At 47.3% G+C, this 57,671-nt stretch carries 58 protein-coding genes, 1 other RNA gene and 2 other annotated features (1 of these 61 running past the window's edge); of the genes, 42 read left to right on the top strand and 17 right to left on the bottom strand.

What is annotated here, in order from left to right; all coding sequences use genetic code 11:
• The 6 genes from SB752_RS26735 to SB752_RS26710 form a co-directional block, all read left to right on the top strand.
• Positions 1–258, top strand: the end of a protein-coding gene (locus SB752_RS26735) for a class I SAM-dependent methyltransferase (RefSeq protein WP_410718512.1). 480 nt of this gene lie to the left of the window's left edge; 258 of the gene's 738 nt are visible here — the last part of the coding sequence; its start codon lies beyond the left edge, outside the window; its stop codon occupies positions 256–258.
• 87 nt (positions 259–345) lie between these two features.
• The gene (locus SB752_RS26730; RefSeq protein WP_103108678.1) at positions 346–630 is read left to right on the top strand and encodes a 4a-hydroxytetrahydrobiopterin dehydratase; all 285 of its coding nucleotides are present in this window, start codon (positions 346–348) and stop codon (positions 628–630) included.
• Positions 631–734: 104 nt separating this feature from the next.
• Positions 735–1,058, top strand: coding sequence for a hypothetical protein (locus tag SB752_RS26725; RefSeq protein WP_410718511.1), 324 nt, complete (start codon positions 735–737; stop codon positions 1,056–1,058).
• Positions 1,055–1,828 (top strand): DUF3109 family protein, encoded by a 774-nt coding sequence (locus SB752_RS26720; RefSeq protein WP_410718510.1) that lies wholly within the window; start codon positions 1,055–1,057, stop codon positions 1,826–1,828. The genes SB752_RS26725 and SB752_RS26720 overlap by 4 nt, the downstream gene beginning before the upstream one ends.
• Before the next feature lie 68 nt (positions 1,829–1,896).
• Entirely contained in the window at positions 1,897–2,406 is a 510-nt protein-coding gene (locus SB752_RS26715) for an acyl-CoA thioesterase (protein WP_410718509.1), read from the top strand.
• 73 nt (positions 2,407–2,479) lie between these two features.
• Positions 2,480–3,397, top strand: coding sequence for an aldo/keto reductase (locus SB752_RS26710; RefSeq protein WP_410718508.1), 918 nt, complete (start codon positions 2,480–2,482; stop codon positions 3,395–3,397).
• A 51-nt stretch (positions 3,398–3,448) separates the two neighbouring features.
• On the opposite strand, the gene SB752_RS26705 is transcribed toward SB752_RS26710, so the two are convergent.
• The 4 genes from SB752_RS26705 to uvsE form a co-directional block, all read right to left on the bottom strand.
• Positions 3,449–3,889 carry a thiol-disulfide oxidoreductase DCC family protein gene (locus tag SB752_RS26705; RefSeq protein ID WP_410718507.1) on the bottom strand — a complete coding sequence of 147 codons (441 nt, stop codon included), beginning with the start codon at positions 3,887–3,889 and terminating at the stop codon, positions 3,449–3,451.
• Positions 3,890–4,071: 182 nt separating this feature from the next.
• Positions 4,072–5,586 carry a histidine ammonia-lyase gene (gene hutH / locus SB752_RS26700; RefSeq protein WP_410718506.1) on the bottom strand — a complete coding sequence of 505 codons (1,515 nt, stop codon included), beginning with the start codon at positions 5,584–5,586 and terminating at the stop codon, positions 4,072–4,074.
• 337 nt (positions 5,587–5,923) lie between these two features.
• The gene (locus SB752_RS26695) at positions 5,924–6,610 is read right to left on the bottom strand and encodes a hypothetical protein (protein ID WP_410718505.1); all 687 of its coding nucleotides are present in this window, start codon (positions 6,608–6,610) and stop codon (positions 5,924–5,926) included.
• 320 nt (positions 6,611–6,930) lie between these two features.
• Positions 6,931–7,863 (bottom strand): UV DNA damage repair endonuclease UvsE, encoded by a 933-nt coding sequence (gene uvsE, locus SB752_RS26690; RefSeq protein WP_410718504.1) that lies wholly within the window; start codon positions 7,861–7,863, stop codon positions 6,931–6,933.
• A gap of 211 nt (positions 7,864–8,074) precedes the next feature.
• Here uvsE and SB752_RS26685 point away from each other — a divergent pair, with 211 nt between their 5' ends.
• The 8 genes from SB752_RS26685 to SB752_RS26650 all read left to right on the top strand — a co-directional run bounded on the left by SB752_RS26685 (position 8,075) and on the right by SB752_RS26650 (position 14,901).
• Positions 8,075–8,212, top strand: coding sequence for a hypothetical protein (locus SB752_RS26685; RefSeq protein ID WP_410718503.1), 138 nt, complete (start codon positions 8,075–8,077; stop codon positions 8,210–8,212).
• A gap of 18 nt (positions 8,213–8,230) precedes the next feature.
• Entirely contained in the window at positions 8,231–9,760 is a 1,530-nt protein-coding gene (locus SB752_RS26680) for an amino acid permease (RefSeq protein ID WP_410718502.1), read from the top strand.
• A gap of 126 nt (positions 9,761–9,886) precedes the next feature.
• The gene (locus SB752_RS26675) at positions 9,887–10,372 is read left to right on the top strand and encodes a hypothetical protein (protein WP_410718501.1); all 486 of its coding nucleotides are present in this window, start codon (positions 9,887–9,889) and stop codon (positions 10,370–10,372) included.
• Between the two features lie 275 nt (positions 10,373–10,647).
• Entirely contained in the window at positions 10,648–11,823 is a 1,176-nt protein-coding gene (locus tag SB752_RS26670; protein ID WP_410718500.1) for an amidohydrolase, read from the top strand.
• A gap of 27 nt (positions 11,824–11,850) precedes the next feature.
• A complete protein-coding gene (locus SB752_RS26665; protein WP_410718499.1) occupies positions 11,851–12,678 on the top strand; it encodes a DUF3100 domain-containing protein in 828 nt (275 codons plus the stop codon).
• Positions 12,675–13,112 carry a hypothetical protein gene (locus SB752_RS26660; protein ID WP_410718498.1) on the top strand — a complete coding sequence of 146 codons (438 nt, stop codon included), beginning with the start codon at positions 12,675–12,677 and terminating at the stop codon, positions 13,110–13,112. Before SB752_RS26665 ends, SB752_RS26660 begins: the two co-directional genes overlap by 4 nt.
• A 216-nt stretch (positions 13,113–13,328) precedes the next feature.
• Positions 13,329–14,120 (top strand): ABC transporter ATP-binding protein, encoded by a 792-nt coding sequence (locus SB752_RS26655; RefSeq protein ID WP_410718497.1) that lies wholly within the window; start codon positions 13,329–13,331, stop codon positions 14,118–14,120.
• Positions 14,121–14,205: 85 nt separating this feature from the next.
• Positions 14,206–14,901, top strand: coding sequence for an MBL fold metallo-hydrolase (locus SB752_RS26650; RefSeq protein WP_410718496.1), 696 nt, complete (start codon positions 14,206–14,208; stop codon positions 14,899–14,901).
• Positions 14,902–14,961: 60 nt separating this feature from the next.
• Here the strand turns inward: SB752_RS26650 and SB752_RS26645 are convergent, their stop codons facing one another.
• From SB752_RS26645 to SB752_RS26635, 3 genes are all read right to left on the bottom strand, one after another.
• Positions 14,962–15,588: a peptidyl-prolyl cis-trans isomerase gene (locus SB752_RS26645; RefSeq protein WP_410718495.1), complete on the bottom strand. Its 627-nt coding sequence runs from the start codon at positions 15,586–15,588 to the stop codon at positions 14,962–14,964.
• Between the two features lie 164 nt (positions 15,589–15,752).
• Positions 15,753–16,442 (bottom strand): tetratricopeptide repeat protein, encoded by a 690-nt coding sequence (locus SB752_RS26640; RefSeq protein ID WP_410718494.1) that lies wholly within the window; start codon positions 16,440–16,442, stop codon positions 15,753–15,755.
• A gap of 81 nt (positions 16,443–16,523) precedes the next feature.
• Positions 16,524–18,503: a beta-propeller domain-containing protein gene (locus tag SB752_RS26635; RefSeq protein ID WP_410718493.1), complete on the bottom strand. Its 1,980-nt coding sequence runs from the start codon at positions 18,501–18,503 to the stop codon at positions 16,524–16,526.
• 184 nt (positions 18,504–18,687) lie between these two features.
• Between SB752_RS26635 and SB752_RS26630 the strand changes: the two genes are divergently transcribed.
• The 4 genes from SB752_RS26630 to SB752_RS26615 all read left to right on the top strand — a co-directional run bounded on the left by SB752_RS26630 (position 18,688) and on the right by SB752_RS26615 (position 22,512).
• Positions 18,688–20,220: a fumarate hydratase gene (locus SB752_RS26630; RefSeq protein WP_410718492.1), complete on the top strand. Its 1,533-nt coding sequence runs from the start codon at positions 18,688–18,690 to the stop codon at positions 20,218–20,220.
• A gap of 117 nt (positions 20,221–20,337) precedes the next feature.
• Positions 20,338–20,591, top strand: a binding site (T-box leader).
• A gap of 104 nt (positions 20,592–20,695) precedes the next feature.
• A complete protein-coding gene (trpS, locus tag SB752_RS26625) occupies positions 20,696–21,682 on the top strand; it encodes a tryptophan--tRNA ligase (RefSeq protein WP_410718491.1) in 987 nt (328 codons plus the stop codon).
• A 172-nt stretch (positions 21,683–21,854) separates the two neighbouring features.
• Positions 21,855–22,232, top strand: coding sequence for a LysM peptidoglycan-binding domain-containing protein (locus SB752_RS26620; protein ID WP_410718490.1), 378 nt, complete (start codon positions 21,855–21,857; stop codon positions 22,230–22,232).
• A gap of 91 nt (positions 22,233–22,323) precedes the next feature.
• Positions 22,324–22,512 carry a hypothetical protein gene (locus SB752_RS26615; RefSeq protein WP_410718489.1) on the top strand — a complete coding sequence of 63 codons (189 nt, stop codon included), beginning with the start codon at positions 22,324–22,326 and terminating at the stop codon, positions 22,510–22,512.
• Positions 22,513–22,630: 118 nt separating this feature from the next.
• On the opposite strand, the gene SB752_RS26610 is transcribed toward SB752_RS26615, so the two are convergent.
• Positions 22,631–22,891 (bottom strand): alpha/beta-type small acid-soluble spore protein, encoded by a 261-nt coding sequence (locus tag SB752_RS26610; protein WP_410718488.1) that lies wholly within the window; start codon positions 22,889–22,891, stop codon positions 22,631–22,633.
• A gap of 32 nt (positions 22,892–22,923) precedes the next feature.
• Positions 22,924–24,039, bottom strand: coding sequence for a radical SAM/CxCxxxxC motif protein YfkAB (gene yfkAB / locus SB752_RS26605; protein ID WP_410718487.1), 1,116 nt, complete (start codon positions 24,037–24,039; stop codon positions 22,924–22,926).
• 80 nt (positions 24,040–24,119) lie between these two features.
• On the opposite strand from yfkAB, the gene SB752_RS26600 reads away from it, so the two are divergent.
• The 3 genes from SB752_RS26600 to SB752_RS26590 all read left to right on the top strand — a co-directional run bounded on the left by SB752_RS26600 (position 24,120) and on the right by SB752_RS26590 (position 26,296).
• On the top strand, positions 24,120–24,800 hold the full coding sequence (locus SB752_RS26600) for a DUF1385 domain-containing protein (protein WP_410718486.1): 681 nt from the start codon (positions 24,120–24,122) through the stop codon (positions 24,798–24,800).
• Positions 24,801–25,400: 600 nt separating this feature from the next.
• Positions 25,401–25,715 (top strand): hypothetical protein, encoded by a 315-nt coding sequence (locus SB752_RS26595; protein ID WP_410718485.1) that lies wholly within the window; start codon positions 25,401–25,403, stop codon positions 25,713–25,715.
• A gap of 104 nt (positions 25,716–25,819) precedes the next feature.
• Positions 25,820–26,296, top strand: a complete 477-nt coding sequence (locus tag SB752_RS26590) for a GNAT family N-acetyltransferase (RefSeq protein ID WP_410718484.1) — start codon at positions 25,820–25,822, stop codon at positions 26,294–26,296.
• A gap of 82 nt (positions 26,297–26,378) precedes the next feature.
• Here the strand turns inward: SB752_RS26590 and SB752_RS26585 are convergent, their stop codons facing one another.
• Together SB752_RS26585 and SB752_RS26580 are read right to left on the bottom strand one after the other, a co-directional pair.
• The gene (locus SB752_RS26585) at positions 26,379–26,912 is read right to left on the bottom strand and encodes a gamma carbonic anhydrase (protein ID WP_410718483.1); all 534 of its coding nucleotides are present in this window, start codon (positions 26,910–26,912) and stop codon (positions 26,379–26,381) included.
• Between the two features lie 15 nt (positions 26,913–26,927).
• On the bottom strand, positions 26,928–27,236 hold the full coding sequence (locus tag SB752_RS26580) for a HesB/IscA family protein (protein ID WP_410718482.1): 309 nt from the start codon (positions 27,234–27,236) through the stop codon (positions 26,928–26,930).
• A 161-nt stretch (positions 27,237–27,397) separates the two neighbouring features.
• Between SB752_RS26580 and rnpB the strand changes: the two genes are divergently transcribed.
• The 4 genes from rnpB to SB752_RS26560 all read left to right on the top strand — a co-directional run bounded on the left by rnpB (position 27,398) and on the right by SB752_RS26560 (position 33,258).
• Positions 27,398–27,784, top strand: an RNA gene (gene rnpB / locus SB752_RS26575) — RNase P RNA component class B.
• A gap of 237 nt (positions 27,785–28,021) precedes the next feature.
• On the top strand, positions 28,022–30,367 hold the full coding sequence (locus SB752_RS26570) for an S-layer homology domain-containing protein (protein ID WP_410718481.1): 2,346 nt from the start codon (positions 28,022–28,024) through the stop codon (positions 30,365–30,367).
• A 216-nt stretch (positions 30,368–30,583) separates the two neighbouring features.
• A complete protein-coding gene (locus SB752_RS26565) occupies positions 30,584–32,614 on the top strand; it encodes a molybdopterin-containing oxidoreductase family protein (protein ID WP_410718480.1) in 2,031 nt (676 codons plus the stop codon).
• A gap of 92 nt (positions 32,615–32,706) precedes the next feature.
• Positions 32,707–33,258 (top strand): DL-endopeptidase inhibitor IseA family protein, encoded by a 552-nt coding sequence (locus tag SB752_RS26560; RefSeq protein WP_410718479.1) that lies wholly within the window; start codon positions 32,707–32,709, stop codon positions 33,256–33,258.
• 26 nt (positions 33,259–33,284) lie between these two features.
• Here the strand turns inward: SB752_RS26560 and asnB are convergent, their stop codons facing one another.
• Positions 33,285–35,132: an asparagine synthase (glutamine-hydrolyzing) gene (gene asnB, locus SB752_RS26555; RefSeq protein ID WP_410718553.1), complete on the bottom strand. Its 1,848-nt coding sequence runs from the start codon at positions 35,130–35,132 to the stop codon at positions 33,285–33,287.
• 130 nt (positions 35,133–35,262) lie between these two features.
• Here asnB and SB752_RS26550 point away from each other — a divergent pair, with 130 nt between their 5' ends.
• The 9 genes from SB752_RS26550 (at position 35,263) to SB752_RS26510 (ending at position 44,968) form a co-directional block, all read left to right on the top strand.
• The gene (locus tag SB752_RS26550; RefSeq protein WP_410718478.1) at positions 35,263–37,014 is read left to right on the top strand and encodes a LytS/YhcK type 5TM receptor domain-containing protein; all 1,752 of its coding nucleotides are present in this window, start codon (positions 35,263–35,265) and stop codon (positions 37,012–37,014) included.
• Complete coding sequence (locus SB752_RS26545) at positions 37,014–37,742, top strand: LytR/AlgR family response regulator transcription factor (protein WP_410718477.1); 729 nt, start codon at positions 37,014–37,016, stop codon at positions 37,740–37,742. The genes SB752_RS26550 and SB752_RS26545 overlap by 1 nt, the downstream gene beginning before the upstream one ends.
• 171 nt (positions 37,743–37,913) lie before the next feature.
• The gene (locus SB752_RS26540; RefSeq protein WP_410718476.1) at positions 37,914–38,261 is read left to right on the top strand and encodes a DUF485 domain-containing protein; all 348 of its coding nucleotides are present in this window, start codon (positions 37,914–37,916) and stop codon (positions 38,259–38,261) included.
• Positions 38,261–39,787 (top strand): solute symporter family protein, encoded by a 1,527-nt coding sequence (locus SB752_RS26535; protein ID WP_410718475.1) that lies wholly within the window; start codon positions 38,261–38,263, stop codon positions 39,785–39,787. The genes SB752_RS26540 and SB752_RS26535 overlap by 1 nt, the downstream gene beginning before the upstream one ends.
• Positions 39,788–39,891: 104 nt before the next feature.
• Positions 39,892–41,454, top strand: coding sequence for a solute symporter family protein (locus SB752_RS26530; protein WP_410718552.1), 1,563 nt, complete (start codon positions 39,892–39,894; stop codon positions 41,452–41,454).
• Positions 41,455–41,502: 48 nt separating this feature from the next.
• Positions 41,503–41,814: a hypothetical protein gene (locus tag SB752_RS26525; RefSeq protein ID WP_410718474.1), complete on the top strand. Its 312-nt coding sequence runs from the start codon at positions 41,503–41,505 to the stop codon at positions 41,812–41,814.
• A gap of 132 nt (positions 41,815–41,946) precedes the next feature.
• Positions 41,947–42,804 (top strand): patatin-like phospholipase family protein, encoded by an 858-nt coding sequence (locus tag SB752_RS26520; protein WP_410718473.1) that lies wholly within the window; start codon positions 41,947–41,949, stop codon positions 42,802–42,804.
• Positions 42,805–42,883: 79 nt separating this feature from the next.
• Positions 42,884–43,945, top strand: coding sequence for an HD-GYP domain-containing protein (locus SB752_RS26515; RefSeq protein ID WP_410718472.1), 1,062 nt, complete (start codon positions 42,884–42,886; stop codon positions 43,943–43,945).
• Between the two features lie 153 nt (positions 43,946–44,098).
• The gene (locus SB752_RS26510) at positions 44,099–44,968 is read left to right on the top strand and encodes a universal stress protein (protein ID WP_410718471.1); all 870 of its coding nucleotides are present in this window, start codon (positions 44,099–44,101) and stop codon (positions 44,966–44,968) included.
• A gap of 1 nt (position 44,969) precedes the next feature.
• On the opposite strand, the gene SB752_RS26505 is transcribed toward SB752_RS26510, so the two are convergent.
• Positions 44,970–46,211, bottom strand: coding sequence for an MFS transporter (locus SB752_RS26505; protein ID WP_410718470.1), 1,242 nt, complete (start codon positions 46,209–46,211; stop codon positions 44,970–44,972).
• A 61-nt stretch (positions 46,212–46,272) separates the two neighbouring features.
• On the bottom strand, positions 46,273–46,866 hold the full coding sequence (locus SB752_RS26500) for a TetR/AcrR family transcriptional regulator (RefSeq protein ID WP_410718469.1): 594 nt from the start codon (positions 46,864–46,866) through the stop codon (positions 46,273–46,275).
• A 296-nt stretch (positions 46,867–47,162) separates the two neighbouring features.
• On the opposite strand from SB752_RS26500, the gene SB752_RS26495 reads away from it, so the two are divergent.
• Together SB752_RS26495 and SB752_RS26490 are read left to right on the top strand one after the other, a co-directional pair.
• The gene (locus SB752_RS26495) at positions 47,163–48,005 is read left to right on the top strand and encodes a deoxyribonuclease IV (RefSeq protein ID WP_410718468.1); all 843 of its coding nucleotides are present in this window, start codon (positions 47,163–47,165) and stop codon (positions 48,003–48,005) included.
• Between the two features lie 52 nt (positions 48,006–48,057).
• Positions 48,058–48,462 (top strand): hypothetical protein, encoded by a 405-nt coding sequence (locus SB752_RS26490; protein ID WP_410718467.1) that lies wholly within the window; start codon positions 48,058–48,060, stop codon positions 48,460–48,462.
• Positions 48,463–48,667: 205 nt separating this feature from the next.
• On the opposite strand, the gene SB752_RS26485 is transcribed toward SB752_RS26490, so the two are convergent.
• Positions 48,668–50,095: a sigma-54 interaction domain-containing protein gene (locus tag SB752_RS26485; protein WP_410718466.1), complete on the bottom strand. Its 1,428-nt coding sequence runs from the start codon at positions 50,093–50,095 to the stop codon at positions 48,668–48,670.
• Positions 50,096–50,380: 285 nt separating this feature from the next.
• On the opposite strand from SB752_RS26485, the gene SB752_RS26480 reads away from it, so the two are divergent.
• The 6 genes from SB752_RS26480 (at position 50,381) to SB752_RS26455 (ending at position 55,276) form a co-directional block, all read left to right on the top strand.
• On the top strand, positions 50,381–51,046 hold the full coding sequence (locus tag SB752_RS26480) for a CoA transferase subunit A (protein WP_410718465.1): 666 nt from the start codon (positions 50,381–50,383) through the stop codon (positions 51,044–51,046).
• The gene (locus SB752_RS26475; RefSeq protein WP_410718464.1) at positions 51,046–51,708 is read left to right on the top strand and encodes a 3-oxoacid CoA-transferase subunit B; all 663 of its coding nucleotides are present in this window, start codon (positions 51,046–51,048) and stop codon (positions 51,706–51,708) included. The genes SB752_RS26480 and SB752_RS26475 overlap by 1 nt, the downstream gene beginning before the upstream one ends.
• 44 nt (positions 51,709–51,752) lie before the next feature.
• Complete coding sequence (locus tag SB752_RS26470; RefSeq protein ID WP_410718463.1) at positions 51,753–52,556, top strand: transporter substrate-binding domain-containing protein; 804 nt, start codon at positions 51,753–51,755, stop codon at positions 52,554–52,556.
• An 86-nt stretch (positions 52,557–52,642) separates the two neighbouring features.
• Positions 52,643–53,308: an amino acid ABC transporter permease gene (locus SB752_RS26465; RefSeq protein ID WP_103108632.1), complete on the top strand. Its 666-nt coding sequence runs from the start codon at positions 52,643–52,645 to the stop codon at positions 53,306–53,308.
• An 18-nt stretch (positions 53,309–53,326) separates the two neighbouring features.
• Positions 53,327–54,067: an amino acid ABC transporter ATP-binding protein gene (locus tag SB752_RS26460; RefSeq protein ID WP_410718462.1), complete on the top strand. Its 741-nt coding sequence runs from the start codon at positions 53,327–53,329 to the stop codon at positions 54,065–54,067.
• A gap of 27 nt (positions 54,068–54,094) precedes the next feature.
• Positions 54,095–55,276, top strand: a complete 1,182-nt coding sequence (locus tag SB752_RS26455) for a thiolase family protein (protein WP_410718461.1) — start codon at positions 54,095–54,097, stop codon at positions 55,274–55,276.
• A 95-nt stretch (positions 55,277–55,371) separates the two neighbouring features.
• Here the strand turns inward: SB752_RS26455 and argS are convergent, their stop codons facing one another.
• Together argS and SB752_RS26445 are read right to left on the bottom strand one after the other, a co-directional pair.
• Positions 55,372–57,087 carry an arginine--tRNA ligase gene (gene argS / locus SB752_RS26450; RefSeq protein ID WP_410718460.1) on the bottom strand — a complete coding sequence of 572 codons (1,716 nt, stop codon included), beginning with the start codon at positions 57,085–57,087 and terminating at the stop codon, positions 55,372–55,374.
• Between the two features lie 70 nt (positions 57,088–57,157).
• Positions 57,158–57,420, bottom strand: a binding site (T-box leader).
• Between the two features lie 52 nt (positions 57,421–57,472).
• A partial coding sequence (locus tag SB752_RS26445) for a hypothetical protein (RefSeq protein ID WP_410718459.1) occupies positions 57,473–57,671 on the bottom strand: 199 nt, incomplete at its 5' end.

The raw sequence follows: 57,671 nt of genomic DNA, 5'->3' as shown, positions 1-57,671 counted from the left end.
GAAGTCGGCGAGATGCTGATTAAAGAAAGACGTTGGATTGAAAATGGGTTCGTAAAAAAGCGCATTGAGATTCATGAGGGAGCAAACAGTGAGCCGCGTGAATATCACGAACAAGTTCGACTATTTGAGGTAGAACAAATGATTGCGATGCTTGAGCAAGCAGGCTTTGGGCAAATTCAAGTATTTGGGAATTATCAATTTGAAGAATATGTGGCAAACGAGTCACCACGTATGATTTTCTATGCAATAAAGCAGTAGGATAAAGCGGATAAGCGTGACTAACCTTTGCGTCTGGTGAATATGATGGTGTAACAACCGATTATCGGACAAAAGGAGGCGCCTTATATGAGCAGATTGTCTTTGGAGCAGGTCAAACTGTATTTAAGCAAGGTGCCAGGATGGAAGCTGGTTGAGGACAGGATGGCTTTATCCCGTACCTACCACTGTCGAGACTTTGCTGCTGCAATCAGCTTTGTCAATCGGGTAGCAGAGCTGCTTGAGCCGGACAGCCAGCATGTAGAGATACATCTCAATGGCGGGATCGTTACCTTTACACTGGCTACCCGGGAAGCAAAAGGCTTGACTGGAAAAGATTTTGCACTCGCTCAGACGATAAGCAAAGTAAGCTAAGAAACTGAAAGTAGCCGCTTCATTTTGAGGCGGTATTTCTTTTGCTTAAAGCCCATTGTTTGATATGATGGGCACTAAGAACAAATTTTCGGAGGGGTACTATAATGGAGATTCAACAACACGAGAAGCTACTAGGTATTTTGACAAATGAATTTGAAAAACAACTGGCATCGATTACGTTCACTCAATGGGATACCGATAGTGAACATGACGAAGAGGTAAGTGTATTTAAGGCACAGCTGGTAGGGGTCAAGCTGACTGCAAATGAATTCGAGGAAAAAGACTTGTTACTGCTTTTTACCGATGAGGAAAATGAGCCAGTCGAGATTTTGATGGAAATTCCGGGAGAAGAAGTAGACTTGGCTACTTATGCTGAGGGACGTCTCCAAATTTTTGGCACAGAAGCGGAGATTGTTTTGGAAAAATGAGAAAGAAGCATGCTTTTCGCTATGTCGGTACTCCTGACCCGATGACAGAGAGGGAAGGGTACCATTGTGAAAAATATATCAAGAAAAACAAAGACAAGATGGTCCAAAAAGGACAGTACTTGATTGACATCACAGCCCTATTATCTTTGTTTCATCTGGATTGTTGGAATTGTCGGAGTGTCCACCGGGAAACCTGCTGCGAAGGTGGACAACCCTATTCGGTAGAGGAATGGCAGATCCCGATCATCGAAAAGGAGATTCCTGAGATTTCGAGCCGACTTATGGATGAGCAAGTGAAAAAAAGTTTGCTGAAAGAAGGCGTATGGGATGAGCGGCAGCTTGCTGGCACGATTCAGATGTGGCACGGCAACTGCCTGTTTTATCAAGAAAACAACGGACGTTATGGGTGCGCGATCCATGCGTATGCGGAAAAACAAGGTCATGATGTGCATACACTAAAGCCGTTTAGCTGTCAGCTGTACCCTATCGATCTGATTGATACAGGTGAGCACGTTTTATTGACTGCTGTTACCGAGGAGACCTCTTCCTTCTCTCGCTGGGGGACGGATTATTTGGAGCAATTTTATTGTGCGAGCCAGGAGCGTAGACGACTTGCGGTTCATCTAAGCGACGAATTGTTTGCTCTAGACGGCTACCGTCCAGCATACGAATGGAATCTGCCATTCCTTCGCTATTTGCTACAAGAAGAAGCGGAGGAAGTTGAAAAAATTCTGTCAAATCGCTACAACCAGCTAAGTGCGCAAGCATGATTGGAACCGTCCTAGTCATATGTTATGATGGGTTTGGCTTGAAGTAGATTTGCAAAGGAGTAACATAAATGAACGTCAAGACAACACAAGAATCTCGTACAATCCAAGCATCCTTGGTACAACCATCGGACACGAATTATCATGGGACGATTTTTGGTGGAACGATGATGGCATATGTAGATGAAGTCGCTGCAATTGCTGCGATGCGTCACTCCAGACGTCCTGTCGTAACGGCTTCCATAGATTCCATAGATTTTCTCGCTCCGGTAAAAATGGGTCACTCCATTTGTCTTGAAGCATTTGTCTCCTCGACTGGCAGAACCTCGATGGAGATATTTGTGAAGGTGATTTCCGAGAATTTGCAGTCAGGCGAGCGTGTACTCACGGCGACCTCGTTTCTTACATTCGTAGCACTTGATGAAGAGGGGAATCCGACTGAAGTACCAGCAGTCGCTCCTGAAACAGAAGAAGAGAAAAACCTCATGGCTTCGGCAGATGAGCGCAAAAAAATGCGCAAGGAGCGTAAAAGCAATACCCAAGCTTTTATCAGCACATTATCTGTTGAGAAAACCATTTAATTTTGGTATGGATTCACCCTGAGCGACAGTTCGCTCAGGGCGCTCTACATTTTCAAACCTGGGAGGAATGGGAATGAAGTACCGGAGACTAGGCAAAACTGATCTGAAGGTTTCGGTTATTGGGGTAGGAACTTGGCAATTTGGAGGCGAGTGGGGGGTAGACTTCACCCAAGCCGAGGTTGATCAAATTCTGGATAAAGCAAAAGAATGGGGAATCAACCTCATCGATACCGCTGAATGCTATGGCGACCATTTGTCAGAAAAGCTGATTGGTGAGTATTTGAAAAAGGATCAACGTGAGGATTGGATTGTGGCTACTAAATTTGGCCATCATTTTCATGAGCGGTTTACAAGGACAAATGACTACTCGGCACAATCTGTTCTCCAGCAATTAGATCAATCGCTCAAAGCACTGCAAACGGACTATATTGATCTTTATCAATTCCATTCGGGGCCAGACGAGGCGTTTGACAATGACGAGCTGTGGACGATGCTAGACAAGCAGATCAGCGCAGGGAAAATCAGACATCTTGGTCTGTCTATCGCTAAAAATGATAATCTACATCAGACAGCTTCGGCATCCAGAATCAACGCTCAAACGATACAGATCGTTTACAATCGTTTGGACAGAAAGCCGGAACAAGATGTGTTTGCTTCCTGCCAAGAACAGAATTTGGGCGTATTGGCTCGTGTGCCGCTGGCTAGTGGCTACCTGAGCGGAAAGTATAAGCCAGGAACCGTTTTTGCTGGTAATGACGTTCGTCATCGCCACGACCAGGAACAAGTTCGCCATTTGCTTTCCCAAGTGGAAGAAATCAAGCAACAGGAAGTTCCTGCTGGCATGGATATGGCGCAATGGGCGTTAGCATGGTGCTTGAAGCATCCTGCTGTGACGACTGTGATCCCGGGCAGCAAAAGCCCGGCACAGGTGGTGGCAAATGCTAAAGCAGCTGACTATGTTACGGAAGACCATCCACAAGACGTTCGCTAATAAGCATGAAAAAGGAGGAGCCAGATGTCACGGCTTCTCCTTTTTTCTGCTTTAATCTAAAAAACGGGATTTGATCTGCGGAGTGGGCAGCATGCATTGCTCGGCTTTGCCCATCCAGCGATAACGATTTCGCGCCACCCAGTCATAAACGACATTGCGAAGTGAGCGAGGAAAAAGCTGTGCTACCGTCGAGAGGATCGGCCATCCACCCGAAAGCTTCTTTCCTACGCGTAAAACCGCGTCTGATTTACTGAAAAGTCGTCCGTTGGAGATGAATACGACCGAGGACATTTCGCTTTCCGGATAGTCAAAAGAACGGAGCAGCTCTTGCCCTTTTTCCGATTGTAGCGAGGCAAAATGAATATGTCCCTTTGGATCTCGCTTTACTATAAACTGAACGGCACCGTGGCACAAATGACAGACCCCGTCAAAAAGTAAAATATGATCAGGTTGTTCTGGTGGATGCGACTGTTTCAATTGGCAGCCCTCCAAATGATGCTTTTTATTCCTACCTTTATTTTACCAGAGAACGGCTGTCATTTGTGTGAACGGTAGGTCCCGTTTTTACTAAATCAGAACGTATTAACTTCACGCATCTGCATCCTGATTTCGTAAGAATAACCTTCCGCTAAAACGCGGTCGCTCCACCATGAGGAGGCCAGGGTAGAGGTCTCTTATTCCGCTACGAAAGCAACGGCACCTTGCTGGATAAGCTCCTCCGCTTTTGTGAGATCGGGATGCATTTCGCGGTCTTCCTGCAAGCGAGAAATGACCGAACGAAGCTTTTGATAAGCGTATCCTGTTCCCACACCCAATTTTCCTGTCCCAAAGTCGATCGCTTGTGCTGCTGCCAAATACTCGATCGCAAGTACCTTGATGGTATTGGCAACGACGGTCCGTAGCTTGCGTGCGGAGGTAGTGCCCATACTGACGTGATCCTCCTGGTTGGCCGAGGAAGGGATTGAGTCGACAGATGCAGGGTGGCACAGCACTTTATTTTCAGAAACAATGGAAGCGGCTACATATTGTGTGATCATAAAGCCGGAGTGAAGTCCGCCGTTTTCTGTCAAAAATCCTGGGAGTCCGCTAAGCTGCGGGTTGACGAGACGCTCTGTACGCCGCTCAGAAATATTGGCTAGCTCAGCTACGGCAATTGCTAAAAAGTCCGCAGCAAAGGCCATTGGTTGACCGTGAAAATTCCCACCTGAAATGATATCGCCTGTTTCTGTGAACAGCACCGGGTTATCGGTAACACTGTTGCATTCGCGTGTAACCGTCGTCCAGACGTACTCGAGCGTATCGCGTGTAGCACCATGTACTTGCGGAATGCATCGCAGGCTGTATGGATCTTGGACGCGCAATTCGCCTTGTGCGGTCGTGCGCTCGCTGCCCGCCAGATGTTGAAGTAAGCGTTTGGCGGACTCCTGTTGACCTGGATGAGGGCGAACAAGATGGAGCTGGGGGTCAAAAGCTTTTGGGATTCCGCGAAGAGCCTCGATTGTCATCGACGCAATTACCTCTGCGCTTTCCAGGGCGACCCGCGAGTCATACAGGGCAAGGCACAATTGAGCAGTCATCGCTTGGGTTCCGTTAATGAGAGCAAGACCTTCCTTTGCTTGTAGACGAATCGGAGCGAGTCCGACCGCAAGCAGGGCATCGCTTCCAGCCAAAAGCTTACCGTTTACTGTTGCCTGTCCTTTGCCGAGCATTACTAACACCATATGAGCCAGAGGTGCGAGATCCCCACTAGCACCCAGCGAGCCTTGCTGCGGGATGACAGGGTGAACACCGCGATTGCACATTTCCACCAGATGCAATAGTGTTTCCTCGCGGATGCCAGAGAAGCCTTTGGCAAGAGCATTGATTCTAAGCGCCATCATCGCACGTACGACATCTGTCGGATAAGGCTCTCCCATCCCGCAAGCGTGGCTCATGATGAGATTTTCCTGTAGTCTAGCTGCGTCCTCGCCTTGGATCATGACATCTGAGAATTTGCCAAAGCCCGTGGTAATGCCATAAACTACACGCTGTTCATCGACCATCTTCTCGACCATGGCCCGAGATTGACGGACTTTTTCTATCGCCTCTGGCGTGAGTTCAATGGGGGAAGTGTTACGTGCAATGGAAATTACTTCTTCGATTCGGAGTTGATTCCCATCCATTTTTACGAGTGCGGGTTGCTTGTTCATGTTTGTTTTTCCTCCTTTAGCAGAGCAGAGAACGAAAAGAAAGAGGGGTTAGGATAAAATATCCTAACCCCTCTTTCCGGGTGTATATGCGATTGGTAAAACGTGAAAGCCTGAAGCTTGTGCCCGGCGACATACGTTTTTCCTCACTTTCTTTCGCTCACATGCATCTGTCTGATTATTATCACTTGTCGTTTTATTGTAACCGATGAATTCGTGCAGTCAAGATGTATATTGTCACGGCGACTGCACTAATTTGAAAAAAACGGGCTTAGTCCATTTTTGTAAACTGGGCAAGTGTCGTTTCTTGAGCGGGATATATGTCATACCATGTACTGTGTTAGTTTATCCGAAAGGACGTGTATGATTCCGTGGAAAAGCGACGTAAAATGCCGCCTATGCCTCCTGCACAGCCGAGGCGTCCTAAAGAAATGCCGAAGCCGCCTTCCTCAAGTATGCCAATGCCATCACCTATGCTGCCGTCTCCTTCGATGCCATCACCGGTTAATCCTTCACCGATGAAACCGTCACCAATGAATCCATCTTCTGAAATGCCCAGTCCACAACCGGTAAAGCCAGTGCGCCCCATGCCGCAAAGACCAATCATGCCTGCGCCCAATCCAAACATACCGAAGACACCGAACCGGATGCCAGCAAATCCAATGCCACCAAACATTCGCCCATCCAATCCAATGCCACCAAACATTCGCCCATCCAATCCAATGCCACCAAATATGAGACCATCAAACCCAATGCCGCCAAACATGCGCCCATCCAACCCAATGCCGCCAAACATGCGCCCATCAAACCCGATGCCACCGAACATGAGACCATCAAACCCGATGCCACCGAACATGAGACCATCCAATCCAATCCTGCCTAACCGCAGACCTGCCAACCCCATGCCTCCTAGTTCGATGATGCCTAACAGAAGACCACCAAATGCGCCACCAAATGCATCACCAAATGCGATGCCCCCAAGACATAGAATAGAATCTGGCATGGAAGTAGAACTGTACTTGTTCAAATTCCAGTTCCACATGGACCGGATGCAATATTTTCACCATAAATGCGAAAAACACCGCGATAATCGCCGTAAATACAACGAATACCGCAAGCACTACAGACACCATCAGCGGAGAATGAAGCATTATCACGATCGTTGCCAATCCTGGCATCATAAAGGCAGCAGCTCGGCAGGACGCGGTTCGTCCTCATCGTTCGGGTACAGACATTCCTCGTCGGGACAACACGACTGCAGCTGTGATTGCGGTTGTTCCTTCTAAAATGCTCCAAACATATCAAAGAACGCCAGCTCATACACTGGCGTTCTTTGACGTTTTTTTGTCAGGTTTGTTCCGCGAATGCTTCGACACTAATTCCTTTTTTCTTCAATTCGCGGCGCAGCGTCAGGAGGGCATCATCTTTGTTTTTGCATTCCAGGATGATATCTACGTTGTAATTGCTCAGGGCGGAGGCGAATTGGATGAATTGATCCACGTCAATATTATCGGCATGAGCGCGGAATTCTCGTTCTGACTTTGGCGACGACAGATGCATTTTTGGTGTGCGGTCTCCCCAGGTTTGAATGATTCTCGGCAAGTATTCAACCCAGTCTTCACCATCTGAATGACACATGTGGTGATGGATATCAAAAACCATAGGAATACCAAGTCGTTCGGCCAGCTCCAGAACCTCACGCATCGTGAAGGAGGTATCGTCATTTTCCAGCACAAGCCGTTTTTTTACTGACTCTGGCAGATGCTCAAAATTGCTCGCAAACCGATCCAGAGAAGATGGCTTATCGTTAAACACACCGCCGACATGAGTGACTAATACCGAGTTGTCGTCTAATCCGAGCAAGTCAAATACACGCGCATGATAGGAAAAATCTGCAATCGTCGATTCAACGACAGCTGGTTTATCGCTATTGAGAATATTGAAATGGCCTGGATGGGCTGTCATACGAATTCCGTTTTTGCGAATGAATTCCCCGGCTTTTTGAAAGTCCCACTCAAACTCTTTGGCCCAATCCCATTCAGCTGAAACCTGGTGAGTGGCTAGGGGAACAAACTCCGAGGGAAGCCGATACAAAAAAATTTGCCTTTCTACATTGTAAGCAAGAAGATCCAGCAAATTAAAGAAATTGGTCTGCAATACTTGACGTAATTTTTTCAGTCTCGCTTGAGGCTCCAGCTTGTTCACCTGGGCAACAGTCGTTTTTTTGTTTGGATTGTTTTTGGTGTTTACGCTAATGCAGGCATAGCCCAAACGGATCAAGGAATTCCCTCCCTTTAAAGGCAGCGTCGTGATGTTAGTATTCCCGATGCTTCCTCTGATGCTTTGCCTGAAAACTTCCCATCCAAGGGATAACCTTCACAAGTGTCTTTTAGACCAACCCAATTGGTATAGCCTCCATTTTAAAACGTAAAATGTACTAATCCAGCCGCCTGGTCATGTAGAAAAATGTAGGAGAAAAGGAGGGAAAGGTATGCTCTGGCTTGGCGCGATTCTAATCCTGGTTACCATTGGTGTTGCTGTAGCGATTGGCTACCGAGCTAACGAAAACGTTCGCAAATTTGATGAAAGCAAGCACGAAAGCTTTATCGGCTCCAAATCGAATTCGTAATCGGGGGAGGGATAACGAATGAAGCCGGGAAAAGAGCACCAGCTACTCGAGGACAAAAAAGACCTGAATAAATTTGGCTATGCACAAGAGCTTTTGCGAGACATGGGTGGATTTTCTAATTTTGCCATTTCGTTTTCCATTATTTCCATTTTAACAGGCGCCGTTTCTCTTTACGGACATGGACTGTTTTATGGTGGCTCAGGCATGATGGGGTTCGGCTGGACAATTGTAGCGTTGTTTGTCATTTTGATTGCAGCATCCATGTCCGAGCTAGCATCAGCAATTCCAACAGCAGGGGCATTGTATCACTGGGCAGCGATTTTAGGGAGTAAAAGATGGGGATGGTATACCGCCTGGATTAACCTGATCGGGCAAATCGGAATTGTGGCAGGGATTGATTACTCCTTTTCCTTGTTCGCTGATCCGCTACTCGCAAGTGCTTTTGGCTATACCTCAACAGAGACGACAACTTTGATCCTGTTTGGCATTACCTTGCTGCTCCATGGGACATTCAATCACATTGGCATCAGACTGGTCGCAAGGCTCAACGATTTTTCCGCGTGGTATCATATCGGCGTTGTCGTCATTCTGGTTGGCAGTCTTGTATTTTTCTCACGTCACGAGCTACAACCACTCGACTATCTTTTCCAGGTCGGTCAAACCTTTTCTGATAAACCGTATGCCATCGCCTTTTTAATTGGTCTTTTGCAAGCGCAGTGGACGTTTACCGGGTACGATGCTTCCGCTCACACGATTGAAGAAACGATTAATCCACGGGTTCGCGCAGCCTGGGGGATTTTCACTTCAGTGGCCTTTTCCTTTATTTTTGGTTTTATCATGCTCGCATTTGTCACGCTTTCCATCAAGAATGCAGCTGCCGCTAGTGAGGCAGATAATGCATTCATTTACGTCATTAGTGAAGCGTTGGGCGGAACATTTGGTTCGGTTATATTATGGCTGGTTACGTTTGCGATGTGGTTCTGCGGTCTGGCTTCTATTACCTCCTTCTCTCGCATGCTATATGCGTTTTCACGTGACAAAGGGATGCCGTGGAGTCGTCATTGGGCTGAGATATCCAGAAAATACAGGACCCCGGCAAAAGCGATTTGGCTCGTCATTATTCTTTCCTTTGCCCTCGCCTTGTTTGATTACATTATCAAAACAATAAATCCGAACACAACCTATACGACACTTGCCTTTTTGACAGCCGTTAGCGTCGTAGGGCTCTATGTAGCCTATGGTGTACCGCTATATTTGAAGCTACGTGCAGAGGCGAATGGGCTATTTCAGAAAAAGCATTACGGTCCGTGGAGCTTGGGAAGCTGGAGCAAGCCTATTAACGTTCTGAGCCTTATCTGGATCGTGTTTATTTGCGTCATGATGGTGATTCCACCGAATGAAACAGCAGGCTATGCCCTGATCGGGATGTTCGTTGTGCTTTTGATTATGGATGTGGCGTATTACAAAAAGCATTTTGAGGGTCCCCAGGCAGCACTTGGCACTTCTGATGAAGAGATCGAGCGGCAAGAAGCAAAATTTACAGAGTAATAGCTCGCAAAAAACAGTAGCTCCCGTTAGCCAAATTATTTTGGCAATGGGGGCTATTTTTGCATAAGGGAAGTCTGGCAGCGAGACCATAAGAGAATGAACACAGATGGAAGGGATGGAGAGAGAATGAACCATAAGCGTTGGAGTGCGGTTGTTTTTGGAGGCGCACTTTTGATGTCTCCAGCAAATTGTCTAGCAGCAGAGATTTCACATCCTGTTGAAGCTGCAAGCTGTTATGCCATCCATAGATTGGGGGAAGGCGAGCAAAAACCAAATCGTTATGAGGTAGCAGGAATTACTAATCCGGCTGCGTTTGAAGCGTTTTTTGGCCAATTGCAACAGGCAGTAAAAAGAGGAGACAAGAACAAGGTAGCCAAACACGTGAAATATCCGCTCCGTGTAAACAAAGAGGGTGCAAGCCGTTTTGTCCACGATGAAGAACAATTTTTGACAGAATATGATCAGATTATGACCGGAAACGTGAGACAGGCGCTACTCCAGCAAAACGTGACGAATACATTTGTCAATGCTCAAGGCGTGATGGTTGGTGACGGTGAACTTTGGCTGGGCCAATTTGGAAGTGAATTTGGCATTTTTGCTATTAATTTGTGAAATGTAAGGGTTTACAAAGCGAATAATTTAAAGATCACTCAATAAATTTTTTTTATCGTTTTTATTGTTTATTTAGAATGGACATAATCGCCGAATAATTCTAAAATAACTTATAAATAGACAAGCTAGGAGGATAAAACTGTAAAAGTATCCGCCTGAAATGGACATTTGTTATTTTTAAAAAAGCATGATAAAATTCACATCAAGCTATTTTTTTTAATTTTACTTAACTAATCAAAGGTAGTACGTTTGACTGGGTAAAAGGAGTGGATAACATGAGTTGGAATGCAGAGAAGCTGGCTGCCGAGGTAGCGGAGCAGGTGGTTGCTTGGCGCAGATATCTTCATCAACATCCGGAATTATCGTTCCAGGAAGACAAGACGTCTCAATTTGTGTATGAAACGTTAGAATCTTTTGGTAATTTAGAGCTGTCCCGTCCGACGAAGACGAGTATCGTTGCTCGGCTCATAGGTTCCGAGCCTGGCAAGGTGCTGGGAATACGTGCAGATATCGACGCCCTGCCGATTCATGAGGAAAATCAAGTGCCTTATGCTTCTAACCAGCCGGGTGTTATGCATGCGTGTGGACATGATGGTCATACGGCTATGCTGCTGGGTGCAGCCAAGATTCTTTCAGGCTACAAAGACAAGATCAAAGGTGAAGTACGTTTCATTTTCCAGCATGCGGAAGAGTTGCCACCAGGTGGAGCTGCTGAAATCGTGAGATCTGGAGCAGCTGATGGCATGGACTCGATCATCGGAATTCACTTGGCGTCTTATTTGCCAGTTGGCAAGTTCGGTGTTTTATATGGGGCTCTGACGTCCTCCACAGATCGTTTTGACATTACGATCCAAGGAAAAGGCGGTCACTCGTCCCAACCGGAAATGACAGTCGATCCAATCGTGATTGGTGCTTCTGTTATCAGCCATTTGCAGCAAATTGTCTCTCGTAATGTGAGTGCACTCGACAAAGTCGTGATTTCCGTAACCATGCTGAATGCAGGAACAGCCTACAACATCATTCCAGACACGCTGACCATCACAGGCTCTACGCGTTGCTTCGATGAGGAAATCCGCAAGAATATTCCGATCTGGATTGAGAAAATTGTCAAAGGCATTACAGACGCACATGGAGCGTCTTATGAGTTTACGTATTCACTGGGCTACACTTCCGTTGTCAACGATCAAAACGTGACGAAGCTGATGGAAGATACGATTCGGGAGCGTTGGGGAGAAGAAGATATTGTTTTCATTGACCCAGTTATGCCAGGAGAGGACTTCTCCGAGTATCTGAAAAAAGCGCCAGGGTGCTTCATTCAATTGGGCGCAGGGAATCCGGAAAAAGGCTTTACTTATCCGCATCACCATCCGCGGTTTGATTTTGATGAGGATTGTCTCGTCCGCGGCGTAGAGCTGTTCATTCGTGCAGCGGAAAAAGTAGTAATGGAATAACAGAAAAGACCGAACTGGGGGAAGATTATGACTGAGGGACGCGCTAATGTGTACAAGCTCCATATACTTGTGCTTGCACTTGTGGCAGTGACGGAGTTTATCGGAACAAAGAAAATCAACATAGGCATCGGTGTCATCGCGTTGTTTCCCATGTTGTATGCACTTGTTTTAGGAGGCGTGATCAGCTGGCCTAAATTTAAGTTTCTGAAAGAGAAAGAAATGAACGCCGCGGCCAATATTTTGGGAATCTCCTTCCTCCTCTTTATTGCCAAGCTGGGAGCAAACATCGGACCTGAGCTGCCAAAGCTGCTTGGTTCTGGCGTATCGCTGCTCGTACAGGAAGTTGGCCACATTGTAGGTACGATTGCTCTGGGCTTGCCTGTTGCTTTGTGGCTCGGTTTGAAGCGTGAATCGATCGGGGCTACGTATTCTCTCGACCGTGAACCAAACCTCGCGATTATCGTTGACAAATTCGGAGCGAATTCTGCGGAAGCACGCGGAGCATTGGGAGTTTATATTTGCGGAACCTTGTTTGGTGCCATTTATATGTCTATTTTAGCGAGTCTGTTAGGAAGTAGTGGACTGTTTCACCCGATTTCCTTGGCGATGGGAGCCGCGGTTGGTTCAGGAAGTATGATGGCAGCAGCAACTGGATCACTCGCTGTTATTTTCCCGGAAGCAACAAAAGAAATCGCTTTTTACTCGGGTGCAGCTAACTTGATGATGAGTATTGTCGGAACTTATGTGTGTATCTTCATTTCGTTGCCTCTCACTCAGCGCTTGTACAAATGGCTTGAGCCTGTTCTCGGACGCAAAAATGCTTCCTCTACAGAAGGAGGTAGACGTAGCGCATGAATCAAGTACTGACCATTTTACTCATTGGACTCATCGCTCTTATCGGAAACTGGATCGGATACGGAGTAGGACCAGCAGAAGGATTGCCAGGTATTTTGCTCCTCGCAGTAGTTACCTTGATCGGGATGGGCTTCACCAAAATTTTGCCATTCAAATCTCCTGTGATTGTCTGGATTTCGTTGTTCGCTATGATCGCAACATCTCCAATCTTCCCAGGAAATGAATATTTCGCAGCATCGATTGCGAAGATCAATTTGTTGGCACTTGCTACACCGATTCTCGCTTACGCAGGTCTGTCTTTAGGGAAGGACATTCACTTGTTTAAAGAGCTCAGCTGGAGGATTGTTGTCGTATCACTGGTTGTCTTCACCGGAACATTCTTGTTTGCAACACTGTTTGCAGAAATAGTATTCAAAATTCAAGAAAAATTTTAGTTTCCACACAACATTATTGAACCTCTGTGAGCAGCTTCAAGCTTATGGAGGTTTTTTCCAATCGCATCGATCCAGCTTGGCACACAAGCTGAGGACGGACCCCGCAGAGCCGTTTTTATACATAGAAAAGAATTGAACGAATGGGTAAGGACAGGTATACTCTTAATAATCAGAAAGATTACGGGGAAAAAAAGAGAGCTAGGAGTGGAAACAAGCATGATTATAGATGTAAAAAATGTGACCTGGCAAAGAGACGAAACAACTATCCTGCAGGACATAAGCTGGCAGGTTCGCGAAAAAGAACACTGGTGTCTCGTGGGATTGAACGGTTCGGGTAAAACGAGTCTATTAAAAATAATCTGTGGTTATACGTGGCCTACATCTGGAGAAGTAAGTGTATTGGGGAATTTGTATGGAACGGTAGATTTGCGTGAAGTGCGAAAAACGATTGGGTGGGTCAGTACGGCCTTAATTGCCCAGCTCCATGATCATGAAACAGCTTATCGAATTGTTTTGAGCGGACGGGAAGCGACGATCGGACTATATTCGGTTCCATCAGACGAGGATAAGAAGAAGGCAGAGGAATTACTCCATACATTTGGCTGTGAAGCGTTAAAAAATCGCCCTTTTTCAGCATTGTCCCAAGGTGAACGCCAAAAGGTACTGATTGCTCGTGCATTGATGGCTTCACCAAAGCTGTTGATTTTAGATGAACCATGTACGGGTCTGGACCTCTTATCTCGTGAGCAATTGCTGGCCATGATCGAAAAAATTGCGGCTCAGCCTGATGGTCCAACTCTATTGTATGTAACCCATCATATCGAAGAAATTTTGCCATGCTTTACGCATACGCTTTTGCTCAAGGAAGGTACGGTTGATCAAGTTGGACCGTCTCAGGAGGTATTGACTGCTGATCGGTTAACACGGTTTTTTGGTGTCCCCGTACACGTCCAGAAGTCACAAGGACGTGCGTGGATTAGCCTCGGAGAAGAGGCTTCTGTGAGGTAAGTGTCAGTAGAATCAGCACGCTTGAGTATGATTGTGTATAATAGAAGTAAGGAACTGTATCTGGGAGGAGAGGAGAGATGGAGGCATGACCAATGCGATTGCACCGATCACGGACTCCACCTGGGCGATCATCACCTATGAAGAAGCATGGAATAGCTTTATCAACAGCTATGTGATCCAAAAGGGTGATGCGTTTGTGGTGATTGATACCCATCTGCGCAAGCAGCGTGCATACTTTCAACAGGCGCTTGAGGAGATAGGCGTCAAAGCTGAGCAAATTGAGTACGTTTACTTTACGCATCGACACGCGGATCATATAGGGAATGCTGACTTGTTTCCTTCTCGCAATAATTGGATTCACTTAGAGGATTATTATGAGCTGGACGATTTTTCGCAAACAATGTTCGGTCATACGTTTACCGGGGCTGGTGGTGACCTGCCAGTCCTCCGATTTAGACAGCTGCCATTTCATACAGAAGGCTCCGTCGCTTTTTTTGATCCGCAAAGCAAAGTCTGTTTTGTCGGTGATCATCTCATTTTTGGAGAGTCAAAAGCAGAGCTGGGACAAATCGTCGGAACCGAGGATGAATGCAGGACGGCGTATAAAGAATACGTCAAAGCTTTCGCACAGAAGGAACCTGAACGAGCGCTTGCCTACGCGGCTGGATTGGAAATTTTGTTGGATTGGCCAATCGAATGCTTGGCTACCGGTCATGGCTTAATCTTTCAAGGAGAGATCGTCCCTTTTATTCAAGAATTGATTTCACTTGTCAAACCATAAGCAAGTAAAAAAGACTTCTGTCACCAGTGAAGGTGGAACAGAAGTCTTTTTTTCGTTGAGTTATTTTTGCTCAATGGTGTAATCAAGGGCAGGATCAAAAATTTTAACCTGATACTTTTTGGTCATATCTTCCATCCACAATACACTGTTTTTTCGTCTGTTTTTTTCTTTCACTTTTTCTGTAATTTCCTTACGCCCTTCTTCTAAAGAAGAAATGTCGAGCTTATCTTTGTTCTTTTCATAATACTCTTTGATTTGTTCCTCAGTGACAGGATATGCCTTTTCAACCAGCTTGTCACGTAACATAATAAGCTTGGTCTTATCGCGAAGCCCTTGCTCATCCAAGCCTCTATCTTCCAGATACGCTTGGAATTTTTCAGGTGTTTTCGTTTTCTCTTTGACTTCGTTAATAACATCGTCTAATTCTTTCTCAGATACTGTAATTCCTTGAGCTTTTGATTCTAATTTAAATAGTTCAGTTGCAACGACATTCGTCATTGCATCCTTTCCAACATTTCCTTTCATTTCTTCATAAACTTGATTTTGAGTAATGTTCAAACTGCCAACCTTTCCGACAATAGAACCTGTAGAGTCAGTGGGTGCCCCGTTGGCTTGGGTAAATCCTATTCCAACAAGTCCAAGTATAAGTACAGATACAGTAAGAATGGTTACATCAAATTTTTTCATTAGAAAAATCCTCTCTTTCATGCATGTATGCTTACTATTGTAAGGCAGAATTACGGGGGGAAAATGAAAGCTTGTCTCTACAAGATTTACACAATTACTCCCCAATCAAAAACCGCACACGAAAAACGCATGTGCGGTCGTGTGAAACATAGCGGAGGGTGATTTTAGCCTGCCTCCGTATCGGCTTTTTGCCATTCCTCCAAACGTTTTTCCAGCTCGGAACGATTGAGATGCAAAAAGCTGGCCGACGATTTTCCCATTAATTGACGCAGGTAGGTGAGGGCATGCTCATAGTTTCCTTTGGCTGCCTCAATCTCGGCTAGGCAGAAAAGCTTCCAATCACGAGCGGATCGTTTGCGAGCTATAAGATTATACGCTTCGAGAGCGCTGTCGACCTCTCCCAAACGAGCATGTGAGCAAGCAATCAGCGCGAGTGAATCTGTCATGCCTTGATCACGCTGATAAATGCGAAATGCCACTTCTAAAGCCTCACTATAGCGTCCAGACGAATAGTAGACAACCGCCAGATTATAGAACAAATAGTGAATCATGGCTTGATTAAACAAAGAGGGCTGCTCTTTGCATACGTTTATTCCTTGTACAATAAACTTTTCCGCCAGTTCATAATTGCCACTCATGATTTCGTGAGTAGATTTATCCAGCATGGCTACTGAGCGCGAACGGTTCTTGCGATAAGAAGCATCCAGAAAGCGAAGCCGAACGTCCAGCCTGCGTTTAAACAGATTGGCCATATATTGGAAGCGAAAGGGCCAGTGGAGCCGAAGGAACATAACCATAATCACAGCTGCTAACCCTGCAAGTGTTGATGTCAAATTAAGACTAAGATAATCCACGTAGGGACACCCTTTCTATCTAACGCTACGTTCACTTACTCATCTTAGCACAGAACCAGTCCGCATGACAGAGCATTGCCGCTATTTCGTCAGTCGTAGAGTTCCTACTTGCCGCTTCGTAGAAAGCTGATGTGCTTTGACATAACTGTCCGAAACGGTGTAGATCGTGTCATTAATAGTAAGGATTCGATTAATATTTTTTTCGCTCTCGTACCAGCCATCGCCAGCCTTTTTCATGTCTTGCTCGTCGAGATGGGTAATTCGATTTGCAAGGGTAAAGCCTTTTTGTAAAGTGAGGTGATACACATATGCTCCCTGGAAAGTGAATTGGCCATAATCACGAATGTTACCTACAGCCTTTTGTTCTGGCGTCCATTCGTATACCGTCACAGGAAACGCCAAGAGGTCCTTTTCTTTTGAGAAGAGGAGAGCCTTGTGATTGTACAACAGCTCGGAATTCGTTCCTCGATCGCCAATTACGGTTTTGAATTTTTCTTTTGGATGAGAGACATCTGATACATCAAAGAGAGCGACCTTCATTCCTTGGTAATACGCCATGTCTTTATCTGATTCTGCTTCCTTGCCAAAACCGATAATATGGTTTTCGTCATAGGGATGGAGGTACTCACTGTAGCCTGGTATTTTGAGTGCACCCAGAATCGTTGGCGCTTTCGGCTTGGTCAGGTCCAGTACAAACAGTGGATCAACGTTTTTGAAGGTCACCATGTAGGCGCGATCACCCATAAATCGAACAGAGTAAATGCGTTCTCCTGGTGCGATTCCTTCCAGCTTGCCGTAAATGGAGAGCTCGTCGTCCAGCACATACAAATTGTTTTTGGATGTATATTCATCCGTACGCCACATTTCGCCGCTCGTGGTCGCTACCCGCAAATATCCGTCATGTTCATCTAGCGAAAATTGATTGAGTATACGGCCCGGGACAGCTCCTTTTCCGGAGTAGGTGAGCGTCCCATGATCCATGGCGAAACGATACACATTGGTGCTGATTTCGTTTGCGGGCACAACCATGATTTCCGGTGCAAAGGATTCTTTTGACTGGGTAGGCAACGAAGCAGCTTTATACTCGGTCACAGCGACATACAAATTTTCCTTTGAGGCATATATGTTTTCACCAGCGCCCAGGTACGTATTCATGGACATTTTTTGTTTAGGATCATCGAGGTTGACCCCTGCGACCATCAAGTAGTCGGGCTGTATTCGTTCAGGAAAGTACCGTATATCGCTGTAGGGAATGGTTTTATAGCCATCGCCTTGGACGCTGTCACGATAGATTGGACCCGGTATTTCTCCCTGCTCCTGAAGAATTCTGTACGTGTTTACATAGCTGTTTGCGGTCATGTACAGGCTTGCGCCAATTTTGCGGGAAGACAGATATTGACCTTCTACTTCGACCTGACGAGTGAGCTGTGGATGCTTTTTGTTCGAGAGATCGTATACAAGCGCTTTGACTGTTTGTTTTTCTGGCTGCCTGGGGATACCGATTTTGTATGCTTGAACGGAAGGTGCGCTCGATGCAGGAGTGGGTGACGATGAGACCTCAGTTGCTTGCCCGATCACGACAAGTCTTTTTTCATCGACGTACATCTCAAGCGGCTGGAACAATCCGTTCTCATACGTGATTCGTGATTCGACTTTCAGCTGATCAGCCGGGAAAGCCTTGATAATTCGCACTTCGGCATTCGTCGCTTGATAAAGATAAGTTCCGTCAGATTTGACAATGTCGGCTTCGTCTACCCCCTGTACCTGCGTGTTCGTCGTGGAATAGTCGGAGGAAGAATCCGGCGCTGCGGCCGCCATTTCTAGAGAAGCATTTTGCGGGGGGACGACGCTTTGCGGAGCAGTAACACCGTACTTGTACATGATGCTCGTTTCAGTTGTTTTCAGCAGTTTTTTCAACTGATCGTAAGAACCAACTACAGGAAGTCCGTCCTTATCTGCTGCTAGTGCTGTTGTTTCCTGCATGGCGCCATTTGCAAAAAGAAACGGCGTAATCGCTAGGAAGAGTGCAGCTGTTAAAAGGCTAACACGCCTTTTTTTCATAGTGATCCTCCTTCGGTCGTCTTCTGGCTTGAAAGCTTCCTGAGAATAAGACGATGTCACGCTCAGAAGTGTTTCACTTATATAGCTTTGGGCTGCAATCTACGGACAGGTAGGACAGCATGTGCTATAATAGTAGGCGGTTTAGGATACCAATCACACCACTTCGTCAAAAGGGGCGTCATAGATGGAAAACTTGAAGCAAAGCATCCTGGAACTGATTACCGATACCTCCACAAATCTGCCACCAGACGTACGTCGTGCTGTCAATGCTGCAAAAGTGAATGAAGATTTGGGTACACGCGCAGCGATCTCTTTGTCTACAATCACGCAAAACGTGGTCATGGCAGAAGAGAATGTTTCCCCAATCTGTCAGGACACAGGCATGCCGACATTCGAGGTAAAAACTCCAGTGGGAGTTAACCAAATTATCATTAAAAAGGCAATTAAAGAAGCAATTGTAGAAGCGACAAAAACAGGCAAGCTGCGTTCCAACTCTGTTGATTCCTTAACAGGAGCAAACAGCGGGGACAACCTCGGTCCTGGTACTCCTGTGATCCATTTTGAACAATGGGAAGAGGACGATATTGAAATCAAGCTGATCCTCAAGGGCGGCGGCTGTGAGAACAAGAACATTCAATATTCTCTGCCCTGTGAGCTCGAAGGCCTCGGAAAAGTGGGACGCAATCTGGATGGCGTTCGCAAATGCATTCTGCATGCGGTTTACCAAGCACAAGGTCAAGGCTGTAGTGCCGGCTTCATCGGAGTTGGGATCGGTGGAGACCGCACATCTGGATACGCACTTGCGAAACATCAATTGTTCCGCCGTGTGGACGATGTAAATCCAAACGCTGATTTGGCCAAGCTGGAAGACTACATCATGGAAACTGCGAACCAATTGGGTATCGGAACCATGGGCTTTGGCGGAAACGCTACGCTGCTCGGCTGTAAGATCGGTGTTGAAAACCGCCTGCCAGCAAGCTTCTTCGTATCTGTTGCGTACAACTGCTGGGCATTCCGTCGTCAAGGCGTACGACTTAACCCAGAGACAGGTGAGATCAAACGCTACCTGTATAAAGATGAAGTAGTGAAGATGGACCTCACTCCAGCAGCAACTGCTGAAGCTGGAGAAACTCGTCGTGAAGTTGTTCTGCAAGCACCGATTTCCGAAGAGCAAATCCGCAGCCTGAAGGTAGGCGACGTGGTCATCATCAATGGTGAAATGCACACAGGACGTGATGCCCTGCATAGCTACCTGATGGAAAACGATTGCCCGGTTGATATGAATGGCGGGATTATTTATCACTGCGGTCCAGTTATGCTCAAGGACGAAGCTGGCGAGTGGCATGTAAAAGCAGCAGGCCCTACTACCTCGATTCGCGAGGAGCCATACCAAGGCGATATTATCAAAAAGTTTGGTATCCGCGCTGTGATCGGTAAAGGCGGCATGGGTGCGAAAACGTTGAAAGCACTGGGTGAGCATGGAGCGGTTTACCTCAATGCGATCGGTGGAGCCGCTCAATATTATGCTGAATGCTTGGAAAAAGTAGAAGGTGTCGACTTCATGGAATTTGGTATTCCGGAAGCAATGTGGCATCTGCGCGTAAAAGGCTTTGCTGCGATTGTAACGATGGATTCTCACGGAAACAGCTTGCATGCTGATGTAGAAAAATCCTCCCTCGAGAAATTGGCTCAATTTGCAGAACCAGTATTCAAATAAGAAGATTGTGGAAAGCCTCTGGCGCACGGATAGTGCAGCTGGAGGTTTTTTTCGTAAAGATTCAGTTGATTTCTTCATCACTTCCGTTTACTATTGTCGAAATCATATAGGAACGGATTAACGATGTTGACGAAGAGCAAGTACGTATCAGATCATGAGGCCCAGAGAGTCGGTGGTTGCTGCGAACCGATCCTCACCTGATACCGAATGGACTTCTGAATCGCTTCGCTGAACAACAAGTAGGTGTTGCCGGGATTCTCTCGCCGTTATCAAGAGAGGAGTATCGCAAGGATTTCATATTTTTGCCGTACTTTAGAGTGAATCGCTTGTTGCGATTAAAAAGGTGGTACCACGATAACCTCGTCCTTTGTTGGGCGGGGTTTTTTGTATTCTTTGAAAGGGGGGATGTCCATGGATGACGGTTGGTGGTTCTCAAATGTACGCGACATAAGCCAATTATTAGGGAGGATCAGAAATGAAAGAGCGTATTTTAACAGGGGATCGGATTACGGGAAAGCTTCACCTTGGACATTACGTTGGCAGTTTAAAGAATCGAGTGGAGCTGCAACATCAATATGAAACATACCTGCTCCTAGCAGATGTGCAAGCACTGACTACCCACTTCGAAAACCCGGAGTTGATCAAACAAAACTTGCGCAATGTAGCGTTGGACTATTTAGCCGTAGGAATGAACCCGAATAAGGCCACCATATTTATCCAGTCGCTGATTCCGGAGATTGCTGAGCTTGCGACGTACTTTTCCATGTTTGTGACAGTCAATTCCCTTCGCCACAATCCTACGATTAAAGCGGAGGCTGTGGAACGCGGATTTCAGGATATGTACTATGGATTCCTTGGCTATCCGGTAAGTCAAGCAGCAGATATCACGTTTTGCAAGGCAACGCTGGTCCCGGTTGGAGAGGATCAGGTACCTCACATTGAACAAACCAGAAAAATCGTGCGGCGCTTTAACCAGCTGTATAAGCCTGTATTGGTAGAACCAAGGGCACTAGTTGGAGAGGTTCCACGACTCGTTGGACTCGACGGAAACAATAAAATGAGCAAGAGCCTTGGAAATTCCATTCAGTTGGATTCCACCGCGGAAGAGGTCAGTGAGAAGTTAAAAAAAGCCAAGACGGACCCTGCACGAATCCACAAAACGGATATCGGCAATCCTGAAGTATGTCCCGTCTATGCTTATCACCAAGCTTTTCGGGAAGAAGGCTCCGCTGAGATTTATGAAAGCTGCAAAAAGGGACAAATCGGATGTGCCGAATGCAAGCAAAAAATTACACAATCGATCAACGATTTACTAGATCCAATGAGGGAACGCAGAATTGTGTACCAAAATAATCCGAAAAGGGTCGATGAAATTCTGATGTCTGGTACAGAAAAAGCGCGACTTGTAGCAAAGGAAACCATGCAAGAAATACGTGAGGCAATGAGCATGAACTATTTCTAAGCAACACTTACGTTTATGGATCAAAAGTCGAGCCTTTGTAGGACAGCGCCTGCAACGGCGAATATACTGGGTATTTGACTATTCTTCGAAAAATGGGTATTGGTTTATTTCCACTAGGTCCAGGCGGGCATAGGTTAATAACGTATATAAAACCATGGAGGAGTGGTCATACGTGAACTATGTAGTCCGTTCGGGAGATACACTGAACAGCATCGCTTCTCGATTTGGCGTCCCGGTTCAGGAGTTGATCCGTGTAAATAATATTGCATACCCGTATTACATTTACGTTGGTCAAAACCTGTACATCCCGATTGCAACGACACCAGCACCAACTGATACCGTTGATCGCAGGCTTGACCGTTTGGAAAGACGTGTGGATGCACTTCGTGATGACTATACGAGACTGAGTGACCGCGTTGATCGCTTGGAAAATCGGGTTACCCGTTTAGAGACTCGTGTCACTCGTCTGGAGCGTCCAGCTCCACCACCGCCACGTCCAACGCAACCACCCCGTCCACGTCCGCCAGGAACTACGCAGCCGCGTCAATAGGCGCAGCTGAAGTAATTTTCCCTGTATTCTTGATTTCCACTTTCACCCTTTGTGCATATGGTGGTAGTAGAGATCAGAAGGAGGTGCGGCCATGTTTGGGATAAACGGAAAAAACGTAAGACACCATTTCATGGGCGTCTATGGAAAAGTGGTGCAGATCAGGGAACTGGTAGAAGTGATCGACCAAGTATTCGATTCGTTCCATAAAGTGAACATTATTAGTCGGACGATGCTGGGTCCGCGTAAATCCAGTGCGAAGAAGCTGGATCGTCTCCGCTGAATTTTGCAGAACCAAAACAGGAGAATGCAAAAGAACCGCTTCCAGTTTCATGGAGGCGGTTCTGTCAGTTTGCAGTTACAGTCAGAGCAGGGGTTTCCCGTGATGCTTCCTTACATCATTATTTGTTTCCTTGTTGCTTCATCGCATGCATACCCATACGAACCAATTCCTTGACCATGCTTCCGCCCAGTCGACCACCAATGCGGCCAGCTGCTTGAGAAGGGAGTTGGCCGTTATAGCCATGCTGGAGCGGGATATCCATCTCCTGGGCAATTTCATATTTTGCCTGGTCTGGGTTATCTACGTTTGCTACTCGGGCTTTCAGGGAATCAAGTCCGCTTCGAGCATGGGGGACGAGAGGACGTCTGCGTCTACTCATGTAGTATTCACCTCTGTCCATAGGATGCCCAATTAGACTAAAGCTTTACGCTTTGTAAAATCAATCTGCGGATAGTACGTATTGGCCACGAGCAAATTCGGTCCTGCACATGAAGCAGCAGGACAGAAGCAATTGGTTTTTTGGTTGAGTGTGTGCTTTTGCCATTTTGCAAACATCGGTTGTAATGATTCTGTCTGGATGTTGCCCAACGGCTCGACATCACCAAAGTCAGTTACAATCACTTCGCCGGTAAAAATGTTGATGTTGAGTCTGTTGCGTCCATCAGGATCATTACGGGTCGTGACATTTTTGGCTTCGCGCAGACGGCGGATCAGTTCGCGGTCAGCCTTTACTGGACTGCACGCAAAAAACGGCAACGTGCCAAACAGCATCCACAGCTCCTCATTGCGAACATCAAGCATCCGATGAACAGCCAGGCGAAGCTCTTCAAGAGACAATACATCCAGCTCACGCGCAAAATCACTGGCGTACATCGGATGCACCTCATGTCTTTTGCTGCCCATTTCCTGAATTTGTCGATGAAGAATCTCAAGTTTCGGCCATGTTCGATGATTCAGCATTGTCTCCGCAGAAACAAAAACTCCTGCCTCAGCAAGCTTCCTTACATTTTCGATCATACCGTGAAAAAGAGTTTCTGCCTGTTTGGATGAAACCGACTGTCTTGCTTTTGCGTAAACAATATCATGGAATTCTTCGGGTGTAGACCAGTTCCATGAAATGTGCATGACATCTATGTAAGGCAGAATCAGCTCATAGCGCGAAAACGGCATCGACATGTTGGAATTGATTTGCGTACGCAGACCGCGGCTTGTCGCATAGCGAAGGATCGGAAGAATCACTTCTTTCACAGTCCGCTCGCTGTACATCGGTTCTCCGCCTGTTATACTGAGAGTAAGCAGATTTTTTGCTTCATCTAATCGACGAAGAATCAGATCAACTGGCAGAGCGGGATCGTCCTTATATCGCAATGTATCACCAACTGCACAATGCTCACAGCGGAGGTTACATAGATTTGTGACAGTAAATTCGACGCTGGTTAGCTTATAGGCGGGCGGTGTCGCACCTAACAACGGCTCCCATGGATCGTGCCCAGGTGTTAGTGGTGTAGTTGGAACCATGCGGATCAATTGTGAAACCTCCTTCATACTGCGTACATTCAACCAACCTATTATAACGACATTAGAGCGGAAGGAGAATAGCTAACGAGATGATTATGGGAATGTCTTTTGGACGCGGGGTGCTTTTTCATGATCGCAATGTGCTGGCTTGTGCCGAAGTGAGAGATGGCGTCATTCATTTGTGGGCGGAAAAAATCACGATTCGGACGATTGGCAAGCTGTGGTACCGTATCTTTTTTTCCTTTCCGTGGTATTACCAGCTCTTTCACTTGATGCTTGCCGGTTATGTCGTAGCGACATTCGTAAATCCGGCTTGGGAAATCGTAAGTCCACTGTGGGTTGCGGTCTATTTCGGCGGCTTTCACTTTGTTTTTCCGCGCATGATGAAAAAATTTCACGGAGCAGAGCACAAGGTATTTAGCTACCATGGGAAAAAGTCCCTCACCGAACTAAATGAAATTGCGCGGGCAAACATCGTAAATGACGGGTGCTCAACGAATTTGGTGGTCTGGTTTTTCACTGGCTTTGTACTTTCGGCTTTCTTTTTGCCTCTGGAATACAGTATAGCTTGCGGAGTCATCGGACTGTTAGCAGGAATGTTTGGAGACCGAGTGTTGCGTAAATACTGTGGTTTTATTTACAGGCTCTCCGGCTTCTTTCAAAAATACTTCACAACCAAAGAGCCTGATCGCATCCATCTGGAGACAGCAATTCGCTCATACATTTTGTTTGAGCATATACGTGAAGTGGACCGGAAACAGGCAGCTTAATCTGTTTTTCTTTTTACATGCTCGACCACACAGAAGAGCTTGAAGGGTCGAGTCGACAGAAAAGCTGGTACGTATTGCGTCTACCATTCAGTGGGATTATTACGGTACTTTGGACAAACACCAACAAAACAGGAAAGCTTCACTTGAGCATTTTATACAAGCTTTTCGCGCCGATGTATCAAAGGAGAAATATGTCTCGGGTTTATTGCCTGACTTGCCTTTTGCAAATGATACATTTTCGTTGGTGATAGGGAGTCACTTCTTATTTTTATACCATCAGCAGTTCGATCAACCATTTCATCTAAATGCTTTGACAGAGCTCGTCAGGGTGTGCGCGCCAGGTGGGCAAATTCGCCTATATCCGACAGTTGGCTTAGATCAGCGGCCATATCCTCATATGGAGTCTCTGATAGACAGGATGGAGCAGCTGGGGTGCAGAGCGAGTCTCAAGCCGACGTCCTTTCGGTTTCTCCAAGGCGCAGAGCATTTCTTGCAAATTTCCAAATAAGCTACTAAAGCTGCTGCTAAAGCGGCTTTTTTTGCAGCGACGATAGTGTAAAGGACATGGCGTTGTCAGATTTTCTCATAAGGGGTGTGCATGTGAGGGGTTATACCGAGTTTCGGCCAACTGGAATTAAAACGGATTACCCGCACGTAGATTTAGTGAAAAAGCTCGTGACAGCGAGGGTACTGTTCGAGGAAAGGGTCGTGATGACGGTCCTAATTGATGTCGGAAAAAATACTGTGCAAAAAGAAGGAAGCTTAGCCGAGCTCTCCCATGCAGAAAGCTTGAACGAAAACGGTTTGCTGGATGATGAAATGTATGTGAGCATGTTTCGGCACTGGGCGAGAGTTTTTATCGAAAACGATAGTAACGATCCGGCAGCGTATTTTGAACAACTGGCAGAGAGCTGAGCCAATTCAGCCCCACTTGAGCGGAACAGCTGCTCGGAAAAACATAAATGACGAATGTATGTTCTTGTGTTATGATGAACAAAAAACAAGGAGTCATTTGGCCGATGGATCATGCTTTTAACGTAACATTAATGCATTTTGCAAATCATCATGAGGCTGCACTACAAATGTTTGAGCTCCCTGAGGAGCAAGAGCAGTTCACATCCCTTCCCCAAAAAGCCATGGAGGTAACAGCAGGGCAGCACCGGATTGTGATCATGGGCGATGAGAAGCCTGTAGGATTCTTCTTGTTGCACGCAACCGACCGGGTAAAAGAGTATTCGGAAAATCCGCAAGCGATGCTGTTAACCTCGTTTTCAATTAATCACGCCGAACAAGGCAAGGGCTATGCAAAACGGGGCATGCTTTTCCTACGTGAATTTGTGAAGGCTGAATTTCCGACCTGTAATGAGATTGTGCTTGCTGTAAATCATAAAAATATCCCGGCCCAAAAGCTGTATGTCCAGACTGGTTTTTCAGATACAGGCAAGCGACGAATGGGACCCATCGGTGAACAGCTGATCCTCTCTCTGGCGATTTGATCGGTCATGTTTCCAAACGAAAAAGATAAGAACGAAAACCGATTGCGCGTTTTAGTTCTTATCTTTTTTTCGAGAAATAAGGTTATACTCGCTCCAGCGGACTTTCCTCCAGCATGCGATACATTTTTCCTTTATCCACGTAGGATTGGCGAATCCGAATCAGCTCTTTAAAATCGGCTTCGGTCAGCTCGCGTTTTACCTTTGCCGGGTTACCGACGACGAGAGAGCGTGGTGGCACCTGCATACCAGGTGGGACCAGTGCCCCAGCAGCAACCATGGCGTCCTCGCCAATTTCCGCTCTGTCCATGATGATGGCGCCCATACCAATCAGTGCGCCTCGACGTACGATGCAGCTATGTAAAATCGCATTATGACCAACCGTAACCTCGTCTTCGAGGATAAGTGGATTGTTTGGGCTTTGGTGCAGGGTGCTGTTGTCTTGTACACTGACCCGTTTTCCGATGACGGTGGGAGCAATATCTCCACGGATCACTGTGTTGTACCAAATAGAAGAATCCTCGCCAATTTCTACGTCACCTGAAACGACAGAGCCTTTGGCAAGAAAAACAGATGGATGAATGCGTGGTTTATGATCCTCAAACGTAAGCAGAAGCATAAAAAATCCTCCTAGTTAGTGGGTATGCGGGCAATCCGTTTGCAGCGGACGAGGGTGTGTGATCGAAAAACGGCCAGATTTCACGTCACAATCAATCACGGTTCCCGTTATTTTTTCCACATCCACTTCTTGATAAAAAATGCGAATGCCATGCATTTCCTGGACCAGATCGCCAGGCTGTTTTTCTGTGATCGCAATACTGTAGGTGTAGCTGCCACACCCAGTAGTTGTAGGGACAAGCTTAATCCCTAACGCGTCTGCATCGCTTTCCTCCGCAATCATCAGAGCCAGTCGTGTGGCTGCATGCGGCGTAATGGTTATCACGGTCAACCCTCCTCGTAGCCTCTTTATTGTACTACAAGTTCGGCAAATGAACGAAGGGGAAGCAATGAGGTTGTTAGAATATGGCTGCTTTCCCAATGTCCATGTGTTGACCGACGTACACCCATGTGATAGAGTATGTATTACTGATCCCGATACGCAGGAAATGTGGGTAGTCGCTGCCGTGGTCGTTTCGACGATTGACGGTAGAGGAAAGTCCAGGCTCGCCCAGGCTGAGATGCTTGGAGTGTTCGTACCTGGTGCAAGCCAGGGCAGCTAGCTTGTCTAGCTGACGGCGTGGAAAGGGCTCTCTCTGAGGCCCGAGTACGCTGAAAGTGCCACAGAAACGTAGCTTTTCTGGCGACAGAAAAGATGGAACGCGGTAAACCCTGCGAGCGAGAAACCCAAATTAGGTAGGGGAACCGTCCCAAAGGAATCAAACAGAGGGGCGGATGGCATCCTTGGATGCCATAGATAGATGGCTACCGCTCTTGGTGCGAGGGAGTATATCCCGCTTGAAGCACGGGAGAGACAGAACCTGGCTTATAGCATTTCCTGCTGGAACGAAAGTAAAACCGTCTGATTTTCAGGCGGTTTTTTTGCGTTTGCTTTCTGCTGGAAGAAGTTCCCGGAAAAAATGGGTGCAACATTCTTAAGCATGCTCACGTCAAATAGAGCGCTCGGCAAAAAAAGTAGTTCTACGACTTGCACTTCTGACATTTGATCAAAAGGAGCATAGATTGGCGAGCGTCAGCGGATGTAAATACAAACATGGTGGAGGGATTCTTTTGCAGAACTTTAGGGCACGATCTGCCAAGGATTTGAAAAAAATACTAACAGGTGCGATATTGGCGGGACTTTTGGTCATACCGAATACAGGAATGGCCGCGACGTCGCTACCACTATCCGATATTGCTAAAAATGCGAACAAGGATGCCATTTTGAAACTGAATTATGCAGGTGTCCTAAAAGGGTACACGGACGGTACCTTCAGACCGGATAGAGAAGTGACACGGGCGGAATTTGCCAAGATTGCGGTTTTGGCGATGGGCTACACAGATGAACAGGCAAAAGTCATGCAAGGCAAGACGGCATTCAAAGACTTGCCATCTAATCACTGGGCGACTGGCTACATAAACCTTGCCGTTTCCCAAGGCATCATCAAAGGCTATCCAGACGGGACCTTCAAGCCAGAAAATAATGTAAAAGTTTCAGAGGCACTGACTGTTCTCGTCCAAGGACTGAAGATCAATGTAAATACGTCGACAGCTGGCGAGTGGTACTTCCCTTATTTGCTGGAAGCGGACAAAGTAGGGATTTATGGTAACGATGAGTCTCCAATAACAGCGGCAAAACGAGATGTGGTTGCAAAGTATACAGATCGTTTTATGGAAACTCCCGTGTACGCCAATGGCGCTTATTATGACAAGAACGGCAATGCCAAAGGAACCATTCAAAAGCTCCCGGTCATCAAAGGAACAGTCGCTTCCTACGATAAAACAAACAAGAAGTTCAGATTGATCGGTGAAAAAGACGACGTGACGATCTCGGACTCTGCCCAAGTATACGGCACGATTGTCGTAGGAGCTCGTGTTGAGTACATCGTGAAAAATGGCAAGGCGAATTTCCTGACCGTGGCGACGACTGAAGATGAAATCATCGAAGGCATCGTGAAGACAGGGCTGAATTTCACTACAGCCGTTGGGGATGAAAACAAATTTAAAGCAATCGTAGGCAATAAAGAAGTCATCCTCGAAGTAGAGGACGGAGTAAGCGTGTCGCGCTCCCAAATTGGCCAAAAGTTTGTTGCCGTAGTTGGTAAGAACGGCATCATTGAATCGATTAGCTTCAACAAAAATACAACGTCGGGAATCGTAGAGAAAGTTTCGACCGTTACCGGCTCCAATGCGAAAAAAGAAATCAAGCTAGACGGAACCACGTATGTATTGGATTCTAAAGCTACAGTAAAAGGAAAAGCACATCCAAAGGCCAAAGAGACAGCGGCTGACTACAGCGATCTGGAAAAAGGCGACCTTGTGGAGCTGACCTTGAACGTAGATGGAAAAGTAACAAACATCGTGTATACAAAGCTCTCTGCTACAGGCACGATTACTGTTGATACTGATGATAATCTGATTACGATCGACAAGGTCGACTATGACGTATTGCGCGATACCAAGCTGTACGTCGATGAAAAAAGAGTAGACGAACTGGATGAGTTGTCGAACAACAAGGTAGCGATTCTGACATTTGATGAAGATGGCAACCTGATTAAGGTTGAGCAAGGTGTCGGGGCAGCGAGCAACAAGCTGATTTCTGGCACAACTGGCTATCAAGCGGGCACTCCTGCCAAGCTTGCAACCATTAAAGTAGACGGCAAAACCTACGATCTGCTGACTACTGCCAAGCTGACGATTGATGGAAGTAGCGTCTCTTCTACCTCGATCAAACAAGATCAGCTCAATGATTATCGCATCATCACCTGGAAATACAACGTCGGAACCAATGATATTGTGGAGCTGACGCTTGAGAAGCAAACGGTAAAAGGTTATGTTACAAAGAAATCAGGCAATAAAATTACAGTGAACGGTAAAGTGTACGAACTGGCATCAGGCGTATCGATTGACAGCGATGCAGCAACAAATGATAAAGAGTATACGCTCGTATTAAATAACGCTGGAAAAGTTAAAGCGGTATCTGGCACAGCGAAAAAAATCAGCGGCTTGGTCGATTCAGTAGAGGTTCGCCATGAAAACGGCAGTGTCATTTCGGCAAAAGTAGAAGTCGATGGCAAGACTTACAAGGTGAGCCATGAGGATGCAGTAGAAGACGTAGATCAGTTTGAATACGTGACACTGACCCTTGATCGTGACGGAGAGGTCCTCGCTGCTTCTGTCCAAGGGAAGAAAACAAAAGAGGCGGAAAAATTCATCGGTATCGAATCCCGTGTGAATGGCGACAATTATGTATACTACGCGGATGATTCTACAAGCCTCAAGCTTACAAAGGATGCGAAAGCAAAATATTACGATGGCTCTAACATGAGTCTGGACAATATCAAATCGACGGATAAAGTTGATTTGTGGGTAAACGATGCTGGTCAGGTGTACGTCATCGTTGTCCTGAAACGATAAGTAAAGTTCACCATCATAAGAGGCGATCACTCTGCGACGAATAGTTGAGAGTGATCGCTTCTTTGTCATACAGTGGAAATTAAGACGGAAGTAAGAGAAATGTCGTAACATTCATGATAAAATGTAAGAAGAAAGAAAGAATTCTCTGTTTTTCAATTTGTATACACGGAAATAGTAAAAAGCATGGTGAACCTAATTGCGAAAGAGGGACTTGTCGTGAATTTTACCACACAAAAGGATGGCGTATTTCCTGGCGTTTGTTCGCTCGATTGTCCTGATCAGTGCGGCCTGCTCTTGCATAAGCAGGACGGCAAAATTGTAAAAATCGAGGGAGATCCAACTCATCCGGTAACCAAAGGAAATATTTGCAATAAGGTCAGAAACATGACAGCGCGTATTTATGATGAAAAGCGCCTCTCTTATCCGTTAAAACGAGTTGGACCCAAAGGCAGCGGTCAGTTTGCCAGAATTAGCTGGGAGGAAGCTATCGAAACGATCACCACACGCTGGCGTGAGCTGATTGAAACAGAGGGACCGACCAGTATATTGCCCTACAGCTTTTACGGGAATATGGGCAGGATTAACGTGGAGGGCATGGATCGCCGCTTCTTTTATCGCATGGGCGCCAGCCAGTTGGATCGGACGATATGCAACAGTGCAGGCGGAGTAGGCTACAATTATACGATGGGCGGTGCGTTTGGTACCGATCCAGAAGACACGATCCACTCCAAGCTCTTCCTCATGTGGGGAATCAACACCGTCAGTACAAATATGCATCAGGTGGTACTGGCAGAGCAAGCCCGTAAAAACGGCGCCAAAATCGTCGTGATTGACGTGCATAAAAATCAGACAGGTCGCTGGGCAGACTGGTTCATCCCGATTCTCCCCGGTACAGACAGTGCACTTGCTCTCGGAATGATGCATATTTTATTCGCAGAAAATTTGGTAGACGAAGCCTTTTTACAGCAATACACCGTCGGTCACGAGCAGCTTCGCGAGCATGTCGCACAGTATGATCCTGCTACTGTATCCGCAATTACAGGTGTACCAGTCGAAAGCATCTATCGCTTGGCAAGGATGTATGGCGAGACGTCACCTTCTTTTATCCGTATCGGAAACGGCATTCAGCATCATGACAACGGCGGCATGTGCGTCCGTACAATCGCCTGTCTGCCGGCGCTAACAGGTCAGTGGCTGGTGAAAGGCGGAGGGGCAATCAAAGGGAATAAAGGCTTCTTGGAGCACAACAAGCAAGCTGTACAGCGTCCCGACCTCCTCAAAAACAAACAGACCAGATTAATCAATATGAATGAACTCGGAAAAGCGCTGCTTGAAGCGGAGCCACCTGTTCGCTCCCTGTTTGTTTATACGAGCAATCCCGCCCTTGTTGCGCCTGAAGGAAACAAAGTAAGAGAAGGGTTAGCCAGAGAAGACTTATTTACAGTCGTCCACGATTTGTTTTTGACGGAGACAGCCCGCTATGCAGATATCGTCCTGCCTGCGACCTCCTCCTATGAAAATATGGATTTTTACACATCATATTGGCACCATTACATTCAATTACAGCAACCAGTCATGGAGCCGTATTACGAAAGCAAGTCCAATACAGAAGTATTCCGCTTGTTGGCACAAGCCATGGGCTACGACGAGCAGGAATTCCAGGATACCGATGAACAAATTATTCGGCAAGCACTCCATGAGAACCAGAATCCGCATATGGAAGGCATCACCTTTGAAGCGCTCGTCGAAAACAATTTCATGAAAGCAGCTGTTGCCGGTTATTTTGAAGGGAAAATGGCAACGCCAAGCGGAAAAATCGAATTGTATTCACAGCTTATGGCAGACAGAGGATATCCTCCTTTGCCGACCTACGTTCCGCTGCCTGATGATGGACCGTTTCCTTACTTATTTGTTCCCGGACCGAATCATAACTTTTTAAATTCTACCTTCTCCAACAATGAGAAGCACATCAAGCTGGAGAAGAGCACTCGTCTGCACATGAATAGTAGTGATGCGTCAAAAATAGGGATTGCAGAGGGCGACACGGTTCGTGTGTGGAATGACCGCGGGGAATGCGAGCTTGTTGTATCCGTTGGGGAAAATGTGCTCCCAGGTGTAGTAGTAAGTCAGGGGCTATGGGCAGATTCACCACAGCATTTTGTGAACGCACTGACTCCGGATCGGATTGCAGATATGGGCGGTGGAGCTACATTCTTTTCAGGTCGGGTGGATGTTGAAAAGCGCTAACGCCTGTCCAGCGCCTTTTCTGCTGAAAAAGGACAAACGGGCGTACTAGCATAAGCCCTTTTCCATACGGTTTATGGAGGAGGTGAAATTTCTTGGATGAGTTGCGTATGTTCAAGCAGTTCATTAGCTCGGCTGAGCATGTGTGGACGCAAATTGCATCCTCGCCGATGGGTAAGACTGTCTACACGGTGAATGGAGTAGATTACACACCGTTACCCGAAAAGTACAATTCGAAACGCAAGATCTCCCGGATTTTTCGGCGATATTGGGGAAAGCAATTAACGGAAGCAATGATCAGAAATCTTCAGCTGCGCTCTTTGAAGGGAAAGCTGTGTGTTCCATATGGTGTCATCCCACCTTTTCCTACCACTGTACAATCTGTACAAGTAAGAGCGAGCCTTCCCAATCAGCGGGTCGTCCAGGCGATTTTGATCGGAAAAGGCAAGAAAATCACTGTGGATTACCGACTGATCAAAACAGGAAATGCCACTTCCTTTACCATCATGAAGCGTTCTGGAAGACAGCTTGATCAAAGATATCGTCCAGCAAGACCAGTGGCTGCCGTGCCAAAACCGTTTATCAATCCAAAGGCCGCGCCGCAAGCAAAGCCCAGAGGCAAGAAAAAGCTCCTCAAAACCCCATGATTATGGGGTCGAGGAGTTTTCTTACGTTAGGTCATAATCGAAACGCGGTATTCGCGGAGCCAGTAATCCAATTGTCCTAGAAACGCAAACAACTGCGGGGTACTCATCAATTGGCCGAAGAAAGGAATGCTGGAAGCTTGTGCATCTGATTCTGCAATTTTTCGGATCGTTTTTACATCAACCAATTGCAGCAACGGCGAGGCAGGGTCATTCAAGATGTCTAGGAGCCAGACGCGCACTGCTTCTGTGTATGCTGGGTTATGTGTCTTGGGATAAGGACTTTTTTTGCGGTAGAGTACTTCGTCTGGCAATGTTCCTTCCATTGCCTTGCGCAATATGCCTTTTTCCCGATTTCCGTAATTTTTCATACTCCATGGGATATTCCAGACGTACTCTACGATGCGATGATCGCAAAAGGGGACCCGAGCTTCCAGACTGGCTGCCATGCTCATCCTGTCTTTGCGGTCTAACAGTGTATTCATAAACCAGGTAATATTGAGATAAAACATTTCCCGGCGACGTGCCTCCAGCGGATTTTCTCCTGGAAGCTGCGGCACCTCATTCAATGTTTCCTCATAGCGCATCGCCACATACTCTTCTGGCTTCACCCAGTCTCGAAGCTCGGGGGATAACCAAGAAGCACGTTCTTTGGTAGCCCTGGACCATGGAAACGTACCTGCATGCAGCAGATCCTCGCGGTGAAACCAAGGGTAGCCTCCAAACACTTCATCGGCGCACTCACCTGAGAGGACGACTGTCGTCTCCTTTTTGATTTCGCGACAAAATAAATACAGGGAAGCATCTACATCGGCCATTCCTGGTAGATCGCGGGCAATCGTAGCGATTTTCAAGGCATCGACGACTGCCTCGGTATCGAACTCAATCGTATGATGCTGGGTACCCAAAAATTCGGAGACAAGCTGTACGTAGGGAGCATCTTCATTTGGTTGAAAGGCGCTCGATTTAAAGTGGCGTGCATTGTCTACATAATCGATCGAATAGCTGTGAAGTGTGCCGCGCCCCTCACGCTTGAACGTATCGGCTGCGACAGCGGTGATGATGCTTGAGTCAAGTCCCCCGGACAATAGGGTAGAGACGGAAACGTCCGCTACGAGCTGACGCTGGATGGAGTCAGTTACCAATTCCTTGACGCGCATGGCGGTTTGCAGCACATCATCAGTGTGAGGACGGCTCTCTAGCTGCCAGTAGCGTTTTTGACGTACACCATCGCGGGTTACTGTCAGGAAGCAACCGGGCCGAAGCTCATGGACATCGTGGAAAACGCCATGACCGGGAGTGCGCGCAGGACTGATTCCGAATACCTCAGCAAGCCCCTCACGAGAGAGGACTGGCTTTACATCAGGATGGGCAAGCAAAGATTTTAACTCGGAGGCGAGCAGAAACGAACTGCCACGCTGCGCGTAAAAGAGTGGCTTTACCCCCATGCGGTCACGTCCAACAAACAGTCTTTGCTCGCGCTCATCCCAGATGGCAAAAGCAAAAATGCCGTTTAACCTGGTCAGGCAGTCGTGACCCCACTCCAAATAGCTATGCAAGAGCACCTCTGTATCCGAATGTGATTGAAAGGTATGGCCTGCGGCAATCAGCTCTTGGCGCAAATCCTCGGTATTGTACAATTCACCATTGTAAATCATCGTGCAGGCATGCTCGCTTTTGCATGCGGTCATAGGCTGCAGTCCACCGCTGGGGTCGACCACGACTAAACGGCGATGGCCGAATGCCACGCGGGAACTCAGCCAAAAGCCCTCTGCGTCTGGACCGCGTTTTGTCAGGCATTGAGTCATTTTCTGAATAACAGGCAGCTCCTGGGAAAGGTCCTTTTCCCAATCAATCCAACCGACAATTCCACACATCATGATCACCCTTCCCTGAAGCTTTTGCACACTCAGCGTATGCAAAAAGCCCAGATGAATTGTCTGTCCAGCAGGGAAATGACTAGAAAAAGCGGAATCTATAGAAGATTTACACATATTGGAGGATGCGGTGGACAATCTCACACTTTTACTCATTGAGAGAATGGGTATCCTTTTGACCTTGGCTTTTATTTTGACGCGAATTCCTTTGTTTCGTCAGTTATTGGACCGGGAATTGCACATGGGAACCTCGATTGCTTTTTCTCTCATGTTTGGCCTGTTCGGGATTGCGGGTACATACGCGGGAGTCGTGGTAGGGGAATCAGGCTATTTGCCGGCCTTCTGGATTTTTCAGCTAAGCACAGACGAAATTATTGCCAACTCGACGCTCGTTGGTGTCGTAATCGGTGGCTTGCTGGGTGGACCGCTGGTCGGCATGGGAGCGGGCATCATTGCAGGTTTTCACGTCCTTCAGATGGGCGGATTCGGTGCGGTGCCTATCGGGCTTTCTGTTCCGATTACGGGACTTTTGGCTGGATACGTAGCCCGATTCTTTTCACAGGAGCGTGTCATTTCACCATCGAAGGCGCTGTTCATCGGCATGTTTGCCCCTGTTATTCAAATGTCGCTGTTGTTGATCATGGCAGGACCACCTGATTTTGTTCGGACGATGGTCAATATCATTGGTGTGCCGATGGTCCTTACGAACAGCATATCCATCGCCATTTTTACAACGATGATCCGCGTTGCCTTGCAGGAAGAGGAACGATCGGCAGCATTGGAAGCAGAACGAGCCTTTAAGATAGCAGAAAGAATTCAGCCCCATCTGCAAATGGGCCTCACTCCACAAACGGCGCAAGCAGCAGCGTTGTTGCTCCAGCGCGAGGTGAAAGCGGCAGCTGTGGCAGTTATGGACCGCAAGCAGCTACTCGCCCACGTAGGAGCTGGGGCCGATCATCATTTGCCTGGAGCCCAGGTCCAGAGTGATTTTGAGCGGCGAGCAATGTTTAGCGGAGGAATTGAGAAAGGGTATGGCAGAGAGAGTATAGGCTGCGCGCACAAAAACTGTACGCTGCAAGCGGCCATTCTGCTCCCGATTCGTGAGGGAGGAAGCGTCATTGGCTTGATCAAGCTCTATTTTCGACGTCCTCAGCAGATTGGCAAGGTAGAAGAGGCTTTGGCGCGAGGACTTAGTAATCTAATCGCCAATCAAATGACATTGGCATTGACCGAAAAAATGAAGGGGCTGATGAAGGATGCCGAGCTGCGCATGCTGCAAGCCCAAATTCATCCACATTTTTTGTTTAACACACTAAATTCGATTGTGACGTTGATTCGTATTGATCCACAGCTTGCCCGTCATATGACAATTCAGCTAGGTACGTTCATGCGCCTTAATTTAAAGCTGACATCAAGTCCGCTTGTCTCTGTCAGGCAGGAGCTGGATCATGTAAATTCCTATCTGGAAATTGTGCGGATTCGTTTTTCCGAGCAGCTTGTGATCAACTGTCATGTCGACGAGGGGATAGAGGACGCGATGATACCGCCAGGAACCTTGCAGCCCTTAATCGAAAACAGTATCCATCACGGCTTGCAAAACACGCCTACTGGTGGCGAAATCAATCTGGCTGTGAAGAAAACAGATTCTCAGGTTGTTTTTGATCTGGAGGACAATGGCAGAGGGATTCCACCTGAGCTGCTGCCGATTTTAGGAAGCGTCCCGATGAAAGGCGGGGATGGCAACGGTATTGGTGTACATAACGTTAATTCTCGTTTAGTCAGCTTGATGGGGCCAGGAGCCAAGCTAGTTTTCAGAAATAGGCCAGAGGGCGGTTGTCATATTACATTTACGATACCGATTCAAAAAGAGGAGAGTGCCTGATGCCGATTCGTATCATGATCGCAGAAGATGAGCGACTAGCTCGTGAAGAACTGATCTATCTGTTGCAACAGGAGCAGGATGTTGAGCTGCTTCCTTATGCAACGAATGGACGGGAACTCCTGTACATGGTGGATGAGCACCAGCCAGATGTCGTTTTTCTCGATATCAAAATGCCAGAGCTAGAAGGCGACCAAGCCGCAAGAATGCTCACTTCTCGCAAGCAGCAGCCACTTATCGTCTTCTGTACCGCGTACGAAGAGTTTGCGGTCAATGCATTCGGACTTCGCGCTGTCGATTATTTATTAAAGCCGACAGAGCCGCGGAGATTAGCAGAAACGTTGCAAAGAATTCGCGAGCGCTTGGTCCAGCACAAGACGGAAGCCGTGCACGCGAAGCGCTCCAAGCTATTGGTCGAAGAAAACAACAGACTCGTCGTGATTGATCCTGCCACGATTGTATATGCGGTTCGCGAAGAGCGCTTTGTCCAGATCAGCACACAGACGGATACGTATACGACAAAAATGACGCTGACTCAGTTAGCAGAAAAGCTGAATGGCTATGACTTTTTTCGGACGCACAAAAGCTATCTGGTTAATCTTCAATTCGTCAAAGAGCTGGAGCCGTGGTTTAACGGCGCATACAACCTGACAGTAAAAGGTGATGGGCGGCTGCGGATTCCCGTTTCGCGTACGAGTGCAAAGGATTTGTTAAAGCGTTTGGAGCAATAGGGAGCATCATAACCGACTCGGTTTCATCGGGATTTGCTGCAGATTGTGATAAGGTATCTGCTTTTGACGCACGCTTCTGGACATCTTGCGCGCAAAAACGCCATGGAACGATCAAATTCTCTACAATGAGGGAAGCGCTTACAAATGTTTGTTGAAGAGGAGGAGATTCCAATGGGCAAGTCGGCCTCAGCGCACAAAGGCGATGGGCAGCAAAAAACGAGCAACTACTATGCAGCGGTCATCCAGTCGGAAACATTCAAGGAGCTTCTGAGGAAAAAAAGAGCTTTCATCTTGCCGTCATCTATCTTTTTCTTCGTATTTTACTTTACTCTTCCCATCCTGACCTCCTACTTCACGGTATTGAATCAGCCCGCCTTTGGAGCGATCACGTGGGCATGGGTCTTCGCTTTTGCCCAATTCATCATGACGTGGGGGCTTTGTATCCTCTACACCAAGCGTGCGGAACAGTTTGATCAGCTCGTTGAAAAGATCAAACAGGAGACAGGAGGCAGAGGCTAATGAATGTAACCGCATTTTTGCTCTTTTTGGGAATTGTGCTACTGACGTTGGTTATTACGTATTACGCTTCCAAAAAAACGAATACGACCAGTGAATTCTACACGGCTGGCGGGGGATTGACGGGCTGGCAAAACGGGCTGGCGATTGCCGGGGATTATATGTCGGCAGCGTCCTTTTTAGGAATTGCAGGTATGATTGCACTAAGTGGCTTTGACGGATTTTTTTACAGCATCGGATTTTTGGTAGCGTATTTGGTGGTTCTTTACCTAGTGGCGGAGCCGTTGCGCAACCTCGGTAAATACACGATGGCGGATATGATCGCAGCACGTTTTGACAATAAGCAGGTACGTGGTGTTGCGGCGCTCAACTCGATTGCCATTTCCATTTTTTACATGATTGCGCAGTTAGTGGGTGCTGGGGCATTGATCAAGCTGCTCCTGGGGATTGATTACACGACCTCTGTATTGATCGTAGGGGCACTAATGACTGTGTACGTCGTTTTTGGCGGCATGACGGCTACCTCGTGGGTGCAAATTGTCAAAGCGGTATTATTGATGGTAGGTACGTTCATCATTTCTATGATGGTCTTCGCCAAGTTTGATTACAACCTGATGAATATGTTTGCCCAAATGAAAACCGCGACACCATTAGGGGAGCAGTTCCTCAATCCGGGTAACAAGTTCAAGGTAGGGCTAGATACGATCTCGCTCAATATGGCGCTTGTTCTTGGGACAGCAGGCTTGCCGCACATTCTGATTCGCTTTTTCACCGTGAAAGATGCCACAACAGCGCGCAAATCAGTCGTCTATGCGACTTGGATTATCGGCGTGTTTTATGTGATGACCGTCTTCCTCGGGTTTGGGGCAGCCGCGTTTGTGGGAGCGGACAATATGGATGCAGCAGGCAATCTGGGGGCTCCACTCCTGGCTCAAGCATTGGGCGGCAACTTCTTGTTTGCCTTTGTATCAGCCGTCGCTTTTGCTACGATTTTGGCAGTAGTGGCAGGCTTGGTGCTGACAGCTGCCTCCGCGTTTGCACATGACTTTTATGGTCATGTCATTCGTCACGGCAAGGCAACAGAGAAAGAGCAAATGAAGATGGCAAAATGGGCATCGGTAGGTGTATCGGTTATTTCGATCTTGCTCGCACTGTTTGCACAAAGCTTGAATGTGGCATTCCTCGTTGCTCTTGCTTTTGCGGTTGCAGCGAGCGCCAATTTGCCAGTAATCCTGTTCACGATTTTCTGGAGACGATTTAATACGACAGGTGCTGTTAGCGGTATGCTGGTAGGACTGTTCAGCTCCTTGATTTTGGTTGCCTTGAGTCCGAACGTCTGGAATCCGGTTGCAGGTAAAGCGATATTGGTCGGTGAAGCGCTCTTCCCTCTGCCGAATCCAGGGATCGTCTCTATCCCTCTCGGATTTTTGGCTGCTTGGATCGGGACGATGCTCTCAAGCACTCGCAACGACACCAAGTACGATGAAATTTTGGTGAAAGCGAATACAGGAATGAAAGAATCGGCGTAGAACAAGTATCACTAGGAAACGCATGCCAATGAATGGAGGCTGGGGCGAACCCTCAGCTTCTTTTTTGTACAGAGAAAGAGCTGTTTGTCTGTGAGGAGGAAGTGCTGCCTTTGACGACGATCATTTTTTTCCTAGCCGTCATTATTGGAACGATGGCGATTACGTATTCTGCTGCCAAGCAAACCGGCACGACCAGAGATTTTTATGCGGCGGGCAATCGTTTGACAGGGCTGCAAAACGGGATAGCGATCGCTGGAGACTATATGAGTGCCGCTTCATTTTTAGGGATTGCCGGGACAATCGCAGTCTACGGCTTCGACGGGTTTGTCTACGCGATCGGCTTCTTTGTATCCTACCTGATCATTTTGTTTCTTGTTGCCGAGCCGCTGCATAATCTGGGGCGCTATACACTGGCGGATGCTATCGCTGTTCGATTTGACAGCCCATGGCTGCGTGGTGTTGTGGCTTTAACTACTTTATTGATTACGATTTTTTACATGCTGGCACAGCTGGTTGGAGCAGGTGCGCTGATCTACTATTTACTTGGTATCGAGTACGATACAGCGGTGATGCTGGTCGGCAGCTTGATGACTTTTTACGTCGTGTTTGGGGGAATGGTCGCCACCTCATGGGTGCAAATCATCAAGGCAATCCTGCTGCTGACTGGTACACTCGTGCTCAGTCTCATCGTTTTTTCGCGCTTTCATTGGGATTTTTCGGAGATGTTTATGCACGTCAGCACGATTACGCCTTTGAAGGAACAGTTTTTACAACCTGGCAATCAGCTTAATCATCCGCTAGAAACCATCTCACTCAATCTGGCTTTAATTTTGGGAACAGCCGGACTCCCCCATATTATTTCACGCCTTTTTACAGTAAAGGACGCGGTGACGACGCGCTATTCGATTTATACAGCGACATGGGTGATCGGTGCTTTTTATTTGATGACGGTATTTTTGGGCTTTGGGGCAAGTGCTTTCGTGGGATATGAAGCTTTGAAGGGTGTTGGCTTCGGAGGAAATTTGACGGTAACACTACTGGCAGATGCCTTGGGCGGAGAATTTTTGATGGCTTACATAGCAGCGGTTGCTTTCGCCACGATTCTCGCGGTGGTCACTGGGCTGGTGCTGTCTGCCTCGTCTGCATTTGCCCATGATGTATATAGCCATCTGATCCGCAGGGGAATGGCTTCCGAAAAGGAACAGGTCATGATCGCCAAGTTTTCCTCAGTGGCAGTCGGTGTCATTTCGATTTGGCTGGCCATCAGTGCAGAAAAAATGAATGTGGCAAGTCTCGTTGGCCTCACTTTTGCTGTCGCGGCTTCAGCCAATTTGCCACTGATACTATTCACGCTATATTGGCGACGCTTCACGTTACGAGGGGCGATTAGCGGCGTATTGACAGGTCTGGTCGTATCCGTGGTTTTGGTAATGCTAGGTCCGACCGTGATGGACCCACATAATGGGCCGATTCTCAGGGAACCCATTTTTCCACTGGCAAACCCCGGTCTTGTTTCCATACCTTTTGGCTTTTTGGGGGCAGTGATCGGGACACTTCTCGATCGTCCAGCACAAGGAGCAGAAGAGCATTATGAACGTGTACTGTTCCAGGCATTGACTGGGATAAAGCCTCCTCAGAGCAAGCAGGCAGAGCGAAATCGTGCATAAAGAATCACTTCCTGCTTCACCCTACGTAAGAGGAAGGAGGGGAAGCAGTTGGGTGTAAAAAAAGAGACGGATTCAGTAGTGAGCGAGCAGCCTGATGTGTATGAGGTGACGCGTATCGCACTCAATGATTTGATAGCAGAGCTGTGTGAGGCACTGGATGAGAAGGATACGGAATCTTACACGCGAAAAGGATATGAAATGATTGCGCATTATTTTCGAACTCCGGTCAATACAGGTGAGTTGACCTTGATTTTTGCATCAGTATTATCCGATATTCTTCATAAGCTGGAGCTTACCCAGCAGAGCGAGGATGTATCCATGGTCCGTGATCAGTACAGTGTGATGAAAAAGGAAGAGTAATCAGGCGACCCCATGGCAGGGTCGTTTTTTTGTGTTCGAATGGTGCTGGGTTCAATTGCTGGTTATCCAATCGTATGAAGCAAGCTGCATCCACTCATACTAGCCATAACCACAACTAAACAGGTGATGGGTATGGAAAAAGTCGGTCTTGTTTTACAAGGCGGAGGGATGAGAGGGATTTATACCGCTGGGGTTCTGGATTATTTTATGGAGCAGAATCTGTACGTCCCGTATGTCATCGCTGTGTCAGCAGGAGCCTGCAACGGTGCCGCCTATCTGGCAAGACAGCATGGGCTGGGGAAAATCATGCATACCAAGTACATTCATGATCCCAGATATTTTAATATCGCCAACTTACTCAGCAAAAAGCCTATATTCGGAATGGATTTTATTTTTGATGAGATTCCACACAAACTCGAGCCCTTTGCTTTTGATCGCTTTCATGAGGCTACGGAACAGTTTGTCGTGGTGGCAACTGATTGTGCGACTGGAGAAGCTGTTTATTTCGGGAGAGAAGATTGCGACAATCTGTTCCATGTTATTCGCGCTTCCTGCAGTCTACCCTTTGTTTCAGCGAAAGTGGTTATTGACGGGCGCGAGCTGTGGGACGGAGGCATCGCCCATCCGGTCCCGGTTCAGAAGTCGATGCTCGATGGAAACAAGCGCAATATTATTATCTTGACTTCGTCGAGTGCCCCTGGCTGGATCGTACGCAATCTATGGCGGGTGGAGCGGTTTTTCAACAGTTGCAACCAGCTTCAGCAGGCTTTGGTTAGACACTTTCGCGTTTTCATAGAGACGGTCGAGCAAATCCGGAAATTACAACGAGAGGGGAAAGCATTCGTCATCGCACCTCCTGAAGGATCGTTTATTCGCGGATTTGAAAGACGCAAGGAAAAGCTGCACCATTACTACAATCAAGGCTACGAGGATGCAAGATCCAGCTATGCAAGCCTGCAATTGTGGCTGAATAAGAACGGGGATGGGTGAGTGAACTACGAAAGATGTTTTTCAAGTGCTAAGATGGGGAAATAACAACAGGGGAGATAGATTCAGGAGGAAGGGCCTCATGAAATATGTGAGCTTAGAACAGGTAGAGCCAGGCGATGTATTGGCACGAAGCATTTATTCGAGTGAGGGCTTGACGCTACTGCATACAGGTGTCCAGCTGACTGTTGGAATGATCAATAAATTGCGCCGTTTCGGTGTAAACATGCTAAGCATCAAGGACCCATTTCTCGATGAGGTCAAAGAGGAAGAAGTCATCACAGAAGCGACTCGAAAAGACGCGATCCGCAATTTATCCGGTGCGATATCGTGCGTCCAGTCTGGAAAGCATCTCGATGTGAGAGGGATTCAGAAATCCGTTGGCAATATTGTAGAGGAAACATTGCGCAACAGACGAGTCTTGCTCAATCTTGGGGAAATCAGGACGAATGACAACGCGCTCTACATACATTCCTTAAACGTATGCATGATGGCTACTGTGATGGGAGTCGGCTTAGGGTATAACACGAGTCAGCTAAAGGAGCTGGCGATCGGGGCTATTTTGCACGACATCGGCAAGCTGTCGGTGGACAAGGAGGCTCCAGCCTATAAGAAGAACAGTATGGATAACCACCATACGTGGCTTGGTTTTCACATTCTCCGAAAGAAGCACGAGATGAGCGTCGTTTCTGCGCACATTCCTTTGCAGCATCATGAATGGGTAAATGGCAGCGGAGTGCCGCGCGGACTTTCCGGCGATGAAATCCATGATTTTGCCAAGATCGTGGCGATCTGCAACTACTATGACAATCTTATTTCGCCATTTTCAGAGGAAGAAGATACGATCCCGGCGTACGAGGCCTGCGAAAGGGTTATGGGCTTGGCCGAAAAGCGCTTTGACCATAAAATGGTCATTCACTTCTTGCGCTCAATTGCTTTGTATCCGACAGGAACATCTCTAAAGCTGAGTACGGGTGAGATTGGTATCGTCATTGACCAAAATCGCGGCTTGCCGTCACGTCCTGTCGTTCGCGTCATTAAGCGTGAGCAGTCTGCCAATAAGCGCATGTCAGATGATCATGAAATCAATGATATTGATCTCGGTGAAGAAACGACGATATTTATTACTGGTGTAATGGAATGACAGTTGAGAAGAGGCATCAGGTTTTTTTTCTTCCAACATCAGGGATTTCCCCTACATACAAAATAGTAGGCTTGGGCTACAATGGGGGTAGGCAAAAGGTTGAATGATCAATGACAGCCTTGCCATGATGAAAAGAGGAAAGGACGTGTTTGTATGTCCCGAATTCTAGTCCCTATTGATTTTTCTGCGCAGTCTATTCAAGCGGTCCGCTTTGCGCTGGCCTATGCTAAAGATAAGCATGAATTGACCTTGCTGCATGCGATTCCCCCGTTTCCATCTCGAAATGTGGTGCGCAAGCTGGGACAAAAAAGCGTAGAAGATTTCCAATTGGATGAAGCGCGAGAAGATTTGAAAAAGTTTCTGACCATCGTGGAAGAAGCCCAAGTGCCTTACAAGCTGGAAATCGAGTTCGGCGAGCCGCATGAGGTGATCGCCAAGCATGCAAAAGAAGATCATGCCGCGATCGTGATGGGTACGCATGGATATGGCCGAATGACAGGCTTCCTGCTGCAAAGTGTCAGCTATCCAACCATTCACGATGTACAGATTCCTGTCTTTTTGATTTCGGAGGAAACCGATGCGAGCCGCTTCCCATGGAAAAAGGTGCTGATCACTGTAGACGGCTCCGAGCATGCAAAAGAAGCTGCAAAAAAAGCAATTGACATGAGCAAGGAAATTGAGGGTATCTCCTTTACTCTGCTGACAGTAGTCACACCTCCTGTGGCGTACGCTGGTGTATACGGCGTAGGCTGGGAGGACACGGGGACGCTGGAAGACTGGGGCCGCGAGACGATTCGACCATACGAAGAGCTGTTTGAAGCCGAGCAGATTCCATTCGAAAGCAAAGTATTGATCGGCGATCCGGCTACCATGATCAGGGAGACCGCAAAGGAAGAGGAGATCGACCTGATTGTTCTGGGACACCACGGCTTGGGTGGAATCGCAGGTACATTACTCGGTAGCGTAACGTTTAAAACCATTCATCGCACCCAAACGCCGTTGTTGATTGTCAAAACTTCATGATTTACGCTTGAAACGTACAACTGTCCGTATTGCGGGCAGTTGTTTTTTGTTCTACTGGGGTCGCATCCCAATTCACTCGTGAGCTTCTCCACGCTGCGAATAGAACAATGCAGCCAGCGATTACGAAAACAGTGATGAGTGAGGTGGCCTGCATGAGCGGACCTGCCAGGAAAGAGCCTGTCATCATTAGCCCGACTAAAAGCGGCATGATCGTTCCATTTACCCGACCGACAAAGGCTTCATCCACGAGCTTGATCATGCGCATTCCGATGACGATTTCCAGAAAGGCCATGCCGACACCCGTGAAAAAGCGCATCGTCGCAGTTACGTACACCCATACCGAGAGTGCTTCGACCACAATAGAAAGGGCGAAAAAGATCAATCCGCCAGTGACGATATAGCGACCATTCAATTGCTTGTGGAAGGCAGATGCCAATATGCCACCGAGCAGCATTCCAAGTCCTTCCAAGGCAACGAACCATTGTATTGATTCTTTGGGCAGCAAGAGTCGGTCTGTAACTACAAATACTTCAAGTGGATTAATCAATCCCGAGCCAAGACCTAGGCAGGCAAAGGAAATCGCGATTCCTTTTAACGAAGGATTTTGATTCACATAAGTAATACCGGCTTTGATATCGGAAAATAGCGAGCCATGCTCTTCTCTTGGTGTCGCTTCAGTTGAGGGTAGTGTTTGTAAGATAAGCGTGGAGATAAGAAACAGCACTGCCATGGTGATGAGTGATGGGTATATGCCCATATGCTCGTAAAAGAAGCTGCCGATAATAGGACCAGCTAACAGAAAGATCGCACTCATGCTTTGAGCGATCGACACTGCGACACCGACATGCTCCTCGGGGATGTGACGCTTCATCAATTTAGCTGAGGAAGGCTGCGAAAATTGAGAGACGATTGCGGAGATAAAGGTGGCAAAAAAGACCGCAATCCAAAACCCTTTCAACAGCAACAAGACAATCACAAAAACGGATAAAGCGCTAAGCAGATTCCCCGCGATCATCGTTCGCTTCGGATTCCATCTGTCAGCCAAAGCTCCGCCGATGATGGAAAAGAGCAGGATCGGCACAAGCTCGATCGCAGTCAAGAGGGAAACCGCGATTGGATTGTTGCCACTGATTTCCATGACATAGTAAAGCAGGGCCATATTTCGTATCCAGATCCCGACATTCTCCAGCGTATCTGTGATAAAAACAGTTAAAAAGATTCGGTTTCCCCATAGTTCTTTCATAATTGTGATTCACTCCTTTTAATTAAACCGAACGTTCGGTCTAAATAGGTTTGAAAAAAAGCTACCTGGCAACAATACCATGCAGCATGACATCAATTCCTCGCTTCATCAGCGAAAGCAGACGCTCCTCTTCGAACTGCAAGCCGACGCTTATCAGTCCGTTTAACAGTCCCTCGTAAATCATAGCGAGCTCAGTAGGGTCATCTTTTGCAAACTCGCCGTTTTCCATACCCTCTTGGAAAAGGGCGATATACAGAGTATAAGTGGAGCCGAGAATCTCCATAACCTGATCCATGATGGCTGGATCGGCTAATTGGCTGCCAGAGAACTCTTCGCCAGCTCTTTTTAAAGGATGGGACAAAAAATCGTCAATGATAAAAGCCCCAAGCCCATACAGCTTTTCAATCGAAGTTGAATACTCTTTTTCCTTTTGCTGCCATAGCCAGGCAAACTCCTGATACTGCTTTTCTAATAAGAACAGGAACAATTGCTCCTTGTTTTTGAAATGGTAGTAGAGACTTCCCTTGCTGGCACCGGTTGCCTGGCAAATGTCTTCGATCGATGTTGCGGAATAGCCTTTTTGGGAAAATAACTCGGTAGCTTTTTCGGCGATATGCAGCTTCGTTTTCTCTCCGTCAAGGCGGCGTTTGGACATGGTAACCGTACTCCTTTTTAACGTATAAGAATTCATAAGCGCGACGCTTATGAATTCTGGAGCGCATGGCAAGGTACCTCAGCGTTCGCTCCCGGCATTACTTCGGTGAAACTTTCCGCTAAAACGCGGTCGCTCCTCCTTGAGAAAGCCTCGATAGAGGTTTTCTTATAGACTGAACGTTCGGTTTAAATTTAGTCTAATGGATCGTGTGAAAAAGTGCAAGTGTCATTCCCCTGTCCGATTGAGAAATTGTGCCTGTGGGGAAACTGGAAGGAAGAATGGAAAGGGAGAGAGCGATGCAGATTGGATGTCATGTAAGTATCCGCAACGGATATGTCGAGGCAGCGAAAACCGCGTACAGACTTGGAGCAAGCTCCTTTCAGTTCTTTCCGAAAAATCCACGTAGCCTGGGAGTGAAAGCATACGATGAACGGGATGCAGAAGCATGTCGCTTGTTCTGTGCGGAAAAGGGGCTGCTGTCGATTGCCCATACAGCGTATCCCGTAAACCTTTGTACAATAGATGCGGAGCTGGCCCAGATAACAAAAGAGTCTGTACGCAATGATCTAGCTATCGCGGAAGCTTGCGGGGCAATCGGCGTGGTCGTTCATTTTGGTCATCATAAAGGCTCGGATGTACTTGAGGGATACAAGCTGATGATCCAGATGGTTAATGAAATTCTGGATGGCTGGGAAGGCAGGGCCAAGCTGCTCATTGAAAACAATGCTGGACAGGGAAGTCGGATGGGTACAACGCTTGAAGAGCTGACACAGGTGCGGGAGCTGTTTGCCGAGCCACACAAAGTAGGCTTTTGCTTGGATACATGCCACAGCTTCGCCAGTGGATTATGGAATGGGAGCAATTGGGAGCAGGTCGCGGATAAAATGCGTGAGCTTGATTATTTCTCCAGCTTGTGCGCGGTGCATCTAAACGATTCGGTCTACCAGACGAGCTCCTTTCGTGATCGCCATGCGCAGATTGGCAAGGGGATGATCGGTGATGAGGCATTTGCTGCTTTTTTGCAGACACCAGAATTACAAGGCTTGCCGCTTGTATTAGAGACGCCAAAAACAGGAGGAGACAGTCACGCAGAGGAAATCAGGCATGTGCATCAGCTGGCAGACAATTGGCAGGGTTGACCCAGTTGTGGTACAGTGTGAGTTGATGTGGTGAACAATGGGAGGAGTACCTATGACAAGACGAGTCAAAGTGACAATCGCGGATTTTGCTCCGCTTAAGGAAAACTTGAACAACCCGGAGGAATTGGCTTTGTACGAGGCAGCCAACGGGAATATATACGATGCGGAAATTGAGCATGACGGATATGCTATTGTTGATGTCACGGAGGAAGACTATATTGAGCTTGCACCAAGTGAATATCAGCTGATGATTGAAGAGTGGACGAACGCTGGTCAAATCGGAGAGCACACACTGCAAACGAAGTCAGACCCTGCAGATGACAAAGCTCTCCTGTACCGCAGTGTCGATGCGAGCGGGAATGAAGTACAAGCGCCGCAGTCATTGCCAAAGCAGGTTGTTGAAATGGTAGCAAACACATGGTTTGGCAAAAAGAAGAAGGCAGAAGTAGAAGGATAAGTCAAGAGAGCCAGTGCAGTGAAGGAGCGATCGACACAGATCGTTCTTTTTTCTTTCACAACACAAACTTCTATGTACCCTACATGAATGCTTCAATCGTTTGCAATGCAGGAGCCTGAGAAATAAGGTCAATGAATCAAATAAAAAGCCGGTACTTCCTCGATAGAAGGGAAGTATCGGCTTTTGGTCGCCTGACTGCTCTTTGTTAGGTGATTTCGTCCTCGATATCCAGTTGGATTTCATACTTTTTGATTCTACGCATTAAAAGCGACTGGGTGATGCCGAGGGAAGAAGCTGTTTTTCGGGTAGTTTTATGGGTGCGCAAGGCTTGCATGATGAATTCCACCTCAATTTTTTCCATCCGCTCGGTCAGGGAGAGAGAGCCTAGCGTGAGAAGTCCTTCCTCTAGCTCGCGTATGCTTCGCAGCTCTTCTGGCAAATCGGTGACCTGAATTTCATCAAGCTTGGACGTGATGACGATGCGCTCCACCAAATTTTCCAGCTCTCGCACATTTCCGGGCCAATCATATTGATGCAATACATCCAGCACTTCCGAGGTAAACCGCCTTTTCTGGTTATGCTTGCGATTGAATTTCTGCAGATTGTGGTGCAGCAGAGGGAATACATCATCTTTTCGCTCGCGCAATGGTGGTACATGGATGGGCAAAATATTAAGGCGATAGTACAGGTCGTGCCTGAATTTACCCAATCGTACCAGATCCTGAAGATTGGCATTGGTGGCGGTGATAATTCGAATGTCAGCCGTATAGGTTTTGGTGCCGCCGATGGGCATAAACGTTTTATTTTGCAGGAGCAAGAGTAATTTAGACTGCAAGTGGTAGGGCAGCTCACTAATTTCGTCCAAGAACAATGTCCCTTTATCCGCCATTTTCACTAAGCCAATTTTCCCCGAATGGCTAGCCCCCGTAAACGCCCCTTTGTGATAGCCGAACAGCTCTGACTCGATCAAGGTTTCGGGAATGGCGCTACAGTTGACATGGATGAAAGGTTCGTTGCTGCGCTCGCTCAGCTGGTGAATTTGTTCAGCAAGATAGCTTTTTCCTACACCTGTTTCCCCTCTAATCAAGATGGTGGTGTCGATGGGAGCGGCTTTTTTCATCAATTCCAAAAGGGCGAGGTAGGACCGGCTGTTGCCGATCAAGGTTTGGGAAGAGCTCTGGCTCGCCTCCCACTTCATGAGCTGGATCTCTTCACTGTAGCGCTTCAACAATGCGACCGTTTCTTCCAATTGCGAGCTGGCGCGGGCTGCCTCCGTGATGTCTCGGGAATGGGCGATGATCAACTCAGGCCTCCCATCCTCATCGGGAATAATATGCCCGGTCACCAGAAACTTTCCCTTTCTATTAACCAATTGAATGGTTGTAGTTGGCTTCCCTGATTCCAGAACCAAGCGCGTGACAGAAGGATTGAAGATTCCCATTTCTTCTAGCTCAGATACATTTTTCCCAATGATCTCTGACTTTGGTATGCCGCACAGGTTTTCACTCGCATTGTTCAGCCAAAGCGTGGTTCCTTGTGCATCGGAAATGAAAATACCGTCTGCGAGCGCATTGAGAATATCGATGAAACGAACGACTGAGGACAAAGCTAGTATCTCCGCATCTTTCTCCATCTTGATAAGCTCCCCCCATTTTTCAACTGATTGTACAGGATCTTACTGCTTATTGTATAGTGAATCGATTTTGAAAAGAAGTGAGTCGAAAAAGATTCGCGCGAAAAGAATGCATTTCTCGCTATTTTCGATTCGAAAGTGAATCTACTTCGATTCATCCAAAAAGATACCGCTTTCACATCATTCGCCATTTTTCAGCTTTTTTCGAGTTGGCACAAGATTTGCTAATTTAGGAGAGACGTAAGCGATTTACAAGAGAATAAGAGAGATAAGGAATTGCATGCTATGTTGTCAAAACTGGTGACTCGCGAACAAGCTGTAGAACATGTATTGGATGGTAGCCGGCTGATGCATGGCGGCTTTGGTACCATTGGTTCACCCGCATTACTGATTGATACAATCTTGCAGAAGGGCATCCGCAGCTTGACGCTCATTGGGATTGATGCCGGATATCCGAATGTGGGAATCGGAAAACTGATCAGTCACAGGCGGGTGAAGCACTTGATTACTACGCATATCGGCTCCAATCCCGAAGCCGGTCAGCAAATGATGGACGGGAAACTCGAAGTGACATTTTATTCACAAGGGATTCTCGCAGAAAAGATTCGTGCGGGAGGCGTTGGTATTCCCGGAATCGTTGTAGATGCGAACATGGGGGGAGAGAGGGCGGAAGGAGGAGAGCCAGTCATCTTTGCAGGAAGGCCAGCTCTGATTGAACCGGCGATTACAGCAGAGGTTGGGATCGTCTATGCGAAACAAGCAGACACGTACGGAAACCTGATCTATGACAAGACCGCGAGAAATCTGAATCCGTTGGTAGCGATGGCTTCGGATATCACGATTGCTGAGGTGGAGGAAATTGTTCCCGTAGGAGAATTGGACCCGGAGAAAATCGTGACGCCCGGTATTTTTGTGGACTGGATCGTAACGCGCAGCGGAGGGAGTTCGTAATGGGTCTGGAAATAGATCAGCGAAACATGGTTGCGAGACGTGCAGCCAAAGAGATAGCTCCCGGAATGGCAGTTAATCTAGGGATCGGGATTCCCGAGCTGGTTGCAGATTTTATCCCGAATGAATGGCAAGTGATGTTTCACTCGGTAAATGGAATCCTTGGTCTTGGCCCGACTCCTATAAAGGGCGAAGAAGATCAGCATATATCCAATGCAGGTGGAGCTCCTGTTACCGTTGTGCCAGGGGCATCATATTTCGACAGTACCATTGCTTATGGCATGATCCGCAGGCGGAAGCTCGATGTAGCTTTTATCGGGGCCTTGCAAGTGAACCGCAAAGGCGACCTGGCAAACTGGATCGTTCCCGGATCACGTGTTCATGGTTTCGGTGGCGGGGCAGAGCTGGCTTACTACGCGAAAAAAGTGATTGTACTCATGAGTCATGTTGACCCAAATGGCGAGCCAAAAATTCGCAAGGAATGCACATTGCCGCTTACAGCAAAAGGGTGTGTCGATTTGATTATCACTGAGAGGGCCGTGATTGAAGTCACCCAGAATGGATTGCTGCTGACGGAGGTCATGTACCCGTACTCTTTGAAAAATGTCATTTTGCATACAGGAGCGACTCTGAATATTTCAGAAAATTTACAACTGGTTGAGTAGCGAAACAAGAAAACGCTATCAAAAAATTAAGGGGGCTTACAAAAATGAAAAAAACAATGAAAACCATCGCAAGCGTAGTATTCTCTATGTCACTTCTCGCGGGATGTAGCCAAGGCGCTGCTCCTGGCAGCAATGGGGGACAAGCAGCTGGCGAGGCCACCTCCATGACAAAAGAGGCGGGTGTGTTCATTTACGCCGCTTCCGGTGAATACCAGCCATTCAGCTATTTCAAAGACGCTCAATTGACCGGATTCGATATCGAAATCGGCAATGAGATCGCCAAGCGCCTCGGTCTTGAGCCAAAGGGAGTGACTTCGCCTTTTTCAGGAATTATCGCCGGGGTAAAAGAAGGACGCTACGATGCGGCTATTGCCAGCCATGCGATTACAGAAGAGCGGAAGCAGCAGATTGATTTCGCTGACCCGTACTATTTGTCCGGTGGGCAGCTATTCACACGCCCGGACGGCACGATCTCTACACTGGAAGGGCTGAAAGGCAAGGAAGTGGCGGTTGCTCTGGGGACAACTCATGAAAAGATGGCTCGGGAATATACGGATAACATTAAAACGTATGACAGTGATGTAACCGCTCTGCGCGCCTTGGAACAGGGAAAGCATGATGTTGTGATTACAGATAGTGTCATCGGAGAAATTGCGATTCAACAAGGTCTGAAGATTAAGAAAAGCGGGGCAGCGCTATCTGAAGTTCAGCATGGAATCGCTGTGCGCAAAGGAAATACGGAACTTTTGAACAAGATCAACGAAGCGTTGAAGCAAATGCATGAAGACGGTACCTACGTAAAACTGAGTGAAAAGTACTTCAATCGTGACATCAGTAAAAACGAATAGTCGTCTCCATCCGCATACCACCTGCCGTACCGTTAGACACAATGGTATGGCAGGCACATTCCATTACAAGCGAGGGGTGGCATTGAGTGCCCAGTATTGCACATCTGACTGAAGAGTTTTTCCGTACATTGCCGTTTTTTTGGAAGCCATTACTACTGACGTTCGAGTTGACGATTGCTTCCGTTATCGTGGGATCGATTATCGGGTTGTTTGTTGCTCTTTTGAAGGTATCAAAGCTCCCGGTGGCTGCATTTATCGCCAACGTTTATATCATGGTCATCCGTGGAACTCCGCTTATCGTACAGATTTTTGTCCTATACTTCGGTTTTTATAAAATCATCGATCTCGGTCAATTTTGGTCGGCTGCACTCGCACTGGCGATTCACAGCGGTGCTTACATCGCAGAAATATTCCGAGGATCGATCCAGTCAATCGATAAAGGACAGATGGAGGCAGGTCTGTCTTTGGGGATGTCCGCACGCCAAACCATGCGCCGAATCATTTTGCCACAAGCCTTGAAAAGGTCGATTCCGCCACTCGGCAACCAGTTTATTTTATCTCTGAAAGAGTCTTCTCTGGCAGCATTCATCGCGATGGACGAGTTGTTCTCGTTAGCACGCCGCCTATCTGCGGAAACCTTCGATGAAATGACGTATTTTTTGATCGTAGCCTTTTATTACCTGGTGGTTGTCATGATATTTACGTATGTTGTCCACCTGATGGAAAAGCGTTTGGCAAAAGGAGACGCGTAAAGCGCTGGGGGGAAAACGATGGAGAACAAACAAGAAATGATCCGTGTGCAAAACCTGAAGAAAAGCTTTGGTCAGGTAGAAGTTCTGAGGGATATTACCTTGCAAGTAAGCAAGGGTGAAGTAGTGGTGCTCATCGGAGCCAGTGGATCGGGTAAGAGCACGTTAATCCGATGCATCAATTTTCTGGAGACCAAAAGCGGTGGGGAAATTTTTATTGAAGGAAAAAGCATCGATCCGAAAAAGGACGATTTGACCAAGGTTCGCCAAAAGGTAGGCATGGTATTTCAGCATTTCAACCTGTTTCCGCACAAAACCGTTCTGGAAAACATCATGGAGGCACCATTAATTGCAAAAAAGGCAGGCAAAGAGGAAACGAAGCAGGAAGCGCTCCGTCTGTTGCAGAAGGTAGGTCTGTCGGATAAGGCGAATGTTTATCCATCCAGCCTCTCCGGTGGACAGAAACAACGAGTAGCAATTGCGAGGTCGCTCGCGATGAAGCCAGAGATCATGCTGTTCGATGAGCCGACGTCAGCGCTTGACCCAGAGCTCGTAGGGGAAGTGCTTGAGACGATGAAGCAGCTTGCTCAGGAAGGAATGACGATGATCATCGTTACGCATGAGATGGGATTCGCCAAAGAAGTGGCTGATTGGGTTGCGTTTATGAATCAGGGCAGGATTGAAGAGATGGCACGCCCACAGGAAATTTTTAACAACCCGAAAGAAGAACGTACGAGAGAATTTTTGAACCGGGTCTTGTAGAGCGACAAAAAGAAAGGGAGCAATAGCATGAGAGAAGTCGTAATCGTATCTGGAGTGCGCAGCGCGGTTGGAGCCTTCGGTAAAAGTCTGCGAGATGTTCCAGCCACAGAGCTGGGACGTCAGGTTTTGGAAGGCTTGATGGAGAGGACTGCTTTTCCCAAACAGGAAGTCAATGAAGTCATTTTTGGGAATGGCTACGTACATGGGGGAGGACTGAATGCTGCACGTATCAGCTCGCAGCTGGCCGGATTTCCCCGTAGTGTTTATGGGCATATCGTCATCAAGGCTTGTGGTTCAGGGTTGAAAGCAATTGGAAGCGCTGCCTTGGCAATTACTGCGGGACAGGAAGACGTAGTGATCGCGGGTGGCGTGGAAAGTATGAGTAATGTTCCCTATTTAGTGAAAAATCGTTGGGGGAGCAAGTTCGGTAATTTGACTATGGAGGATGCGCTTTTGTCCGATGGCTTAATCTGCTCGCTGGAGGGTGAGCATATGGGCATTACCGCAGAAAGACTTGCCACGCAGTACGGTATTTCTCGTGAAGAGCAGGACCAGTTTGCCTACGAGAGTCACAAAAAGGCAGCCGCTGCTATCGAAGCGGGCAAGTTCCAAGGTGAGATCGTTCCGATTGAAATCAAAGAGCGCAAAGGACTTCGGGTTTTTGATCAGGATGAATCAGTACGACTGGATATCAAGCTGGAGGAACTAGCAAAGCTGCGCAGTGTTTTCCAAAAAGAGGGAACAGTCACCGCAGGAAATGCTTGTCCGATGAACGATGGTGCAGCAGCCGTATTGATGATGTCTCGCGAAAAAGCAGTCGAATCTGGCTTGACGCCGCTTGTAAAAATAAAAGCTTTTGCAAGCGCAGGAGTTGAGCCTGGAGTAATGGGGATCGGGCCAGTACCAGCAACGCAAAAAGCGCTGGAAAAGGCAGGCTTGACACTCGATGAGATTGGACTCATCGAATTGAACGAGGCTTTTGCGGCACAAGCGCTGTCTGTGATCAAATGCCTGGAGCTGGACGAGAGCAAAGTGAATGTAAACGGGGGAGCGATCGCCTTAGGCCATCCGGTTGGAGCGACTGGCGCAAAACTGACCGTGACTCTGATCAACGAAATGATTCGCAGACAAGAAAAGTATGGCATGGTGACGCTTTGCATGGCAGGCGGGATGGGCATGTCTGTGATTTATGAAAACCTGACACTTTAACTAGCATGGTTGGACGTAAAGAGAACAAAAGCCGGCGCTTCCTATCAAGAGGAATGCAGCCGGCTTTCTGTTTTGATTCAGCAAATGGATGTGGATTACATTTCTTCTGGTGCAGCCAGACCCATGAGTCGCAAGCCTTCCTTGAGAACGCAGACGACCGCAGCTACGAGCTGGAGGCGAGAAGCCTTAACGTCTTCTTCTTCCGCGAGAATGCGGACATTTGCATAAAACTTATTGAAGGATTGAGCGAGATCGATAACGTATTTTCCGATTTGCGATGGATCGAAATTTGCCGCAGCGCGATCAATTACTTCAGGGAAGCCGTTTAACAAGGTAATAACAGCCCATGCTTCCTTGCCATCCAAAGAACCTGGAGTCAGGCTTGCTGTAGGGGAAGGCTGATAATTTCCTTTACGCAATAGCGAGCATGCGCGAGCGTGCGTGTATTGTACGTATGGACCTGTTTCGCCTTCGAAGGTAAGCATTTCTTCCCAAGAGAAGTTGATATCGTTCAGACGGTAGTTTTTCAAGTCGTGGAAAATAACAGCGCCCACGCCGACTTGACGAGAAACCTCTTCTTTGTTTGCCAAGGAAGGATTTTTCTCCTCGATCACTTTTTGTACATCGGCAATCGCTTGGGCCAAAACTTCTTCTAACAAAACGACCTTCCCTTTGCGGGTAGACATTTTTTTGCCGTCCTTGAGCATCATGCCGAACGGGATGTGATGCATGTCAGCCGACCAGGAGTAGCCCATTTTCTCTAGCACTTTATAAAGCTGTTGGAAGTGGAGGCGTTGCTCGTTTCCTACCACATAGAGGGCTTTGGCGAAATCGTATGATTCATGACGGAACAATGCTGCTGCCAAATCACGTGTAGCATACAAGGTAGCACCGTCCGATTTTTTGATCAGACATGGCGGCATGTTGTATTCATCGAGATTGACTACCATCGCACCATCTGATTCGGTCAACAGACCTTTTTCCTCCAGGAGTGTAACGACGCGATCCATTTTGTCGTTGTAAAAAGCTTCCCCATTGGTTGAGTCGAACGATACGTTCATCAAGTCGTAAATCTTCATAAACTCCTTGAGTGATTCTTCGCGGAACCATGTCCACAGATGCTCTGCCTCTGCGTCGCCGTCCTCCAGCTTTTTAAACCATTCACGGCCTTGGTCTTCCAGAGTAGGGTCGTTTTCTACTTCTTCATGGAAGCGAACATAAAGACTCAACAGCTCCTTGATCGGTTCAGCTTTTACCTTCTCCTCATCACCCCAGAGACGATAAGCGACGATCAGTTTGCCGAATTGTGTACCCCAGTCACCCAAGTGATTGATCCGCACCGGCTCGTAGCCTTGCTTTTCCATAATATTTGCGATAGCGTTTCCGATTACAGTAGAGCGCAGGTGCCCCATCGAAAACGGCTTAGCAATGTTCGGGGAGGAGAGGTCAATCGGAACCTTGCGTCCTTTACCATGGTTGCTGTCACCGTATTGGCTGCCTTGTGAGAGAATCGTTCCGATCACTTGAACCGCTACGTCTTCCTGATTCAGGAAGAGGTTTACATATGGTCCTACTGCTTTTGCTTCCTTTAGAGGTGAGCCAGTGATTTGACCAGCCAGCTCAGCTGCGATCATAGGCGGAGCCTTGCGCAGTGCTTTTGCCAATTGGAAGCATGGGAATGCGATATCACCCATAGCAGGGTTTGGTGGTGTCTCCAGCATGGCGTACACGTTTTCCATGGTAAAGCTGTCTACACCAAGAGATGTGAGCGCAGAAGCAATCTTTTCTGCGACTTGATGTTTGTAACTCATGTTCATTCTCCTTTCGATTGTAAAACGGGTCGGAACCTGAGCAACAAAAAAACCTCTACGTCTCCTATAAAAAAGAGACGAGAGGTTGTTCTCCCGCGGTGCCACTCTTGTTGTTTTTGCCAAATGGATCATGACGGGCAAAAACCGCTTAACCTGCTGTAACGGGCAGTCCCGGCAACACCCTACACGATCCTGGTGCTTTTACGCACAACCAGGACGTTCAGGCCGCATCTCCGAGGGGCGCTTCCTCACATTGCAAACGCATCGGGCTCGCACCATCCCCGACTCGCTTTGGCTTCACATATGGAGTACTGTCCTCATCTACGATTCACTTTGTCTCTTGCATTATAAATGTTTGCTACCCTTGTTCGCAACTCACTCTGCGTTATTTTTTCATCGTTAAGGTTGTTTTTCCATGTAGGAAATCTTTCCGAAGCGCATAACAACCTACCTCTAAAACGCGGTCGCTCTTCGGCGTCTTTACATCGATCAAGGTTGTTTTTCCGCGTAGGAAATCTTTCCGAAGCGCATAACAACCTACCTCTAAAACGCGGTCGCTCTTCGGCGTCTTTACATCGATCAAG

The organism is Brevibacillus sp. SIMBA_040 (genome assembly GCF_046535075.1).
Classification (GTDB): domain Bacteria; phylum Bacillota; class Bacilli; order Brevibacillales; family Brevibacillaceae; genus Brevibacillus.
This window is presented reverse-complemented; position numbering and strand designations above follow the sequence as displayed.

Bases quoted from the DNA above. Each gene is read 5' to 3' on its own strand.
- SB752_RS26730 (WP_103108678.1), top strand. From the start codon at position 346: ATGAGCAGATTGTCTTTGGAGCAGGTCAAACTGTATTTAAGCAAGGTG.
- SB752_RS26725 (WP_410718511.1), top strand. From the start codon at position 735: ATGGAGATTCAACAACACGAGAAGCTACTAGGTATTTTGACAAATGAA.
- SB752_RS26720 (WP_410718510.1), top strand. From the start codon at position 1,055: ATGAGAAAGAAGCATGCTTTTCGCTATGTCGGTACTCCTGACCCGATG.
- SB752_RS26715 (WP_410718509.1), top strand. From the start codon at position 1,897: ATGAACGTCAAGACAACACAAGAATCTCGTACAATCCAAGCATCCTTG.
- SB752_RS26710 (WP_410718508.1), top strand. From the start codon at position 2,480: ATGAAGTACCGGAGACTAGGCAAAACTGATCTGAAGGTTTCGGTTATT.
- hutH (WP_410718506.1), bottom strand. From the start codon at position 5,586: ATGAACAAGCAACCCGCACTCGTAAAAATGGATGGGAATCAACTCCGA.
- SB752_RS26685 (WP_410718503.1), top strand. From the start codon at position 8,075: ATGCTCTGGCTTGGCGCGATTCTAATCCTGGTTACCATTGGTGTTGCT.
- SB752_RS26680 (WP_410718502.1), top strand. From the start codon at position 8,231: ATGAAGCCGGGAAAAGAGCACCAGCTACTCGAGGACAAAAAAGACCTG.
- SB752_RS26675 (WP_410718501.1), top strand. From the start codon at position 9,887: ATGAACCATAAGCGTTGGAGTGCGGTTGTTTTTGGAGGCGCACTTTTG.
- SB752_RS26670 (WP_410718500.1), top strand. From the start codon at position 10,648: ATGAGTTGGAATGCAGAGAAGCTGGCTGCCGAGGTAGCGGAGCAGGTG.
- SB752_RS26665 (WP_410718499.1), top strand. From the start codon at position 11,851: ATGACTGAGGGACGCGCTAATGTGTACAAGCTCCATATACTTGTGCTT.
- SB752_RS26660 (WP_410718498.1), top strand. From the start codon at position 12,675: ATGAATCAAGTACTGACCATTTTACTCATTGGACTCATCGCTCTTATC.
- SB752_RS26655 (WP_410718497.1), top strand. From the start codon at position 13,329: ATGATTATAGATGTAAAAAATGTGACCTGGCAAAGAGACGAAACAACT.
- SB752_RS26650 (WP_410718496.1), top strand. From the start codon at position 14,206: ATGACCAATGCGATTGCACCGATCACGGACTCCACCTGGGCGATCATC.
- SB752_RS26645 (WP_410718495.1), bottom strand. From the start codon at position 15,588: ATGAAAAAATTTGATGTAACCATTCTTACTGTATCTGTACTTATACTT.
- SB752_RS26635 (WP_410718493.1), bottom strand. From the start codon at position 18,503: ATGAAAAAAAGGCGTGTTAGCCTTTTAACAGCTGCACTCTTCCTAGCG.
- SB752_RS26630 (WP_410718492.1), top strand. From the start codon at position 18,688: ATGGAAAACTTGAAGCAAAGCATCCTGGAACTGATTACCGATACCTCC.
- trpS (WP_410718491.1), top strand. From the start codon at position 20,696: ATGAAAGAGCGTATTTTAACAGGGGATCGGATTACGGGAAAGCTTCAC.
- SB752_RS26615 (WP_410718489.1), top strand. From the start codon at position 22,324: ATGTTTGGGATAAACGGAAAAAACGTAAGACACCATTTCATGGGCGTC.
- SB752_RS26610 (WP_410718488.1), bottom strand. From the start codon at position 22,891: ATGAGTAGACGCAGACGTCCTCTCGTCCCCCATGCTCGAAGCGGACTT.
- SB752_RS26600 (WP_410718486.1), top strand. From the start codon at position 24,120: ATGATTATGGGAATGTCTTTTGGACGCGGGGTGCTTTTTCATGATCGC.
- SB752_RS26590 (WP_410718484.1), top strand. From the start codon at position 25,820: ATGGATCATGCTTTTAACGTAACATTAATGCATTTTGCAAATCATCAT.
- SB752_RS26585 (WP_410718483.1), bottom strand. From the start codon at position 26,912: ATGCTTCTGCTTACGTTTGAGGATCATAAACCACGCATTCATCCATCT.
- asnB (WP_410718553.1), bottom strand. From the start codon at position 35,132: ATGTGTGGAATTGTCGGTTGGATTGATTGGGAAAAGGACCTTTCCCAG.
- SB752_RS26545 (WP_410718477.1), top strand. From the start codon at position 37,014: ATGCCGATTCGTATCATGATCGCAGAAGATGAGCGACTAGCTCGTGAA.
- SB752_RS26540 (WP_410718476.1), top strand. From the start codon at position 37,914: ATGGGCAAGTCGGCCTCAGCGCACAAAGGCGATGGGCAGCAAAAAACG.
- SB752_RS26535 (WP_410718475.1), top strand. From the start codon at position 38,261: ATGAATGTAACCGCATTTTTGCTCTTTTTGGGAATTGTGCTACTGACG.
- SB752_RS26520 (WP_410718473.1), top strand. From the start codon at position 41,947: ATGGAAAAAGTCGGTCTTGTTTTACAAGGCGGAGGGATGAGAGGGATT.
- SB752_RS26515 (WP_410718472.1), top strand. From the start codon at position 42,884: ATGAAATATGTGAGCTTAGAACAGGTAGAGCCAGGCGATGTATTGGCA.
- SB752_RS26510 (WP_410718471.1), top strand. From the start codon at position 44,099: ATGTCCCGAATTCTAGTCCCTATTGATTTTTCTGCGCAGTCTATTCAA.
- SB752_RS26505 (WP_410718470.1), bottom strand. From the start codon at position 46,211: ATGAAAGAACTATGGGGAAACCGAATCTTTTTAACTGTTTTTATCACA.
- SB752_RS26500 (WP_410718469.1), bottom strand. From the start codon at position 46,866: ATGTCCAAACGCCGCCTTGACGGAGAGAAAACGAAGCTGCATATCGCC.
- SB752_RS26495 (WP_410718468.1), top strand. From the start codon at position 47,163: ATGCAGATTGGATGTCATGTAAGTATCCGCAACGGATATGTCGAGGCA.
- SB752_RS26490 (WP_410718467.1), top strand. From the start codon at position 48,058: ATGACAAGACGAGTCAAAGTGACAATCGCGGATTTTGCTCCGCTTAAG.
- SB752_RS26485 (WP_410718466.1), bottom strand. From the start codon at position 50,095: ATGGAGAAAGATGCGGAGATACTAGCTTTGTCCTCAGTCGTTCGTTTC.
- SB752_RS26480 (WP_410718465.1), top strand. From the start codon at position 50,381: ATGTTGTCAAAACTGGTGACTCGCGAACAAGCTGTAGAACATGTATTG.
- SB752_RS26475 (WP_410718464.1), top strand. From the start codon at position 51,046: ATGGGTCTGGAAATAGATCAGCGAAACATGGTTGCGAGACGTGCAGCC.
- SB752_RS26470 (WP_410718463.1), top strand. From the start codon at position 51,753: ATGAAAAAAACAATGAAAACCATCGCAAGCGTAGTATTCTCTATGTCA.
- SB752_RS26460 (WP_410718462.1), top strand. From the start codon at position 53,327: ATGGAGAACAAACAAGAAATGATCCGTGTGCAAAACCTGAAGAAAAGC.
- SB752_RS26455 (WP_410718461.1), top strand. From the start codon at position 54,095: ATGAGAGAAGTCGTAATCGTATCTGGAGTGCGCAGCGCGGTTGGAGCC.
- argS (WP_410718460.1), bottom strand. From the start codon at position 57,087: ATGAGTTACAAACATCAAGTCGCAGAAAAGATTGCTTCTGCGCTCACA.